Origin of the sequence: Streptomyces sp. TRM70350, assembly GCF_019219825.1 — a bacterium.
Classification (GTDB): Bacteria; Actinomycetota; Actinomycetes; order Streptomycetales; family Streptomycetaceae; genus Streptomyces.
On sequence record NZ_JAHUXH010000011.1, the window covers coordinates 1 to 57,671 of the forward strand.

The following is a 57,671-nucleotide window of genomic DNA, read 5'->3' on the forward strand; positions in this document are numbered from 1 at the left end:
GAACGGCTCCGTCCAGCTGCCCGACGGCCGCCTGATGGACCCGAACGGCAACCTCATCGCGCCCAACGGCGCCATCGACACGACGCCGGTTCCCCACGAGACCGGCGCCCCGGCCACCCCGACGCTCCCGGCTCACTGGACGATCCAGGGCGGCCAGCAGCCGGTGTACGCGGGCGTGCACGCGGGCGACGGCATGCCGCACACGGTCGACAACGTCGGCGGCGCGGGGCACTACAACTCACCCGCACCGCACACCGCCACCGGCGGCCACGTCCCGGGCGGCTCCTTCGACGCGACGCCGACCTCGACGCCGTACGGCCATACGCCGTCGCCGTCCGCGTACGATCACGCGCCGTCGCCGTCGTCGTACGACCACACCCCGACCAGCGCACCGCACACCGGCGGACACGACGTTCCCGGCACCGGCGGTCACGGTGGTCCGGACACCCCGCACGGCACCGGGCACGACACCCCGGGCGGCGGTTATGCCGACGACGCCGCGCACGGTGCCGGCGACGAGGGCGTGGGTCACGCGGACGACACGGCGCACACCGGTGACCACATGGACGTCGGGGATGCCGCCGCACACCACGGCACCGATGCTCCGGTCGCTCCGGTCCATCAGGGCGCGGATGTGCCGGGCAGCGGGGCCGGGGAGCCGTTCGAGTACAAGCCGCACGTGTCGAACAAGGAGTGGGCCCAGCTATCGACCGCCGAGAAGCATCGGGTCGCCTACGCGGAGGTTTCGGAAGGCACGGTTCCCTTCCCGAGAGACACCGATGCCATCGCGTACGGCCAGGCCTACTGGAACGACTACGCGGACAACATGCCAGCTGAGCGGAAGCAGGCTGTCTGGGACTACACCGACGAGCCGGATTACGACCTTCCGGCCCCGCATCCCGAGGGCTGGGCCACGTACAAGGAGATGAACGGTTACCTGCGGGGCGACGCCTCGAAGTGGAGTCCCTATGTCCAGCACAACATCGACGAGGTCGACAGCGCTCTCGCCGGCCACGTCGTTCCGGAGGATGTGATGGTGGTCCGTGGCACCGGTATCGGGCACCTCAAGCTGGACAGCCCGTTCGACATGCTGGGCAAGACGTACGACGACAAGGGTTATATGTCGACTTCGCTTGGTAACCACCCGGTCGGTGCCTTTGCGGGCCAGGAGGCCATTCTGCACCTCCGGGTGCCCAAGGGAACACCGGCCCTCTGGGTCGAGAACGTCGGCAAGTACGGCCAGGGTGAACGGGAGCTCCTGCTGGGGCGGGGCACGGAATACCGGGTGACCCGGGTGTTCATGGAGAATGGGCAAGTGCAGGTCTACGGCGAAGTCCTGCCCAGGAAGTAGCAGACGAAAGGCATGACCATGAGCCGGGATCCGCGTGTGCCTCCCCGGGTGACCGAACCCCTGCAGTGGGAAGAAGTCGACAGCCCTCCGCGCTATGCCAACAGCACGGACAAGCCGGTGGAGTACGCGACAGTGGTGGACCGGAAAGGCACGGTCCTCGGGTACGTGTGGGTGAACGACGAGGACGATGCGGCCGGATGGCAGTATCGCCGGGCGGGTGGCGACGAAGCCTTCAACATGGGTGCCCTGTGGGCCACCGAGTTCCACGAGGCCAAGGAACAGGGCCTTGCCCCGTCGGAGGCGCTCGCGAAGATGACGCGCGACTATGGCCCTGAGGATCCGAGCCACATCCTCCCCGGCTCTCTCAAGAGCGCGCCCACTCTGGAGTCGCTCAAGGAGCTGGCAGCGAACGGCTGAGCCGTCCGTGCACGGACGTACAGCTGGGGAGAGCACGAGCATGAACAGTCACCAACGATCTCACCCGCGCTTCGACGAGGACGTGCACTTCAACCTCGTCACGCCGGGTCCGTCGAGGTACCGGACCAGGACCGACAAGCCGGTGCGATACCTCACGGTGGTCGACAAGGAGGGCGGCGCTGTCCTCGGGTATGTCTGGGCGAACGACGAGGACGCCGCCGCCGCGTGGGTACCGCGCGCGGCCGCCGGAGGCCGGGCCCTCGCCGAGGGCGGTCACTGGCATGTCCGGCTGCAGGAGGCCAAGGGGCGGGGCATCCCGCCGTCCCAGGCCCTCGTGGAGATCCTGTCCAACCCGGAGGGCAACCGCGGCCGGGCCCTGCCGGGCTCCCTCACCGACGCCCCGACCCTTGCCGCACTCAAGGAACTGGCCGCCGGGAGATGAGTCACTGAGCAGCATGTCCAGCCCCAGCCCCGTGCACTACGTCCCCGTCACCGCCCCCAACGGTGAACCCGCCGGATACCTCTGGGCCGATGCCACCACCGTCGGCTGGGTTCACCGGCCGGCGGGCAGCAGCAGCGCCTACAACGCGGGGGCGCAGTGGCGTGACCGGGCACGGGAGCTGCACGGACGTGGCCTCGCCCCCCGCGGCGTGCTCAGCCTGCTCGGCCGTGAAGTCGGCGTCGGCCCCGTCACCGACGCCCCCGATGTCGCCGCGATCGAGGAAATGGCCCGTGTCGTCACCCCGGACGACGACCGGCGCCTGCTCGACGGGCTCGACCGGGACAACGCGGACGCCTGGCGCGAGCTCGACGCCGCCTTCGACGCGCTCACGGACGAGGACCGGGACATTGAGTGGGGCGGCGGGCGGAAGCGGGCGGACGGGGTGCAGCACGTGGCATACCCGCTCTACAGCGAGGGGTTGCGGCGCGTCGTCTCCGCCCTGGGCGGCGTCGGCGCCGTCAGCGACGAGTACCGGTGGATGGGCAATCCGATGCCCAAACCCTCGCCCGACGGGCGGCTGTCCCCGGCCGACGCCATCCGCGCCGCCACCGCGACCGTGCGCGGGGAGCGTGTCTGTGACGGGATGATCGCCGATGCCGTGAAGGACGGCCTCCTCGACGCCGTCGTCGCCTCCCTCCGCGCCTGGTACGCCGAGCAGCCCTCCCTCGCCGCAGGCAACATGTGCAGGTTCTGCGGAGGTTCCCCCGCCGCCGACGTCACCTTCCGCGCCCACCGCGGCCTCGTGGTCCTCATGGGGTTCAAGAAGACGGACGGGCCCATGTGCCTGACCTGCGGGCTGGCCGTGTACCGGGCCTACACCACCCACACCCTCTGCCAGGGCTGGTGGAGCCCCCTCTCCCTCTTCCTCTTCGCGCCGTTGACGCTGGTCCGGAACGTCCTCGCCGTGCGCAGGGTGAAGCGGCTCCCGGCGCCGGGGCCGGGGACGCTCGGGCCGCGGTACGACCCCGGGGTCCCCGTGCACCGGCGGCCGCGTGCGTACGTCGCCCTCGTCCCGGCGCTGTGGGTGCTCTTCATGATCGTGACGGGGCTGTCGGGAGGGGCGTGAAACGCCGCGAGAGGCTGCCGCACCCCGGCTGTACGCATGGCGCGTCCATGTCTTATGTTGCGGAAGCGAAGTCAGGGGGATCCGCATGCCGCAGGAGATGAGTCTCGCCGAGGTGGAGGCCGTCGCCCGCGCCGCGCACGCCGGGCAGACGGACAAGGCCGGGCGGCCGTACGCCGAGCATCTGTCGGCCGTCGCCGAGGGGGTGCGCGCCCGGGGCGGGGGAGAGGAGCTCATCGCCGCCGCCTGGTTGCACGACGCCGTCGAGGACGGGGTGTTGAGCGAGGAGTGGCTGGCGGGGGCCGCGCTGTCGCAGCGCACCAAGGACGTCGTACGGGCGGTGAGCAAGCGGGCGGGGGAGGAGCCGGAGGCGTACGCGCGCCGGATCCTGGCCACGCCGGGGGCGCCGCTGGTGAAAGCCGCCGACCTCGCCCACAACGCCGATCCGCGCCGCCTCGCCGCGCTCGACGAGCACACGGCCCGACGCCTGGAGCGGAAGTACGCCACCATGCGCGGCCTGCTCGGCCTCACCCCCGACGACTGATGACCTGCGAAGACCGACGACCGACGACGACCTCTACGGCACAGGACGACGACTGAATGGCACGGGACTACGACAGCCAACTGCTGGAGTCGGTGGCGGTGCGCCGGCGCCGGATGCGCGACGCGCTGCTGTTCGGCGCGCAGCGCGCCCGGCGTACGGCCGACGAGCGGCTCGGCAAGATGTTCGCGGGTATCGCGATCGCCGCCGTACTGTGCGCCGGCTGCATCGGCTGGTCCTTCGTCCAGTCCACCCTCGCCAAGCAGCGGGCCGAGGAGGAGAAGCAGCGCCAGCAGCAGGAGCAGCTGTACAACCCGTCGCCCAGCCAGTCCGCCGACGGTGGGGAGAAGCAGTGAACGGCGCCGATGGCCGAAACGACGCGATGATAGGTTCCGGTGAGTGGTGAGCACATCAACGACGTCCCGGACTCAACTGAGCCGGGTCACCCTGGTCGGTGAGCGACGACGCGCCGACATCGTTCTGCCCTCGGACACGCCGATCGGCCAACTGCTCCCCGACATACTGCAGTTGCTCGACGACCGGGCCGCCACCCGGCCGACCACCCGGCAACTCATCAGCACCGACGGCTCGGTGCTCCCGCACGAGGCCACGCTGTCCTCGGCCGAGGTGCCCGACGGCGCCGTGCTGCGCCTGGTGCGCGCCCACGCCGCACCGCCCGCGCCGGTGGTGCACGACGTCACCGACCAGGTCGCCGACGACCTCGACCTGCGCGCCTGGCGCTGGCGTCCGGCCGCGCGCCGGGTCAGCGCCGGTGTGGCCACCTTCGCCTTCGCCGTCGCCGCGGCCGTCCTGGCCCGGCGGGAGTTCGCGCTGGAGTCCGTGACGACCGCGCTGCTGGTCGCGACCGTCGTCTTCCTGATCGCCGGTGCGGTCGTGGCGAAGACCGGCGGCGGCAACCTCGGGCTCGCCACCGCAACTCTGCTCGCCTCCGGCGGGCTCGGCCTGCTCGCCGCGTGGACCGCGGCCGACGCCTACGACTGGTCCGGCACCGCCCGGCTGGCCGGTGTCGTCGCCGCGCTGGTGGTCACCCTCGTGCTGCTCGCCTTCTTCTCGCCCCTGGGCCGCGGCGGGCTCATCGGGGCCGGGGCGGCCGCCGTCATCACCGTGGTGTGGGAGGCCGTGGCCGCCGTGCAGGACGACCCGGAGCGGCTCGGCGCCGTGATGGCGGTGTTCTCCGTGGTGCTGCTCGGGCTGCTGCCCCGGTTCGCGCTGATGGCCTCGGGCCTCACCGGGCTCGACGACCGGCGTTCCTCGGGCACCTCGGTGAGCCGCCACGAGGTCGGCAACGCGCTCGCCGCCACCCACCGCGGCCTCGCCCTCGCCACCGTGGTCACCGCCGCCTCGGCCGCCGCCGGCGGCTGGCTGCTGACCACGGGGGAGGATCCGGCGTGGTGGTCGGTGGTGCTGGCCTCGCTCACCGCGGTCGTCCTGCTGTCCCGGGCGCGGGCCTTCCCGCTGGTCGCCGAGGTGGTGGCACTGTTCGGGGCGGCGGCCGTGCTCGTCGTACGGCTCGCGGTGCTGTGGCTGGACCACGCCGGCGGTGTCGGTGCGCTCGTCCTGCTGGCCGCCGCGGCGCTGCTGCCGCTGCTGGTCCTCGCGATCGAGCCGCCGGAGCACGTCCGGGTGCGGCTGCGGCGCCTGGCCGACCTGATCGAGTCCCTCGGTGTGATCGGGCTCTTCCCGCTCGCCGTCGGGGTGTTCGGCATCTACGGGCAACTGCTCAACAAGTTCTGAGGCTTCGGACTACCAGACGCCGACGCGCGTCGCTCCGGGTGGGACGACGAGGCAGGAGCGTGGCGGGAGAGAAAGGGCGACATGCCGAGCGGGGACAACTGGCAGGGCGATGTGCTGCGCGACCTCAGGGCCGGTGCGGCCGGACAGCGTGCCGCACAGGCGCGCGCCAAGGACGGGGAACAGTCCGGCGCGCAGCCGGAACAGGCCCACCCACAGCAGGAACAGCAGCAGCCGCAGCAGACGGCGGGGCAGCCGGGGCCGCAGCACGTCCCCCCGCAGGGGCCGAACCCGGCGTACGGCTATCCGCAGGCCCAGCAGCCCGGGCCCGGCGGCCCCGGCTACGGCTACCCCCAGGCTCAGCAGCCCACCCCCGACGTCCCACAGCAGCAGGCCCCTTACGGCTACCCCCAGCAGGGGTACGTCGACCAGGGCCAGCAGTACGTCCACCAGGCCCAGCCCTACGCCGCCCAGCCCCACCAGCAGGCAGCCCCCGCACCCGCACCCGCCCCCACCCCGCAGCCCGCCCCCACCCGCCGCGCCCCGGCCTCCCGCGCCACCCCCGACTCCCGCCCGGCCGTCGACAAGCGGATCGCGGACACCGGGCTCAAGCCCCGCCGCGGCGAACCGTTCGGCACCCGCGCCCTGCGCGCCGTACGCCGTACCGTCTCCTCCTCCGCCGCCCGCGAGGTCGCCGAGACGACCGCCACCGCCGAGGTGCTGCAGCAGGCCGTCACCACCGGTCGGCAGATCGCGGTGACGTCCATCCGCGGCGGCTCCGGCAAGACCACGGTCGCCGCCCTGCTGGGCACCACCTACGCCCACTACCGGCAGGACCCGGTGCTGGTCGTCGAGGCCGACCCGGCGCTCGGTTCGCTGCCGCTGCGGCTCGGCGCGGAGAACCTGCGCTGGACCACCGGAGACCTCGCCGACGTCGTCGAGCCGCAGATGTCGCTGCTCGACGTGACCGGGTACCTGGTCCAACTGCCCGACAACGCCTGGCTGCTGCCCGGCAGCCAGGGCCAGGTCGGGGCCATGCTCGACACCCGGGCCTACGAGCGCGTGATGGTGTCGCTGCGCCGCTACTTCGGGGTGACCGTCGTCGACTGCGAGACGCTGCCCGCCGAGGTGGCCCGTACCGCGCTGTCGGCCGCCCAGGCGCGGGTGCTGACCGTGCCCGCCACGCTGGAGGGCGTCGCCAGCACGCACGCGGTGCTGCAGTGGATGCGCGGACTGCCCCGGGACATCACGACCTCGACGGTCGTCGTGCTCACCGAGACGGTGCCGCACACCGGCGTCGACCTCGACAAGGCCGCCGAGCCGCTGAAGGCGACCGGCGCGAGCGTGCGGGTCCTGCCGTACGACCGGCATCTCGCGGCCGGCGGCACCATCCGCACCGACCTGCTCGCCCGGGCCACCCGGCAGGCCGCCACCGGCCTCGCCGCGGAGGTTTTCCAGCTCTCCCAGCAGCGCCGTTGAGCTCCCCGGAAGGGAACCCCCAGAGGCAAGGACGATGAGCACCCGACTGATCCACCGCCCGGCCCGGACCACCCGTCCCCCGGCCGCCCCCGCGCCGCGCACCATCGAGGCCCCGCCCAACCTGCCCGACGGCAAGACGGGTTCCATCGCGACCTCGCTGCTGCCCGTCGCCGGTGTGATGTCGTCCGTCGTGATGATGACGGTCGTGCGCAACAGCCAGTTCGCGGCGCTGGGCGCGATCATCCTCGTCGTCACCATCGTCGGCTCGCTGATCCTGGTCTTCTCCCAGCGCGGCAAGGCCCAGCGCACCCGCCGCACCCAGCGCGAGGCCTATCTCGCCTACCTGGAGGACCTGCGGGAGGAGCTGTCGAAGGAGGAACGCGAGCGCCGGGAGCGGGCCCAGGTGCTCAACCCGCCGCCGGACGCGCTGTACGACATCGTGCGCGACCCCGCCCGGCTGTGGGAGCGGCGCCGTATGGACGGCGACTTCCTGCGCGTGCGCCTCGGCACCGGCGAGATGCGGGTACGCGACCTGAAGATCGGCGACCAGGGCTCCTCCGTGCTCACCCCGCCCGACCAGTTCATGCTGAACGAGGCCTCCGCGCTGGTCGCCCGCTTCGGCACCGGCACCGAACTGCCGCTCACCGTCCCGCTGGACCGGGTCGGCAACGTCAGCGTCATCGGCCGCCGCGAGGACACCCTCCGGGTCGCCCGAGCCCTGCTGGTGCAGGCCGCCGCCACCCACGCCCCGGACGACGTGGCGATGGCGCTGGCCGCGCCCGGCGACCGGATCGCCGACTGGGAGTGGGCCAAGTGGCTGCCCCACCTGCTCGACGGCGAGCAGTTCGACGGGCCCGTGGCCGCCCGCCGTATCGCGCCCTCCGTGCCCCAACTGGCCCGGCAGATAGGCCCGGAGCTGCGCCGCCGCGCCTCCTACGCGGCCGAGGTGCGGCGCGGCCTGTCCGGCCGGGACGCCCTCGCCATGTCCTCGCGGCTGATCGTCGTCGCCGACGCGCACGGCGACGACGCCGTGGACCTGCCCCGCCCGGACGACGCGGTCGGCCTGCGCGACATGGGCGTCAGCGTGCTGCACCTGCTCGACGAGCGGGTGCAGGAACCGGGCCATGTCGGCGTCCGCATCACGGTCGACGGCGAACGCGTCGTCATCGAGGACCTGCGCGAGAGCGAGCCGATCAGCGCCCACGGCACCGTCGACGAGGTCGGCCCCGCCTTCGCCGAGGGCCTCGCCCGGATGCTGGCCCCGCTCAGGCTGTCCGCCGACTCCATGGGCGCCGACGCCCCGCTGACCGGCCCGGTCGACTTCGCCGAGCTGCTCGGCATCGACGACGTGGCCCGCCTCGACCTGGACCGGCTGTGGGCGCCGCGCGGCGAGCGGGCGTTCCTGCGGGTGCCGATCGGCATCAGCGACTCCCGCGAGGCCGTGCTGCTCGACCTGAAGGAGTCCTCCGAGCTGGGCATGGGCCCGCACGGCCTGTGCGTCGGCGCCACCGGCTCCGGCAAGTCCGAGCTGCTGCGCACCCTCGTCCTCGCCCTGGTCGCCACCCACCCGCCGGAGGACCTCGCCCTCGTCCTCGTCGACTACAAGGGCGGCGCCACCTTCGCGCCCTTCGCCGACCTGCCGCACGTCGCCGGTGTGATCACCAACCTGGAGAACCAGGCGGGCCTGGTCGAGCGCGTCCACTCCTCGCTGGCCGGTGAGGTCAAGCGCCGCCAGCAGGTGCTCAAGGACGCCGGGAACGTCGCCGACATCGGCCACTACGCCGCGCTGCGCGCCGAGAAGCGGCCCGACCTGGAGCCGCTGCCGCACCTGTTCGTGGTGATCGACGAGTTCGGTGAACTCCTCACCGCCAAGCCCGACTTCATCGACCTGTTCCTGTCCATCGGCCGCATCGGCCGCTCCATCGGCGTGCACCTGCTGCTGTCCAGCCAGCGCATCGAGGGCGGCAAGCTCAAGGGCCTGGACACCTACCTGTCGTACCGGCTGGGCCTGCGCACCTTCTCCGCCGACGAGTCCCGCACCGTGCTGGACACCACGGACGCCTTCCACCTGCCGCCGCTGCCCGGCTTCGGCTACCTCAAGGTCGACACCAGCCACTACGAGCGGTTCAAGGCGAGCTACGTCTCCGGCGCCTACAGCGGCCCCGTGCAGCGCGAGACCGAGGACACCGGTCCGCTCGCCCTGGCCTACGAGGCGTACAACTCGCTCGGCGAGGAGTCCGGCGCGGCGCCCGAGGAGCAGCCGCAGATGCGGCGCCGGGAGACCGGGCCCACCGAACTCGGTGTGATGATCGAGCAGATCGAAGGCTACGGCGCCCGGCCGGTACGGCAGATCTGGCTGCCCCCGCTGCCCGCCGCCGTCCCCCTCGACAAGGTCGCGGGCCCCGTGGAGGTCGGCCCGCGCGGCATGCAGCTGGCCAGGCGGAGCGGCCCGCTGCGGGTGCCGCTCGGCGTCCTCGACGACCCCACCAAGCAGTGGCAGGGCCAGTGGTACCTGGACCTCACGCTGGCCGGCGGCCACGCGGCCGTCATCGGCGGCCCCCAGTCCGGCAAGACGACCCTGCTGCGCACCCTCGCCCTGTCCCTGGCACTGACGCACACCCCGCAGGAGGTCGGCATCTACGGCCTCGACCTGGTCGGCGGCGGCCTCCAGGCGCTGTCCGGGCTGCCGCACGTCGGTGGCGTCGCCGGCCGCGCCGACCGGGAGCGCGCCGCGCGCACCATCGACTCGGTGCGGGCCATGCTCGACCAGCGCGAGGAACTCTTCCGCATCCACTCCATCGACTCACTCGAACAGCTGCGCACCCTGCGCGCCGCGGGCCGCGTCACCGAACTGGCCTCCACGGAGATCGTGCTGCTCATCGACGGCTTCGGCGCGCTGCGCGACGACTTCGAGGAACTGGACGACGCGGTCGCCGACATCCTCAAGCGCGGCAGCGGCTACGGCATCCACGTCGTCGCGGGCATGCTGCGCTGGAACGACGTGCGCATCGCCACCCAGTCCCAGTTCGGCACCCGCGTCGAGCTGCGCCTGAACGACCCCAGCGAGTCCAGCATCGACCGCAAGCTCGCCCAGACCCTCTCCCCCGAGGAGAAGGGCCGCATACTCACCGACGGCAAGCTGTTCGCTCAGGTCGCCCTGCCCCGCACCGACGGCCTCGCCGACACCGCCGACCTCGGCGCCGTCCTGGAGCGCACCGCCCGCACGGTCCGCGCCACCTGGACCGGCGACGTGGCCCAGCCGGTGCGGGTGCTGCCGCACGTGCTGGAGCCGCAAGCGCTGCCGACCCCGGCCGCCGAGCCGCGCCGCGTCCCCATCGGCCTGGACCAGACCCAGCTCGCCCCCGTCCTGCTCGACCTGTTCCACCACGACCAGCACCTGCTGATCATGGGCGACAGCGAGTGCGGCAAGACCAACCTGCTCAAGGTGATCACCCAGGGCCTGATCGAGCGCTACGGCGACGACGAACTCGTCTTCGGCGTCTTCGACCCGCGCCGCGGCCTGCGCGGCGCCATCCCCGAGGAGTACCGGGGCGGCTACGCCTACAACGCCAAGCTGTGCGCGGGCCTCGCCGCCGGTATCGCCTCCGAGCTGGAGAAGCGGCTGCCCGACGAGGGCGCCGACGGCGCCGACCTGGAGCCCGGCAGCTTCTCCGGCCCGCGGATCGTGATCCTCGTCGACGACTACGACGTCCTGACCACCGCCGGTCAGCAGCCGCTGGCGCCCTTCGTGCCGTACATCCCCTCCGCCGTCGACATCGGCCTGCACTTCGTCCTCACCCGCCGCGTCGCGGGCGCCTCCCGCGGCCTGTACGAGCCGCTGCTGCAGGGCCTGCGCGAGTCCGGCGCCTCGGCGCTGGTGATGGCCGGCGACCGCAGCGAGGGCCAGCTCTTCCCCGGCGTGTACGCGAAGCAGCAGCCGCCCGGCCGGGGCACCCTGCTGCGCCGGGGCGAGCCCACCCGGCTCATCCAGACCGTCTACGCGGGGACCAGGTGAACCCATGACCAAGGACGTCATCGCCCTCACGAAGAAGATGCCCGACCCGCTGAGCGTGCTCGCGGGCCTGCTCTCCGGCGGCCCCGACAAGCTGGTGGGCGCCGAGGGCGACGGAGCCGTGGTGCGGCTGTGCGACGAGCAGGGCCGCCCGCTCGTCTCCGTCGAGGCGCCGCTGCTCGTGCAGGTCCGGGGCGAGGCCGAGCGGCTGCTCGGGGCGCGCGAGCCTCAGACGCCGTACTGGTGGACCGAGGCCCGCGCCACCACCGGCGTCAAGGAGGCCGAGGAACTCGCCGGGACGTTCGCCGCCCGGCTGGCCACCCTCGTCGGCGGCACCGCCTGGCCGCGCGAGGCCGCCCGTTCGATGGCCGTCGTCAAGACGGACGGCGTCAGCGCCGTACCGGTCCCGGCCGCCGCGCAGCCCGCCGTCGACGTCCTCACCGACAAGGTCGCCGTCGTCATCCAGGACCGCCCGGTCGTCGCGATGACCGCCTGGCTCGCGGACGCCTTCCGCGCCACCGCGGCGGCCGGACGCGGCCTGCAGATCGTCACCCCCGCGGGCACCCGGATGTCACCGGCGGTGCGGGGCGCCCTGCCGGGCTGGCCCTCGCGCTGGGTGGTGCAGGACGAGCGGGACGGCTACTACGACGGCCTGTCCGGGGCCGTGCTGCGCTGGGACAACGGCCTCTTCGTGACCGTCGAGTCCCCGGAGGCGACCCCCGAGGACCCGCGCACGCCGGTCGCCCGCACCTTCGGCGAGGACATCGCCGACACCGGCGAACGCCAGCTCGCGATCTCCTTCCGCACCGTCCACCCGGCCGACGACCGCCTCGTCCTCGGCGGCGCCGTCGAAGCCGTATGGCAGGCGATCACCGGCGAACCACCGGCCGGCTGGGGCACCGAGGAGCCCGCCAACCTCCCCTGGTCGCTGCGGCAGCTGACCGACGTGGCCCACGAGCGGACGCCCGAGCCGACCTGGCTGGTGGTCGTCGGCCGCCCCGAGCGCCCGGGACTCGCGACGGTGCGCATCACCCGGACCAAGGGCGGCGTGGAGGAGGACGTCACCATGGCGTTCGGCTACGGCCCGGGCGAGGAGGTACCGGCCGACGCCGTGCCCGCCGCGGCGGAGGCCCTCGCCACCCGGCACGACCTGCAGTCCATGCTGGTCCAGATCCGCAGGGCCCGCCGCGACCTGTCCGTACCGCCCCGCTTCGAGGGCCCGGGCGTGCCGTACGCCTTCGTCCTGGGCGCCGAGGAGGTCCGTACGATGCCCGGCGACCGCGCCCGGCGCACCCCGCTGTCCGAGCCCCCGCGCGAACTCGGCCCGCGCACCCGCCCCGCGCTGTACTACCCGCTGCCCGGCGACCCGTCGGACCTGTCGGGCTGGCAGGACTTCGAACGCCTCATGCGGCACCTGAAGGGTGCTTCGTGACGTCCTGAGCCGAGCACCATCACCGGCCCCGCCCCCGGGCAATTGCCGATAACCGCATGCAGGTTGCGTGCGCCGTTGTGCGGATGCGGGAACGACGGGGTTGCATTCCCGCGACGGCCGGTCGTCAATTGCCCTGCGCGGCGCGCGCGGTGGGCGTGCGGGGCGCGGCCGAACGCGCCGGGGTGCGGCGCGGGTGTGGTCGGCGTTACGTCACGCGCCGCATACGGCGGGCCTGTTGGTGGCACGATGGTTCTGGCGGGGGTGCGCGGTCTCGTATCCCCCGGCCGGGAGAGCGGACCGACCGAGGGTGTGATCAGTTGTGGCCATTTCACTGTCAGTGGTGCTGCTGTTGGCGATCATCCTGGTGGTGATGATGCGAGGGGGCTCGATCAAGGCGGGTCCCGCCTTCGTGGCGATCCTCTTCGGCTTCTTCCTCGCCTCGACCGGTATGGCCCCGTCGATCAACCGCTTTCTCAACTCGATAGCGGAAACAATCAACTCGATCAGCTTCTGACGGCCCCGGCGCGGTCCGCGAACGCCACAGGGCCCGAACAGGAGGGCGAACCTCCTGCCGGGCCCTGAGCCGACAGAGCGGGCGACGGGAATCGAACCCGCGTAGCCAGTTTGGAAGATCGCGTATGCGGATGGGCGCTGACCAGGCAACTCGCTGACCTGCTAGATCGTGACCTGCTCGCCGTGGTTCCCCGCTGTTCCCCGATGATCGCCGCCTGATCGGGCATACGGGGGGCACGCATGCCCATCCTGCCCGCTGCACCTCCGGTCAGCTCCACCCACCACTCACCCCAGCTCCCATCCCGTCCGCTGTCGACCCACACCCCGTGGAGCAGGCGTAGTCCCTGGCGTCCAGGTGGAGCGCGCTACTGTACGAACGACCTGGACGCCAGGGGCTGCGTCTGCTCGGCTCCGCCTGGGTCGGCAGCGGACGGGATGGGAGCCCTCGCAGACACCACAATGGACAGACAGTCGCCAACGGCGCCCCCTCCATCCCGGTGCTGGCCGATCCCCCGCCGGAGGCACGGCATTGACCTGCGCCTGCGCTATGCGGTTCCCGACTCATGGCCTCCGGCCCTATCCACATGTGGGCGCGCGTCGGCGCAGCCCGCGCGGAGCGGGCCGGAGGCAGGAGCGGCGCGCGGAGCGGAGCCGGGAAGCGCGCCCGGCGGAGCGGAGCGCAGCCGGGGCTTGATGAGGTAGAGAAACCTGTAACAGCTCCGCTGCGCCGCTGGGTCGATCAGTCGAGAGCATACTCGGCGGAAAGTTCGCGCCCCGCACCAAGGAAGTCCTGGGCGTACTCGGTCGGCTCGCCGTGCTGGTCCCAGTACTGGTTAGTCATGGTCAGGGCCGGACTTCCCGCCTCTGCGCCAAGGACGTCGGCGATGTCATCAGGAACCGGGCACATGGCGACGACGTCGCGCCGCCGAACCGCGCGTCGGCCTGTTCGCTCCTCGATCAGGCCAAAAGTCATCTTGGGTAGCGGGCCAACTTCCAGCAGCTCCGGCGCGGCCTCAGCCAGTGAACCAGCGAGCCATGAGGTCGACACAGCCACCACACCATCATCGTCGCGATACACGCGTCGGCGCTGGACGACCTCTGCCCCCTCTTCGATGTTGAGCCCTTCGGCTACGTGCGCTGGCGCTGGCACCAGCTCCGCGCTGATGATGTCGACGCGCTCACCCGGACGGAAGCCGCTGCCAGTCGCTCGCAGCATCTGCAAGCGATCCGGACCACTCGTCAGCTTCCTACCTAGGTCGACGAACGTGCCCTGAGACGAGGAACGAACGTACCCCTCGTCTTGAAGTTGCTTGATCGCTTTCGCTGCCGTTGCCGTGGCGACACCCCATTCACGGGCGATGTCGGCGATGGACGGCAGCCGTGAGTCCTGCGGCAAGACCCCGTCCTTGATCCTCACGCGGAAATCATCGGCGATCTGCATGAACGGGGGTGCGGCACGCTGCACCTTCGGTGTCATTCCTCCTCCTCCCTCTGGGCGTGCTAGTTCCCGAACTGATCGCGTTCTAGCTCGCGGTTCCATGGTAAGGCCCGGTTACCCCACTGGTCGCGGCGCATGTCGGCCTACCTGCTCAAACAGACCCTTGACAATCGCGTACTAGCACGCGCATCATCAACGTAAGCTAGTACACGATGAAGGCGTGTGAGCTAGCACGCCACTACCGGAAAGAGGGCTGGAATGCCGTCGTTCAAGATCGACCTTTCGACCGCTGTGGTGTTCGTCGCGACCGCACCGGTGCCGAAGCTGGTCAACCAGAAGACCGGAGAGCGGGCCGTGGACCGTGAGACGGGCGCGGGCCTGTCGACGGTGGGCCTGCTGGTCTCGGATGAGGGGGAGGGGAACCTGTACCAGGTGACCATCCCCGAGACGGGTCTCCCGGAGGGCCTCGCGCCGGGTACGCCGGTGCGGGTGGTTGGGCTGAAGGCCCGTGACTGGGAGAACGAGTTCAACGGCCAGAAGCGGCACGGGATCTCGTTCCGCGCGGTCGCGATCACCCCGGCGGCCTGACCATGGCTGAGGTGGTCACCTGGCTGGAGATCGGCAGCCTGGCTGCTGGCGCCGGTGGTCTCGGCTACGCCAAGTACCGCGCGCCGCGCGTGTACTGGTCGCTGGTCGGCCTGCCGGTCACCTGGGGCCGGTTCACCTGGTCGTACCGGTCGACGATGGACGTGTGCGGGCTGACGGTGCAGCCGTCCCGGCTGCGGGCGTTCGTCACCCGCAACGTCGTCCGCCGGGAGGTGCAGGCGGTCCCGCCGAAGATCCGCCGCGTGCGGGGTACGGCCACCGGGCTCCGGGTCACGCTCCGTCTTGCTGCTGGCCTTGAACCGGCCGACATCGCCGCCGCCTCCGAACGCCTTCGGCACGCCTGGGGTGTGCACTCCGTGACCGTGGTGGAGACCAAGCCGGGGCACGTCGAGCTACGGATGACCGGGTATGACGTGCTGCGGCGGGTGCGGATGCCACGCAAGGCCGTGCCTCATGACCTGGTCGTTCCCGTCGCGCTGCGGGAGGACGGCACGGTCTTCGAGCGGGACTACCGCAAGATCCCGCACGCCCTGACCCTGGGCGCCAACCAGTCCGGCAAGTCCATGTACCAGCGCAACCTGATCAAGGGACTCGCGCAGTTGCCCGTGGGGCTGGTCGGCATCGACTGCAAGCGCGGTGTCGAGCAGTCTCGCTACGCGCCGCGGCTGTCGGCGCTGGCCACCGACCGTGAGAGTGCCGGACACCTGAGTGACGCCCTGGTCGGGGAGATGGAAGACCGCTTCGACCTGCTGGCCCTGCACGGTGTCTCGGACCTGTGGGAACTGCCGGACAAGCTGCGCCCGGTGCCGCTGGTCGTGCTGATCGACGAGGTGGCGGAACTGTTCCTGGTGATGTCCAAGCAGGATGAAGCTGCCCGCGATCACACGGTCATGCAACTGGTCCGGCTGGCCCAGCTCGGCCGTGCGGCCGGGATCTACCTGGAGGTGTGCGGGCAGCGCTTCGGCTCTGACCTGGGCAAGGGCGCTACCGCCCTGCGGGCTCAGCTCACCGGCCGCGTGGTGCACCGCGTCAACGACAAGCAGACGGCAGAGATGGGCCTGGGTGACATCGCCCCGGATGCCGTGGTCTCGGTGACCGGGATCCGGGCCGACCGCCCGGGTGTCGCGGTGGGCGGTGATGCGTCCGGCTACTGGTCCCGTATCCGCACTCCCGAGATCACCCCGGCTCAGGTGGCGGCTGTCTGCCGGGAGTTCGCTCACCTCACGCCTGAACTGCCGTTCCTCGCCCCGTTCCGCCCGGTCGGCCAGATCGCCGTACCGCCGATGCCCACCACTCCGCCGCTGGTCCAGCCGCAGCCCGTCGGCGAGTAAGCCCCGGCTCCACCCGGTCGGCGCGACCGCATCGCGCCAGGTCCCTACCCCCGCCATGCCGAAAACAGGAGGACAGCAATGCTCGGTAAGCCCTGGTTCGAGTTCACCCCGCAGGAGCGAGACGACGCCAACCGCCTCGGCTTCCTGTTCGAGACCTTGCAAAACGACATGCACCTCGGCCTGGACACAGACCACTTCGTCATGGTCCTGAGCGACGCCCTGGACTCCGAGTTCGCCGCCCGCGCCGACGGCGCCTACCCGCCCGTCGGCCACGGCTACCCGCGTCTGGAGTCGTGATCGCCGTGGCCGCACGGAAGACCCCCGCGCCCGTCGTCGCCGACCCGGAGCCCGCGAAGTGCCCGACCTGCCACGGCTCCGGGGAGGTCTCCCGCACCGTCCGCGTGGGCCGCAAGCGCCGGGCGGTCGGGCAGCAGACCGGTCTCTGCCTGAACTGCCTCGGCTCCGGCCAGGCCCCCGACTGAACCCGCCGGGGTCGGGCGGCCGGACACCGCTCCCCGCCCGATCCTGGCCCGACTCCCTGAAGGGAGGTGCCCATGTCCCGCTCGATCCGCCTCGATGCCGTGCTCGTTCAGGCCGTGATCGCCGGTGCGCTGTCCTTCGCCCACCTGCACGATCTGGCCGAAGCAGCCGGACAGTCCGGCTGGAAGGCCTGGGCCTACCCCGTCAGCGTCGACCTGCTCTTGGTCGCCGCCTGGCGACGGTTGCGCAGTGACGGCCCATCCCGGCTGGCCTGGTGCTGGTTCCTGATCGCCCTCGTGGCCTCGCTCGGCGCCAACGTCGCCACCGCCGGACTCCTCGACCTGGATCACGTCCCCGCCTGGCTGCGCATCCTGGTTGCCGCCTGGCCCGCGCTGGCCTTCATGGGCGGAACCCTGCTCGCCCACTCACCGGCGCCTGACCCGGCCGGGGACCGGGTGCCGGTTCCGCCGGCGCCCGCAGCCCCGGCCCCCGCACCCGACACCGCGTCCGACCCGGAACCCGAGCGCGAGCAGATCACCGCTCCCGACCCGGCTCCGGCTCTTCCCGAACCGGCTGCTCCGGTGGTGCCCCCGGCGCTGATCGACCACGCCCGGAAGGTCGCCACCGACCACCGCGCCCGCACCGGCGCCGACATCGACACCGCCACCCTGCGCGCCCGCCTCGGCATCCCCGAGGCGCTCGCCAACCAGATCGTCACCCAACTCGCTTGACAGACAAGGAGGTTCCACTGTGCGACCGAACCGCTTCTACGACGTGATCCGCATCGGCCCCGTGAAGGTCGGCACGTTCAACAACGGCCGGGGCCAGACCCGGCACACCGCCGCCTGCACCGCCCCCCGCTGCGGGTTCTCCACCGAGCACGGCGACCGGTCGGCTGCCGAACTCGCCGCCCGCACCCACCGCTGCAACCCCTGACAGGAGACCCGACCCATGCGACTGCCTGACGAGCAGCTCCGCGCCGGGCACATCCCCGCCGACATCTACCGGCAGATCCCGCCGGGCACCGACCTGCGGCAGGTCCTGATCGTGCAGGAAGCCCCGCGCTCCTACACCGGCCCCATCGTGCTGACCCTCTTGGTCATCACCGGCTCGATCGCGGTGTTGCTGGTCATCGCGTTCGTCACCCAGATCGTCGCCGCGTCGATCGTCTCGGTCCTGTCGGCCACCTGCGGCGTCAGCTACACGATCAGCCGCACGTCCAAGCGCAAGAAGGCACCGTCCGCGCTGCGCAAGTAACGCCCTCCGGGGCGGCTCTCTCGCCAAAGATCCGCCGCCCCGGACGGCCTGACCTCTTCCAGATCCAACGGACCCGAAAGGGAAACCCCATCATGCCCGCTCACGCCCCGAACCGTCCGGTCTGCCGCAACTGCAACGGCTTCCCGGTCGTCTCGATCACGACCGGCGACCGCCACGGCGACGGCTCCCGCGTCCTCCTCCGTGTCGTCTGCCACGCCTGCCAGGGCACCGGCAACGCCCTCCCCGTCACCCGCATCCGGGCCGGGAGGTGACCAACGTGGCCGACCTGACCCCGACCCCGGACCGCCCCGGCCTGCACGTCAGCAAGCCGTCCCCGTCAGCTCCCCCGACCGCAACTGCGGTCTGTCACTGCGGTGCGAGCGCCAGCGCCAGGGGCGACGCGCAGGTGCGTGCCCTCGTGGACGGCTACACCGCCAACCACGGCCCCGCCCACGCGAAGCAGGGCAGGTGATCACGTGACCGACACCGCCACCATGGCGGGCCTGGACCCGGCCACCCTCACGGACGTACTGAGGGTGGCCGGTTCGGCCGACTTCGACCGCTGGCAAGAGCAGATCAAGCGCACGGGCGGCTGCTCCGACCCGATCCGCCTTATGGGCGCAACCAAGATGATCGACCGGGCAACCGGCACGATCCTGCACGCCTACACCACCGACAGCGAACCGGGCGGCATGCTCCGGGTGGCCTGCGGCAACCGCCGTGCCTCCCGCTGCCCGGCCTGCGCCTGGACCTACGCCGGAGACACCTACCACCTCATCCGCGCCGGGCTCGTCGGCGACCCGGACAAGGGCACCCCGCACACCGTGCGCGACCACCCACGGGTCTTCGCCACCCTCACCGCCCCCAGCTTCGGCCGCGTCCACAACCGCCCCGGCAACCGGCCCTGCGCCTGTGGCACCCGCCACGCCGACGACGACCCGGCCCTGGGCACCCCGCTCGACCCGGACACCTACGACTACGCGGGCGCGGTGCTGTGGAACAACCACGCGTCCGAGCTGTGGCGCTACTTCACGATCTACCTGCGCCGCGAGATCGCCCGCCGGGCCGGGCTCACCCAGAAGGCCGCGCGCGAGCAGTCCCGGCTGTCCTTCGGCAAGGTCGCCGAGTACCAGAAGCGCGGAGCCGTCCACTTCCACGCCGTGATCCGCTTCGACGGACCCGAGGGACCGGACACCCCGCCCCCGGCCTGGGCCACCCTCGAACTGCTCGGCGACGCGATCCGAGCCGCCGCCGCCCGCGTCGAGGTCGACGTACCCCCGGCCCAGTACCAGCCGGACCCCGACCAACCCGCCCGCGTCCAACCGGCCCGCACCCTGCGCTGGGGCACCCAGCTCGACGTACGGCCCATCCACGCCTTCGGCGAAGGCCAGGAGATCACCGAACAGGCGGTCGCCTCCTACGTGGCCAAGTACGCCACCAAAGCCGCTGAAACCACCGGCACCGTCGACCGCCGCGTCGGCAACAAGGAAGCACTCGTGCTCCTCGGCATCGCCGACCACCCCCGCCGGTTGATCGAAGCCTGCCTCGACCTGCACCCGCTCTACCCGGACCGCAAGCTGCGCGACTGGGCCCACATGCTCGGCTTCCGCGGCCACTTCTCCACCAAGTCCCGCCGCTACTCCACCACCCTCGGCGCCCTGCGCCAGACCCGCGCCGACTACCGCGCAGCCCAACAGCGCGAAGCCCTCGGCCTGCCCGACCCCGACGACAACCCGGAGGCAACCACGCTCACCCTCGCCCACTGGACCTACGCCGGACACGGCTACACCCCCGGCGAATCCTGGCTCGCCGCCAACATCCGCCGCGACATCCAACTGAACCGAGAGACAGCACGTGAGGCGCTCGCAGACCTGCGCCAGGAAGGAGAGCACGACCATGAATGAGCGGTACCTCAGCGTCCACCAGGTCGCCGAAGTTCTCGGCACGACCGTGCGCTTCCCCCGGCGCCTGGTCGAAGAGCGGCGCATCACGTACGTGAAGGTCGGCCGACACGTCCGCATCCCGGAGAGCGCCGTACGGGAGTTCATCGCGGCCAACACGGTGGAGCCTCGTCGGCCTCGCAGCGTCCTTCGGGGGGTGGCTGCCTGATGGCTGGCAAGCGTCGACAGTTCGGCCGTGTCCGCAAGCTCCCGTCCGGCCGCTACCAAGCGCGCTACCGAGGCCCGGATGGTGTCGACCGCCCGGCCCCCGAGACTTTCCGCACGAAGCGCGACGCGGATGACTGGCTGGCTGAGAAGCAATCCGAGTTGCGACAGGGCGACTGGCGTGACCCCGACGCGGGAAAGGTGCCGTTCGGCGACTACGCGGCGGCCTGGGTGAGGGAACGCCCGTTGGCGCCCCGGACGGCTGAGCTGTACGCGTCGCTGCTCCGGCTGCATCTGGCGCCCACCTTCGGTGCGATGGCGGTCGCCGACATCACCCCGGCTGCCGTGCGGACCTGGCGCCGGGCTCGCCTTGACGCCGGGGTCGGCCCGTCCACGGTCGCCAAGGCCTATGCGCTGCTGCGCACGATCCTGGGCACTGCTGTTGAGGACGAGCTGATCCGCCGCAACCCGTGCCAGATCAAGAACGGCGGCGCGGTGGTCACCCCGGAGCGGCCGACCGCGACCATTCCCGAGGTCTTCGCGATCGCCGACAAGATCCAGCCGCGCTACAAGGCGTTGGTCCTGCTCGCTGCGTTCTGCGGGCTGCGCTGGGGTGAGCTGGTTGCCCTGCATCGGTCTGACATCGACCTGGACCACGGCATGATCCGGGTACGTGGCGCGGTCTCCGAGCTGACCAGCGGAAGGCGGGTCTACAAGGCGCCCAAGAGTGCGGCTGGCAAGCGGCTGGTGGCGGTCCCCGCCTCAGTGCTGCCGTTCCTCGACACCCACATGAAGGTGTACGCCGAGAGCGGTGCTGCCGGTCGCGTGTTCGTCGGAGCCAAGAAGGCCACCCCGCGCCGGAACCACTTCAACCGGCTGTGGCACAAGGCCTGCGCCGACGCCGGGATCAAGGGACTGCGGTTCCATGATCTTCGGCATACCGGCAACACCCTTGCCTCACGCACGAACGCCAGCACCAAGGAGCTGATGACCCGGCTCGGTCACAGCACCGCCCGTGCGGCGTTGATCTACCAACACGCCAACTACGACCGGGAACGCGAGATCGCCGACGCGGTTGACGACATGATCGTCAAGGCGTTCAAGCGGGGTTCCGGCCGGAACGGGCACGCAGGGGGCACGGACGGCTGATCCGGCCTCCATAACGACTCAGGCCCAGGGAGCGGGGATACACCCTCTCACCTGGGCCTGAGCCATTCTGGAGCGGGCGACGGGAATCGAACCCGCGTAGCCAGTTTGGAAGACTGGGGCTCTACCATTGAGCTACGCCCGCACACAACGCGCCGCAGGTCAGTCGCCCGCGGCACTGCAGGCATCGTAGCGGGTCGGCCCCCCTCCCCGCACACCCCGTTTCCGCCCGGGGGCCGTCATCGCCCGCGATCGCAGCGCTCTCGGGGAAATGCGGCAGCCCCGCTGCCTGCGGGCATGTACCCTACGTGTCGCACCAGACGGGGTGTGGCGCAGCTTGGTAGCGCGTCCGCTTTGGGAGCGGAAGGCCGTGGGTTCAAATCCCGCCACCCCGACCACTCACCCGATCACCACGCGTGATCGTCTTTTGGGCCGTGCAGCCGCTGCCGTTACTATGCAAGCTGCAACGCCCGTGTGCCTCATCACTGAAGTCCTCCGGGCGGCCACATCCGCCGGGCCCCGTCGGGTCCTGGCAGAACCCGAGAAGTCAGCCACAAGGAGACCGAACCGTGAAGAGCGCCGTGGAGAACCTGAACCCGACCCGGGTTCGGCTCACTGTCGAGGTGCCCTTCGAGGAGCTCAAGGACAGCCTCGACGCGGCGTACAAGAAGATCAACCAGCAGGTCACGGTGAAGGGCTTCCGCAAGGGCAAGATCCCGGCCCGGGTCATCGACCAGCGGTTCGGCCGTGGCGCCGTGCTGGAGGAGGCCGTCAACGACGCGCTCCCGAAGTTCTACACCGAGGCGGTCAACGAGGCCGAGCTCTCCGTCCTGGGCCAGCCCGAGGTCGACATCACCGAGCTGAAGGACGGCGAGACGCTGAACTTCACCGCCGAGGTCGACATCCGCCCGGCCATCGAGATCCCGGACTACTCCGGCATCGAGGTCGAGGTCGACGCCGTCGAGGTCACCGACGAGGACGTCGAGAAGTCGGTCGAGCAGCTCCGCGAGCGCTTCGCCTCCACCACGCCGGTGGAGCGCGCCGCCGAGGACGGCGACGTCGTCACGATCGACCTGGAGGCCAAGGTCGACGGCGAGGTCCTGGAGGACGGCGTCGCGAACGGCGTCTCCTACACGATCGGCTCCGGTGAGCTGCTGGACGGCATCGACGACGCCGTGAAGGGCCTGTCGGCCGGCGAGGAGGCCACCTTCACCTCCGAGCTGAAGGGCGGCTCCGCGGCGGGCCGGGAGGCCGAGGTCACCGTCAAGGTCACCCAGGTCGCCAAGCGTGAACTGCCCGAGCTGGACGACGACTTCGCGCAGCTCGCCTCCGAGTTCGACACGCTGGACGAGCTGAAGGCCGACAGCCGCAAGCGGCTGGCGAACATGAAGCAGTTCGACCAGGCCACGCAGGCCCAGGAGTGCGTCCTGGAGAAGCTGCTGGAGCTCGTCGAGGTGCCCGTCCCCGAGAAGCTCCTCGAGGACGAGATCAACACCCGCAAGCACAACCTGGAGCACCACCAGCTCGGCCAGATGGGCCTCACCCTCGACAAGTACCTGGAGATCCAGGGCAAGACCGCCGAGGAGTTCGAGACCGAGACCCGCGAGGCGGCGATCAAGGGCATCAAGACCCAGTTCGTCCTCGACGAGCTGGTCAAGCAGGAGAAGCTCAACGTCAACCAGGAGGAGCTCACCGAGCACCTCATGCGGCGCGCGGCCTCCTCCGGCATGTCCCCGGACCAGTTCGCCCAGGCCGTCGTCGAGCAGGGCCAGGTCCCGCTCCTGGTCGGCGAGGTCGCCCGTGGCAAGGCCCTCGCGGTCGTCGTCGAGGCCGCCACGGTCAAGGACACCAACGGCGAGATCGTCGACCTGGACGACGAGGACGAGACCGAGGGCGAGTCCGACGCCGAGCAGTCCGCCGAGGTCACCGAGGGCGACAAGAAGGACGACGAGGCGTAAACAGCCGTAAGAAGGGCCCCGGGACGATCACGCCCGGGGCCCTTTTGCCATCCGGCCCCGCGAACCCGCAGCCGCCCACGAACCGAACACCCCCACGGCGCTACGCCCCCGGCGAACACTCCCGCCTCCGGGATTCCCCGAAGGGACCCGCGCGTTAGGGTCCATGAATACGGCAGAACGTAAGACGGCCCGGCGCCGTCGCAAGACGAGCAGGTGGATACGTGACGAATCTGATGCCCTCCGCCGCCGGCGAGCCTTCCATCGGTGGTGGCCTCGGCGACCAGGTCTACAACCGGCTGCTCAACGAGCGGATCATCTTCCTCGGCCAGCCGGTCGACGACGACATCGCAAACAAGATCACCGCACAGCTGCTGCTCCTTGCCGCCGACCCGGACAAGGACATCTACCTGTACATCAACAGCCCCGGCGGCTCCATCACGGCCGGCATGGCGATCTACGACACCATGCAGTTCATCAAGAACGACGTGGTGACGATCGCCATGGGCCTGGCGGCCTCCATGGGCCAGTTCCTGCTGAGCGCCGGCACACCCGGCAAGCGCTTCGCGCTGCCCAACGCCGAGATCCTGATCCACCAGCCCTCCGCCGGCCTGGCCGGTTCGGCCTCGGACATCAAGATCCACGCCGAGCGGCTGCTGCACACCAAGAAGCGCATGGCCGAGCTCACGGCCCAGCACACCGGCCAGACGGTCGAGCAGATCACCCGCGACTCCGACCGCGACCGCTGGTTCGACGCCTTCGAGGCCAAGGAGTACGGCCTCATCGACGACGTGATCCCCACGGCCGCCGGCATGCCGGGCGGCGGCGGCACGGGGGCCTGACGGCCGTACCGGCCCCTGCGGGCCCGTACCCCCGCCCAGCCTCCCAGCAACCGCCCCAGCCCCTCTCAGGAGACACCGTGAACGACTTCCCCGGCAGCGGCCTCGACGACCGTGCGCGCGCCGAGTACACCGGCCCGCAGGCCGAGTCCCGCTATGTCATCCCGCGCTTCGTCGAGCGCACCTCCCAGGGCATCCGCGAGTACGACCCGTACGCGAAGCTCTTCGAGGAGCGCGTGATCTTCCTCGGCGTCCAGATCGACGACGCCTCCGCCAACGACGTCATGGCGCAGCTGCTGTGCCTGGAGTCGATGGACCCGGACCGGGACATCTCGGTCTACATCAACAGCCCCGGCGGCTCCTTCACCGCGCTGACGGCGATCTACGACACGATGCAGTTCGTCAAGCCGGACATCCAGACGGTCTGCATGGGCCAGGCGGCCTCCGCCGCGGCCGTGCTGCTGGCCGCCGGCACGCCCGGCAAGCGCATGGCGCTGCCGAACGCGCGCATCCTGATCCACCAGCCGTACAGCGAGACCGGCCGCGGCCAGGTCTCCGACCTGGAGATCGCCGCGAACGAGATCCTGCGGATGCGCTCGCAGCTGGAGGAGATGCTGGCCAAGCACTCCACCCAGTCGGTCGAGAAGATCCGCGAGGACATCGAGCGCGACAAGATCCTGACCGCGGAGGACGCGCTGGAGTACGGCCTGATCGACCAGATCATCTCGACGCGCAAGATGAACAACACGTCGGTCCGCTGACGCGGATCCTGTAATGTACGCCGCTCCTTGGCAGGGTGTGACACTGTGCATGGAAAGGTCCACGTCAAAGTGAACCGTGCCAAGGGGGGCCCGAACGGGGGGCTCGGCAAGGTACCGTCGGACATAAGGCAGCACCAGGAGCCGCTGGACCAGGTGTCCAGTCGTCTCCCAGGCGAAGGGGAAGCACACCGTGGCACGCATCGGTGACGGCGGCGATCTGCTCAAGTGCTCGTTCTGCGGCAAGAGCCAGAAGCAGGTCAAGAAGCTCATCGCAGGCCCCGGTGTGTACATCTGCGACGAGTGCATCGATCTCTGCAACGAGATCATCGAGGAAGAGCTCGCGGAGACCAGCGAGGTGCGCTGGGAGGAACTGCCCAAGCCGCGCGAGATCTACGAGTTCCTCGAGGGGTACGTGGTCGGCCAGGAGGCGGCGAAGAAGGCCCTCTCCGTCGCCGTCTACAACCACTACAAACGCGTCCAGGCCGGGGAGAACGGCGGCGCCCAAGGCCGCGACGACGCCATCGAGTTGGCGAAGTCCAACATCCTGCTGCTGGGCCCCACGGGCTCCGGCAAGACCCTCCTGGCGCAGACCCTGGCGCGCATGCTGAACGTCCCGTTCGCCATCGCCGACGCGACGGCGCTGACGGAGGCGGGCTACGTCGGTGAGGATGTCGAGAACATCCTGCTGAAGCTGATCCAGGCGGCCGACTACGACGTCAAGAAGGCCGAGACCGGGATCATCTACATCGACGAGATCGACAAGGTCGCGCGGAAGAGTGAAAACCCGTCCATCACACGGGACGTGAGCGGTGAGGGCGTCCAGCAGGCCCTGCTCAAGATCCTCGAAGGCACCACGGCCTCGGTCCCGCCGCAGGGCGGCCGCAAGCACCCGCACCAGGAGTTCATCCAGATCGACACGACGAACGTGCTGTTCATCGTGGGCGGTGCCTTCGCCGGGCTGGAGAAGATCATCGAGTCCCGGGCGGGCGCGAAGGGCATCGGCTTCGGCGCGACGATCCGCTCCAAGCGGGAGCTGGAGGCGAAGGACCAGTTCGAGGACGTCATGCCGGAGGACCTGGTCAAGTTCGGCATGATCCCGGAGTTCATCGGGCGCCTGCCGGTCATCACCTCCGTCCACAACCTCGACCGCGAGGCCCTGCTCAAGATCCTCGTCGAGCCGCGCAACGCCCTGGTGAAGCAGTACGAGCGCCTCTTCGAACTCGACGGCGTGGAACTGGACTTCGAACGCGAGGCGCTGGAGGCCATCGCCGACCAGGCCATCCTCCGCCAGACCGGCGCGCGCGGCCTCAGGGCCATCATGGAGGAGGTCCTGATGTCCGTGATGTACGAGGTCCCGTCCCGCAAGGACGTGGCGCGGGTCGTCATCACCGCGGACGTCGTCCACTCCAACGTCAACCCGACCCTCATCCCGCGCGACGCGCGGGGGCGGGGCACGGGCGAGCAGAAGACGGCGTAGCGGCCGGTACGACAGCCGAAGGAGCCCCGGTCAGCAAGTGACCGGGGCTCCTTCGTGACTGAGTGGCCGTCAGGCGGGGACGCGGACCTCCTTGCGGAACTTCGCGGTCAGTTCGGCCGCCTCCTGCGGGTCGGGTTCCTTGCCGGCCGCGATGTCGGCGATCTCCATCGGCAGCACGAACCCGACGGTGCTGTGGTCGCCCCAGACGCAGTACGTCATGTTCACCGCGGTCGGTTCACCCGCCGCGGCCTCCGCGTTCTCCACCTTGGCCAGCTGGCACTTCAGGATGGCGCCGTCGAGGCCCTCCGGCGTGTACGCCTTCGGCTCGCCCTGGAGCGTCATGTCCTCACCTTCGGCGTCCTTCTTCATGAAGGCGAAGAGCGCGTCGACCACCTTCTCGGGGTCCTCGATCTCGCCGTAGACGCCGCCGAACGAGATGAGCTTCCCGGCCAGCGGGTTGTCGCCGTCCTGCCCCGCCTCGTAGCTCGCGTTGACGTCCTTGGGGTTCTTGACGCCCCACTTCTCGGCGTCCTTCAGGTCCGACTCGGACATGGCGGCGTCCGAGCTGTCGCCGCTGCCCTTCTTGTACTCGGTGAGCACGGTCTCCGGTGTCGTCAGCTTGTGCGGCCCGTCGTCCGCGACGCCCGAGCCGCCGCCCCCGCCGAGCACGAAGTACGCGCCCACCGCGATCGCCGCCACGACCGCCACCGCGCCGATGGCGAGCCCCGTCTTCTTCTTGCCGCCGCCGGGAGTCGGCGGCATCGGGGCGCCGTACGGGGCCTGGCCGTACGGCGGCTGCTGGCCGTACGGGGGCTGCTGGCCGTACGGAGGGGTCTGCGGCGGCACGCCCTGCGGGGCCTGCTGCGGGTAGCCGTACCCCGGCTGCGGCGGGGCGGGCTGCTGGGGGTAGCCGTAGCCGGGCTGGGGTGCCTGCGGCTGCTGGCCGTACGGACCCGGCTGGCCGTACGGTCCGGGCTGCTGGGGCTGCCCGCCGTACGGGCCCGGCTGGTTGTAGCTCATTCCTGGGTTCCCCTCCAGATGTTTACGTGTTCCCGACATCCTGGCGCAGGCACCGGCAACGCACCGCATCGGGGTCGCCACCGTTACAGAAGAATCGCGTTTCGGGACCACCCCGTGACACCCCTAAACTGAGCCCGTGACCGAGAACGCTCAGCAGCAGCCACCAGCGCCCCACACCGAACTGCCGACCCAGTACGCGCCGGCCGACGTAGAGGGGCCGCTGTACGAGCGCTGGGTGGAGCGGGGTTACTTCGAGGCGGACGCGAAGAGCGACAAGCCGCCGTACACCATCGTCATCCCGCCGCCGAACGTCACGGGCTCGCTCCACCTCGGGCACGCGTTCGAACACACCCTCATCGACGCCCTGGTCCGCCGCAAGCGGATGCAGGGCTACGAGGCGCTGTGGCAGCCGGGCATGGACCACGCCGGTATCGCCACCCAGAACGTCGTCGAGCGGGAGCTGGCGAAGGAGGGCAAGTCCCGGCACGACCTCGGCCGTGAGGCGTTCGTCGAGCGGGTCTGGCAGTGGAAGGCCGAGTCCGGTGGGCAGATCTCCGGGCAGATGCGGCGGCTCGGTGACGGCGTCGCGTGGTCGCGTGAGCGCTTCACCATGGACGAGGGGCTGTCCAAGGCCGTCCAGACCATCTTCAAGCGGCTCTACGACGACGAGCTGATCTACCGCGCCGAGCGCATCATCAACTGGTGCCCCCGGTGTCTGACCGCCATCTCGGACATCGAGGTCGAGTACCAGGACGACGACGGCGAGCTCGTCTCCATGAAGTACGGCGACGGGGAGGACACCATCGTCGTCGCCACCACGCGTGCCGAGACCATGCTCGGTGACACCGCCGTCGCCGTTCACCCCGAGGACGAGCGGTACCGGCACCTCGTCGGCAAGCTCATCAAGCTGCCGCTGACCGACCGCTCCATCCCGGTCGTCGCGGACGAGCACGTCGACCCCGAGTTCGGCACGGGTGCCGTCAAGGTGACCCCGGCGCACGACCCGAACGACTTCGAGATCGGCCGGCGGCACGACCTGCCCGCCGTCACGATCATGGACGAGCACGCCGTCATCACCGCCCACGGCCCCTTCCAGGGCCTGGACCGGCTGGAGGCCCGCTCCGCCATCGTCGCCGCGCTGCGCGCCGAGGGCCGGATCGTCGCCGAGAAGCGGCCGTACGTCCACTCGGTCGGCCACTGCTCGCGCTGCAAGACCACCATCGAGCCGCGCCTGTCCATGCAGTGGTGGGTCAAGGTCGGCCCGCTCGCGAAGGCCGCCGGTGACGCGGTCCGCGAGGGCAAGGTCACCATCCACCCGCAGGAGATGGAGAAGCGGTACTTCGACTGGGTCGACAACCTCCACGACTGGTGCATCTCGCGGCAGTTGTGGTGGGGCCACCGGATCCCGGTCTGGTACGGCCCGGACGGCGAGGTCGTCTGTGTCGGCCCCGACGAGGAGCCGCCGAGCGGCGAGGGCTGGCGCCAGGACTCCGATGTCCTCGACACCTGGTTCTCCTCCGGCCTGTGGCCGTTCTCCACGCTCGGCTGGCCGGAGCAGACCGAGTCGCTCGCGAAGTTCTACCCGAACTCCGTCCTGGTCACCGGCTACGACATCCTCTTCTTCTGGGTCGCCCGGATGATGATGTTCGGGCTGTACGCGATGGACGGCACCCCGCCGTTCCACACCATCGCGCTGCACGGCATGGTCCGTGACCAGAACGGCAAGAAGATGTCCAAGTCCTTCGGGAACGTCGTCAACCCGCTGGACTGGATGGACAAGTACGGCTCCGACGCGCTCCGCTTCACCCTCGCGCGCGGTGCCAACCCGGGCACCGACGTCCCGATCGGCGAGGACTGGGTCCAGGGGTCCCGCAACTTCGCCAACAAGATCTGGAACGCCACGCGCTTCGCGCTGATGAACGGCGCGACGGTGGACGGCCCGCTGCCGGACCCGTCGACGATGTCCCCGACGGACCGCTGGATCCTCTCCCGACTGAACTCGGTGGTCGCCGAGGTCGACGCGTACTACGAGGACTACCAGTTCGCGAAGCTGTCCGACGCGCTGTTCCACTTCGCGTGGGACGAGGTGTTCGACTGGTACGTCGAGCTGTCCAAGACCACCTTCCAGGCGGGCGGCGAGGCGGCCGAGGTCGGCAAGCGGGTCCTGGGCGAGGTCCTGGACGTCACCCTGCGCCTGCTGCATCCCGTGGTCCCCTTCGTCACGGAGACGCTGTGGACCACGCTGACCGGCGGTGAGTCCGTGGTCGTCGCCGAGTGGCCGCAGGACAGCGGCTTCCGGGACGCGGACGCCGAGCGGGAGATCGAGACGCTCCAGTCGGTGATCACCGAGGTCCGCCGCTTCCGCGCCGACCAGGGGCTCCAGCCCGGCCAGCGGGTCCCCGCCCGACTGACCCTGGACGGCACGGCCCTCGCGCAGCACGAGGCCGCCATCCGCCAGCTGCTGCGCCTCCAGCCCGAGGGCGAGAGCTTCGCGGCGACGGCGACGCTGCCGGTGGCGGGGGTCGAGGTCGCGCTGGACCTCTCCGGTGTGATCGACGTCGCGGCGGAGCGCAAGCGCCTCGCCAAGGACCTCGCCACCGCGGAGAAGGAGAAGTCCCAGGCCACGGCGAAGCTCGGCAACGAGGCGTTCCTCGCCAAGGCGCCGGACCACGTCGTGGCGAAGATCCGCGGGCGGCTCGCCAAGGCGGAGGAGGACATCGCGCGGATCCAGACCCAGCTGGAGCGTTTGCCGCAGGCGTAAGCGCTGGTAGGCGGGTGAAGGCCCCGGTGCCCTGTCGGCGCCGGCGGCCTTCACGTCCTTAGGGGCGCGGGGAACTGCGCGACCAAGCACCCACAACCCGCACACGCACGACACCCCCGGCCGCCCTCTTGAGTAGGCGCCCCCAAGCCACCGCACGATTTGTCAGCGCCCCTCCGTAGACTGGCCCCGTGAGTGAGCTCCCCCCGCGTGACACCAACGACCCCTCCGACCCCGGCGAGTCGTTCGACGACATCATCGCCGCCGAGACCGACCGCGACCCCGACCTCGCGCTGATCGAGGCCGGCAGCCGCACCCTGCGCACCCAGGGCGGCCCGCCGCAGGCCGAGGTGCCGGCGCGCCCCGAGGACCCCGAGGTCGACGAGGCACTGCGAGAGGTCGAGGCCGAGCTCGCGACCCGCTGGGGCGAGACCAAGCTGGAGCCGTCCGTCACGCGCATCGCCGCGCTGATGGACGTACTGGGCGAGCCGCAGCGGACGTACCCCTCGATCCACATCACGGGGACGAACGGCAAGACCTCCACCGCCCGCATGATCGAGGCCCTGCTGGGCGCCTTCGAGCTGCGGACCGGGCGGTACACCTCGCCCCACGTGCAGTCCATCACCGAGCGGATCAGCCTCGACGGGGCGCCGATCCGGCCCGAGCGGTTCATCGAGACGTACCAGGACATCAAGCCGTACGTCGAGATGGTCGACGCCCGGCAGGAGTACCGGCTGTCGTTCTTCGAGGTGCTGACCGGGATGGCGTACGCCGCCTTCGCCGACGCGCCGGTCGATGTCGCCGTCGTCGAGGTGGGCATGGGCGGGAGCTGGGACGCCACCAACGTCATCGACGGCGATGTCGCCGTCGTGACGCCCATCGACCTCGATCACACCGACCGGCTCGGCGGGACTCCGGGCGAGATCGCCGGTGAGAAGGCCGGGATCATCAAGGCCGGCGCCACCGTGATCATGGCCCAGCAGCCCGTCGACGCCGCTCAGGTGCTGCTGAAGAAGGCCGTGGACGCCGACGCGACCGTGGCCCGGGAGGGGCTGGAGTTCGGGGTCGTGGCGCGGCAGGTCGCCGTCGGCGGGCAGCTGCTGACGCTGCGCGGGCTCGGCGGTGAGTACACCGAGGTGTATCTCCCGCTGCACGGCGCGCACCAGGCGCACAACGCCGCCGTCGCGCTCGCCGCCGTGGAGGCGTTCTTCGGCGTCGGCGCGCAGCGGGCCGAGCCGCTGGACATCGACACCGTGCGCAAGGCGTTCGCCGCCGTCGCCTCGCCGGGACGGCTGGAGGTCGTACGCCGCTCGCCCACCGTCGTCCTCGACGCCGCGCACAACCCGGCGGGCGCCCGGGCCGCCGCCGAGGCGATCGGTGAGGCCTTCCAGTTCAGCCGGCTCATCGGGGTCGTCGGCGCCAGCGGCGACAAGAACGTACGCGGGCTGCTGGAGGCCTTCGAGCCGGTGTTCGCGGAGGTCGTCGTCACGCAGAACTCCAGCCACCGCGCGATGGACGCCGACGAGCTGGCGGGCATCGCCGTCGAGGTGTTCGGCGAGGAGCGGGTCCAGGTGGAGCCGCGGCTGCCGGACGCGCTGGAGGCGGCGATCACGCTGGCCGAGGAGGAGGGCGAGTTCGCGGGCGGCGGAGTGCTCGTCACCGGATCCGTCATCACCGTCGGCGAGGCCCGACTGCTCCTGGGGAAGGGCTGAATCCCACCATGCGCACGCTCTGTGCTTCCACCCTGATCGGCGAGTTCTTCGTCATCGGCTTCGCCGGTCTGGTCGCGATGAAGGACCCCGACCTGTCGATGTCGACGGTCTGGACGGTCAGCGGCATCGCCATGTTCCTGTGCCTGGTCCTGTGCGGCCTGGTGACCCGGCCGGGCGGGGTGGCCCTGGGCTGGGCGCTGCAGATCGGACTCATCGCCTCCGGTTTCGTCGTCCCCACGATGTTCTTCCTGGGGGCGATGTTCGCCGCGCTGTGGTGGGCCTCCGTCCACTACGGCAGGAAGATCGACGAGGCCAAGGCCAGATTCGCCGCGCAGGCTGACACTGCGTAACGGCCGCCCGCAAGGGCCCTGTAGCCTCATCACCCCGCACACCGCGTGACCCGCGTGACCCGAGAAGGAGCCCCGTCGTGACCCAGCGCACCCTCGTCCTCCTCAAGCCCGACGCCGTCCGTCGCGGCCTGACCGGCGAGATCATCAGCCGTATCGAGCGCAAGGCCGGCTGGCAGATCACCGCGCTGGAGCTGCGCACCCTGGACCAGGAGACCCTGGAGCAGCACTACGGCGAGCACAAGGGCAAGCCCTTCTACGAGCCGCTGGTGGAGTTCATGTCCTCCGGCCCGGTCGTGGCGATGATCGTCGAGGGCGAGCGGGTCATCGAGGGGCTGCGTCAGCTGGCCGGTCCGACCGACCCGATCGCCGCCGCGCCCGGTTCGATCCGCGGTGACTACGGCGTGATCGTGCGCGAGAACCTGATCCACGCCTCCGACTCCGAGGAGTCGGCCGAACGCGAGGTGAAGATCTTCTTCCCCGGCCGCGCCTGACGCGTCGCCGAAGAAGCGGAACGAATTCACCGCGCGTCCTTCTGAGGGACCGTCACCTTTTCCAGCTGCCTGACCTGGGACGGCCGCGCACCTCCGGCCGTCCTCTGGTATATCCGTGCCGATCGGGGGAACGAGTGCCCCCGATGGCCCGTCTCTGCAAGCAAGGCGGCGCGCCATCTGATGACAATGGCGAAGACCCTCGCGCAGTGTTCGGGAAGGCGCGTCTACGATAGAAGCCTTCACGTCACAGCACCCACCTTCGCCGACCTGAAAAGCCCTCAAAAGCTCCAGGGGAAGGCCAGACGAATCCTGATGGGGAACTCAATGTCGTTCATCGGCCGTGACATGGCTGTCGACCTCGGGACCGCCAACACGCTGGTGTACGTCAGGGGTCGCGGGATCGTACTCAACGAGCCGTCCGTCGTCGCGATCAACACCAACACCGGTGGCATCCTCGCGGTCGGTGCCGAAGCGAAGAAGATGATCGGGCGCACGCCCGGCAACATCGTTGCCGTACGTCCGCTGAAGGACGGCGTGATCGCCGACTTCGAGATCACCGAGCGGATGCTCCGCTACTTCATCCTGAAGATCCACAAGCGGCGGTATCTGGCTCGTCCGCGGGTCGTCGTCTGTGTGCCCTCGGGCATCACCGGCGTCGAGCGCCGTGCCGTCATCGAGGCGTCGTCCCAGGCCGGCGCCCGTCAGGTGCACATCATCGAGGAGCCGATGGCGGCCGCCATCGGCTCCGGCCTGCCGGTCCACGAGGCCACGGGCAACATGGTGGTGGACATCGGCGGCGGCACCACGGAGGTCGCGGTCATCTCCCTCGGCGGCATCGTCACCGCCCAGTCCATCCGCGTCGCGGGCGACGAGCTGGACAACGCGATCATCCAGCACATCAAGAAGGAGTACTCGCTCCTGCTGGGTGAGCGCACGGCCGAGCAGATCAAGATCACGATCGGTTCGGCGTACGACCTCGACACCGACGAGCACACCGAAATCCGCGGCAGGGACCTGGTCTCCGGGCTGCCCAAGACCGTCGTCATCTCGGCCGCCGAAGTGCGCAAGGCGATCGAGGAGCCCGTCAACGCGATCGTGGACGCGGTGAAGACGACGCTCGACAAGTGTCCGCCGGAGCTGTCCGGCGACATCATGGACCGCGGAATCGTTCTGACCGGCGGCGGTGCGCTGCTGCGCGGTCTGGACGAGCGGCTGCGCCGCGAGACCGGTATGCCGATCCATATCGCCGAGGACCCGCTGGACAGCGTGGCGCTCGGGTCGGGCAAGTGCGTCGAGGAGTTCGAGGCGCTCCAGCAGGTACTGGACGCCCAGCCGCGCAGATGACGTAACTCTTCGATTCCGCCGTACGAGACCATCGCCTCTCGTACGGCGGATCGTTGATGTAGAGGCATAAGCTGCCACAAACAGGCCCGTGGGATTCCGCAGTTCGGTTCTCCCTTCGGGCCGACCCGATTTCCCGGATTCCTATGAGGAAGGGCACGGCCGCCGCACGTGAGGGACACACGAGAGAGCCGGCTGCTTCTTGTGCTGCTGGTCGCCATCGCGTTCGCACTGATCACGGTGGACATCCGCGGCGGGGAGGATTCACCGGTCGACGGTGCCCGCGGGGCCGCGGCCGCGGTCTTCGGCCCGATCGAGAACGGGGTGTCGTCGGCGGTCGACCCGGTGGGCAACGCGATCGCCGCGATCCGCGACTCGGGCGAGCGGCACGACCGGCTGGCCGAGTTGGAGCGGGAGAACGCGGCCCTGAAGGCCAGGCTCGGCAGCGACGACCGCAACCGCAGCCGCCTGGCCCAGCTGAACAAGATGCTGAAGGTCGCGGGTGAGGGCCAGTACGGCATCAAGGGCGCCGAGGTCATCGCCATAGGAGCGGCCCAGGGCTTCTCCTGGACCATCACCATCGACATCGGCGCCAACGACGGCATCAAGCGCGACATGACCGTCCTCAACGGCGACGGCCTGGTCGGCCGTGTCACCACCGTCGGCCCGAACACGGCGACCGTGCTGCTCGCCAACGACCCCGACTTCACCGTCGGCACCCGCATGGAGGGCAGCGACGAACTCGGCTTCGCCTCCGGCCAGGGCGACCGCCCGCTGCGGGTGGAACTCCTCAACGGCAAGGCACAGATCAAGAAGGGCGACCGCCTGGTCACCTTCGGCTCGCAGGCCGACAGGCCCTTCGTGCCCGGCGTCCCGGTCGGCGTCGTCTCCCGCGTCGACCCCTCCGGCGGCGACCTGACCCGCACGCTCTACGTCACGCCGTTCGTCGGCTTCAGCAAGCTCGACATCGTCGGTGTGGTCGTCCAGACGCCCGAGAAGGACCCGCGCGACACGGTGCTGCCGGCCAAGCCCAAGCCGACTCCGACGCCCACCGTGACGGTGACCGTGACGCCGGGCGCGGAGAACGCCGAGAGCGCCGAGAGCGCGGAGAACTCCGAGGCGCCCACCGACGGCGAGTCCCAGCAAGAGGAAAACCAGTAGGGGGAGCTGTACCCATGCGCTTCAACCGGATCCTGCTCTCCTCCACCCTGGTCGTCGTCGCCCTGGTGCTCCAGGTGAGCGTCCTCGCCCGGCTGCACCTCCCGGGCGCCGTCCCCGACCTGGTGCTGCTCACCGTGCTGGCCTTCGCGCTGGTCTACGGCCATGTCAGCGGCGCCCTGATCGGCTTCGGCGCCGGACTCCTCGCCGACCTCGCCCCGCCCGCCGACCACGCCGCCGGCCGCTACGCGCTGGTGCTGTGCGTCATCGGCTACCTGGCGGGCCTGGTCAAGCCGGAGAACGGCCAGGTCAAGTCGGCCAGCGGCCCGATGGCCGTGGTGGTCGCCGCCGCGATCGGCAGCACACTGCTGTACGCCGGGGTCGGCGCCCTCGTCGGCGACACCGCCGCCCGCCATGTCGGCCTGCCCGGCCTGCTGTTCACGGCCGCCCTGTACGACCTGCTGCTCGCACCCTTCGTCGTCCCCGGCCTGATGGCGCTCGCCCGGCGCGCGGACAACGACCCGCTGGAGGCCAACTCCGCGGCCAAGGCGACCGACATCTCCTCCGGCTGGCTCTCCTCCGGCACCGGGCTGCGCATCGGCGGCCGGCGCGGCGGGCTGGGCGGGCTGAAAGTGAGGGCGGCCAGAGCGCGGGTGGCGCGGGCCGGGCGCATCAAGGGGGTCAAGCGGCTGTGAACGCAGGGCAGTTCACCCGAACGGGGGAACTCAGGCGGAACCCGGCCTCGCCGGCCGACCGTTCATCACTCGTACCCGCACACGCGTACGCGCTCTGAGAGGGGGAGGCAGCCGCAGTGACCAATATTCCCGAGACCGGACGGACCCCACGGGTCCAGACCAGGCTCGTCGTCATCCAGGTCCTCGTCCTCTCCCTCCTGGCCACCCTCGGCGGCCGGCTGTGGTACCTCCAGATCCGCGAGGGCGACGCCTACGCCAAGGAGGCCTCCGGCAACCACGTCCAGCAGGTCGTCCAGCCCGCCGTGCGCGGCTCGATCCTGGACGCGCGCGGAGTGGCGCTCGCCGACAACGAGACACGGCTGGTGGTCTCCGCGTCCCGCACCGACCTGCTGAAGATGAAGGACGACGGCAAGGCCGTCCTCACCAAACTCGCGGGTGTGCTGGGCATGACGCCCAAGGAGGTCATGGAGAAGGTGCGGCTGTGCGACGCCGAGACGCCGCAGCCGTGCTGGAACGGCTCGCCGTACCAGCCGATCCCCATCACCGACGAGGCCACCCCGCGCCAGGCCCTGCAGATCCGCGAGCGCGCCGAGGACTTCCCCGGCATCACCGCCGAGCCCCAGGCCGTCCGCCGCTACCCGAGCCCCGGCCGGGCCAACACCGCCCAGGTGCTGGGCTACCTCTCCCCGGTCACCGACCAGGAGATCCAGCAGGCGCAGGACACCAACTCGCCCTATCTGCGCTCCGACATGGTCGGCCGCAGCGGCCTGGAGCGCCAGTACGACAAGGAACTGCGCGGCAAGGCGGGCGTCACCCGCTACGAGGTGGACAACCTCGGCCGCGTCATCGGCCAGGCCGAGTCGGACGCCGCCGAGCCCGGCTCCAACCTCGTCACCAGCATCGACGCGCGCGTGCAGCGGGTCGCCGAGTTCGAGCTGAACGAGGCGATGAAGGAAGCCCGCAAGCAGTGGGACCGCAACACCAACGAGCGGTACAAGGCCGACTCCGGCGCGGTGGTGGTGATGGAATCCAGGACGGGCCGGATCGTCGCCATGGCGTCCAACCCGACATACGACCCCAACGCCTGGGTCGGCGGCATCTCCGCCAAGGACTACGCCCGGCTCACCGGCAAGACGTCCAACTACCCGCTGCTCAACCGGGCCATACAGGGTCAGGCGGCCCCCGGCTCGATCTTCAAGGTGGTCTCCACCGCCGCCGCCGTCCAGGCGGGCTACGCGTTCGACGGCCGGTACAACTGCTCCAGCTCGTACTCGGTCGGCGGCCAGGTCTTCAAGAACTTCGAGTCCCAGAACCACGGCGCGATCAGCCTGGGCCGCGCCCTGGAAGTCTCCTGCGACACCGTCTACTACGCGCTCGCGCACAGCGAGTGGAAGAAGGACGGCGGCATCAACCCCAAGGGCAAGCCGAAGGACTACTTCTTCAAGGCCGCCCACCAGTTCGGCCTCGGCAAGGAGACCGGCATCGACCTGCCCAACGAGGTCGCCGGCCGCGTCCCCGACCGCGAGTGGAAGCAGCAGTACTGGGAGGCCAACAAGGACGCCTGGTGCAAGACGGGCAAGAAGGACGGGGACTACGTCCAGCGGATCGCCTACGAGAACTGCCTCGAAGGCAACAAGATGCGCGCCGGTGACGAGATCAACTACTCGATCGGCCAGGGCGACACGCTGGTGACGCCGATTCAGATGGCCACGATCTACGCGGCCATCTCCAACGGCGGCACGCTCTACGACCCCACCGTGGGCAAAGCGATCATCAGCGCCGACGGCAAGCAGGTCACGGAGATCAAGCCCAAGGCGCACGGCAGGCTGCCGGTCACGCGGCAGACGCTGGCCCAGATGGACGAGGCGCTGGAGGGCGTCGCCACCCGGGGTACGGCGGCGTGGCGGTTCGGCGGCTGGCCGCAGGACAAGATCCCGATGCACGCCAAGACCGGTACGGCGGAGGTCTACGGCAAGCAGACCACCTCGTGGTTCGCGACCTACACCGACGACTACGCGATCGTGATGACCATCTCGCAGGGTGGTACGGGTTCGGGCGCCTCCGGTCCGGCCGTGCGCAACATCTACGACGCGCTGTACGGCGTCTCCGACGACGGCACCATCAACACGAAGAACGCCCTGCTGCCCACCCCGCAGAAGAACCTGCCCGAGATCCAGGCCGACGGCTCGATCATCGCGCCGAAGATCCCCAAGGACGCGGCGAAGGAACAGCGGGCCAGCCAGAAGGCCCCGGAGGACGAGAGCGGGCAGGTGCAGACGGCGGCGACCGCGCAGACGCCGACCGGGGGCAACCGGGACACGCGTCGGCGCCGGGGTCCCCGGGGTTGCGGAAGCCGCGGGGGTCGCGGGGCCCGCCGAGGGATGCTCAGCCGAAGGATGCTCACATGACGGGCGCGAACAGCTTCCAGGTCTCCGGATACGGTCCCGAACGCGCGGGCTGGACCCGGCTGTTCGCCCGTGACTCGCTGGCCCGGCGGCTCGACTGGCCGATACTGCTGTCGGCCCTGGCGCTGTCCCTGATCGGCGCGGTGCTGGTGTACTCGGCGACCCGCAACCGCACCGAGATCAACCAGGGCGACCCGTACTACTTCCTGGTACGGCACCTGCTGAACACCGGCATCGGCTTCGCGCTGATGATCGGCACGGTCTGGCTCGGCCACCGCACCCTGCGCGGCGCGGTGCCGATCCTGTACGGGGCGTCGGTCTTCCTGGTGCTGCTGGTGCTGACCCCGCTCGGCACCACGGTCAACGGCGCCCACTCGTGGATCGCGGTGGGCGGCGGGTTCTCGCTGCAGCCGTCGGAGTTCGTGAAGGTCACGATCATCCTCGGCATGGCGATGCTGCTGGCGGCCCGGGTGGACGCGGGCGACAAGCAGTACCCCGACCATCGCACGGTCGTGCAGGCGCTCGGCCTGGCCACGGTTCCGATGCTGATCGTGATGCTCATGCCCGACCTCGGGTCGGTCATGGTGATGGTGGTGATCGTGCTGGGCGTGCTGCTGGCGTCCGGCGCGTCGAACCGCTGGGTGTTCGGGCTGCTGGGCGCGGGCGCCATAGGAGCCGTCGCCGTCTGGCAGTTGCACATCCTCGACGAGTACCAGATCAACCGCTTCGCCGCGTTCGCCAACCCGGACCTCGACCCGGCGGGCGTCGGCTACAACACCAACCAGGCGCGAATCGCCATCGGTTCCGGTGGGCTGACCGGGTCGGGCCTGTTCCAGGGCTCGCAGACCACCGGCCAGTTCGTGCCGGAGCAGCAGACGGACTTCGTGTTCACCGTCGCGGGCGAGGAACTCGGCTTTGTCGGCGGTGGGCTGATCATCCTCCTGCTGGGCGTGGTGCTGTGGCGGGCCTGCCGGATCGCGCTGGAGACGACCGAGCTGTACGGCACGATCGTCGCGGCCGGGATCGTGGCCTGGTTCGCCTTCCAGTCCTTCGAGAACATCGGGATGACCCTGGGGATCATGCCGGTCACCGGTCTGCCGCTGCCGTTCGTGTCCTACGGCGGGTCGTCGATGTTCGCGGTCTGGGTGGCGGTCGGGTTGTTGCAGTCGATCCGGGTGCAGAGAGCTTTGTCGGCGTGAGGTCTCTGTCGGTGTGAGGTCTGTGTCGGCGCGAGGTCTGTGTCGGGGGTGTGAGGTTTCTGTCGATGTGAGGTTCCTCCCGTATTGACCTCTTGGTCGCCCTGCCGCCGTACCCCAACTCCCACTAGATTCGGTTCATGGCGGATACGAAGCGTGAGATCGAGCGCAAGTACGAGTCCGACGACAGTGGGCTGCCCGACCTGACCGGCGTCGCCGGAGTGGCGGCCGTCCTCGACCAGGGCGTGACCGACCTGGACGCCACCTACTACGACACCGCCGACGAGCGCCTGGCAGCCTCCTCGATCACCCTGCGCCGCCGCACCGGCGGCACGGACGCCGGATGGCATCTGAAGTTCCCGGTGGCCAGCGGGGTGCGGGACGAGATCCACGCGCCGCTGTCCGACAAGGTGCCGTCCACGCTGGGCGCGCTCGTCCGCTCCCGGGTACGCGACGAGGAGCTGGCGCCCGTGGTCCGGCTGCGGTCCACACGCGACATACGCCATCTGGTGGACGTCGACGGGCACCTGCTCGCCGAGGTCAGCCTGGACGCCGTGCGGGCCGAGCGACTCACCGGCGCCGGGGGGAAGGCCGAGTGGACCGAGATCGAGGTGGAGCTCGCCGACGGCGGCGATCCGGCGTTCCTCGACAAGGTCGAGAAGCGGCTGCGCAAGGCCGGCGTACGGCCCGCCGAGTCCCCCTCGAAGCTGGCCCGGGCGCTCGCCGAGACCGGCGGGAACGGGCAGCCCCGGAAGCAGGACCGGGCCGAGCCGGTCACCGCCGGCGACCACGTGCTGGCGTATGTGCGGGCCCAGCGGGACGCGATCGTCGAGCTCGATCCGGCCGTGCGCCGGGACGTGGAGGACTCGGTGCACCGCATGCGGGTCGCCACCCGCCGGATGCGCAGCACCTTCACGTCGTACCGCAACGTCCTCGACCGGGCCGTCACCGACCCGATCGGCGCCGAGCTGAAGTGGCTGGCGGGCGAGCTGGGCGCGGGCCGCGACCAGGAGGTGCTGGCCGAGCGGATCAGTGCCGCAGTCGAGGAACTGCCGCCCGCCCTGGTCACGGGGCCCGTCCGGGACCGGCTGCGCGCCTGGTCGAAGGAGCGGGGCGGCGACTCACGACGGCAGATCATCGACGTACTGAACGGGCCGCGCTATCTCGCGCTGCTGACCTCGGTGGACGCCCTGCTCGCCGACCCGCCGCTGCGCCGGGCGGCGGCCGGGAAGCCGTCGAAGGTGCTCCCCAAGGCCGTCGGCAAGGCGTACGACGTGCTGGCCGGGCTGGTCGAGCAGGCCCTCGACACCCCGCCCGGGCACGACCGTGACATGGCGATCCACGAGGCGCGCAAGAAGGCCAAACGGGCGCGGTACGCGGCGGAGGCGGCGGCCCCCGCGCTCGGGAAGCCGGCGTCGAAGCTGGTGTCGTCGTTCAAGGACCTCCAGACCCTGCTCGGCGAGCACCAGGACAGCGTGATGAGCCGGGAGGCGCTGCGGGAACTGGCCGGGCAGGCGCACGCCGCCGGGGAGAACGCGTTCACGTACGGCCTGCTGTACGGGAGGCAGGAGCAGCGGGCGGCCGAGGTGGAGCAGGAGTTGCCGGGAGTGTGGAAGGCGATGAAGGCCTCGGCCGGGATCTGAGCGTGCGGACGGGGGCCCCGGCCGCGTTACGCTTGATGGTCACCCCTGTCAGCTCACGAAAGTCCCGCGATGTCTGTCGAGCCAGCTGAGTCGGTGTTCCCGCATCTCGAAGCCCTGCTCCCGCATGTGCAGAAGCCGATCCAGTACGTCGGTGGAGAGCTCAACTCCACTGTCAAGGACTGGGACGCCTGTGATGTCCGCTGGGCGCTGATGTACCCGGACGCGTACGAGGTGGGGCTGCCCAACCAGGGCGTCATGATCCTCTACGAGGTCCTCAACGAGCGTGAGGGCGTCCTCGCCGAGCGGACGTACAGCGTGTGGCCGGACCTGGAGGCGCTGATGCGGGAGCACGGCGTCCCGCAGTTCACCGTGGACAGCCACCGCCCGGTGAAGGCGTTCGACGTGCTCGGCGTCAGCTTCTCCACGGAGCTGGGCTACACGAACCTGCTGACGGCGCTGGACCTGTCGGGGATCCCGCTGGAGGCCAGGGACCGGACCGTCGACGACCCGATCGTCATGGCCGGCGGCCACGCGGCCTTCAACCCCGAGCCGATCGCCGACTTCATCGACTGCGCGGTGATCGGCGACGGCGAGCAGGCCGTCCTGGAGGTCACCGACATCATCCGCGCCTGGAAGGCGGAGGGCCGCCCGGGCGGCCGCGAGGAGCTGCTGTTCCGGCTGGCCAGGACCGGCGGGGTGTACGTCCCCGGCTTCTACGACGTGGAGTACCTGCCGGACGGGCGGATCGGCCGTGTCGTACCGAACAAGTCGGGCGTCCCGTGGCGCGTGTCGAAGCACACGGTCATGGACCTCGACGAGTGGCCGTATCCCAAGCAGCCCCTCGTCCCGCTCGCGGAGACGGTCCACGAGCGGATGTCCGTCGAGATCTTCCGCGGCTGCACGCGCGGCTGCCGCTTCTGCCAGGCCGGCATGATCACCCGCCCGGTGCGCGAGCGCACCATCACCGGCATCGGCGAGATGGTCGACAAGGGCCTGAAGGCGACCGGCTTCGAGGAGGTCGGCCTGCTGTCCCTGTCGAGCGCCGACCACAGCGAGATCGGCGACATCGCCAAGGGCCTGGCGGACCGCTACGAGGACGACAAGATCGGCCTCTCGCTCCCCTCCACCCGCGTGGACGCCTTCAACATCGACCTGGCCAACGAGCTGACGCGCAACGGCCGCCGCTCCGGCCTCACCTTCGCCCCCGAAGGCGGCTCCGAGCGCATCCGCAGGGTCATCAACAAGATGGTCTCGGAAGAGGACCTGATCCGCACCGTGGCGACGGCGTACGGCAACGGCTGGCGGCAGGTGAAGCTGTACTTCATGTGCGGTCTGCCGACCGAGACCGACGAGGACGTGCTCCAGATCGCCGACATGGCGACGCGTGTCATCCAGAAGGGCCGCGAGGTCTCCGGTTCGAACGACATCCGCTGCACGGTGTCGATCGGCGGTTTCGTGCCCAAGCCCCACACCCCCTTCCAGTGGGCCCCGCAGCTCTCCGCCGAGGAGACGGACGCGCGCCTGGCCAAGCTCCGGGACAAGATCCGCGGCGACAAGAAGTACGGCCGCTCCATCGGCTTCCGCTACCACGACGGCAAGCCCGGCATCGTCGAGGGCCTGCTCTCCCGCGGTGACCGCCGGATCGGCGCGGTCATCCGCGCGGTGTACGAGGACGGCGGCCGCTTCGACGGCTGGCGCGAGCACTTCTCCTACGACCGCTGGATGAGCTGCGCCGAGAAGGAGCTGGCCCGGTTCGGCGTGGACGTCGACTGGTACACCACCCGCGAGCGCACGTACGAGGAGGTCCTGCCCTGGGACCACCTCGACTCCGGCCTCGACAAGGACTGGCTCTGGGAGGACTGGCAGGACGCCCTCGACGAGACGGAGGTCGAGGACTGCCGGTGGACGCCGTGCTTCGATTGTGGGGTGTGTCCGCAATTTGATACATGGCCACAACTGAGCGACAGCGGTAAGAAGCTGCTTCCGCTGACGGTCAAGAAGTCCTCGTGACCAGCGGCGATACGGTCCGGCAGGTGGCTGAGACACTCGCTGGTCTGACCGAGGCGGAGCGTGCCGAGATGCTTCGCACCCTCGGTGCGAAGGGGCGCGAGCAGGCGCCCCGTGAGGTGCGGCGCACGCCGCTGCCCGCTCCCCGGCGAGCCGAGAGCATCGTCTCTTCGGTCGAGTGGGTGTGATCGATGAGAGGCGTTCGGACAGTGACAGTCCGGCGCCTCTCACTCGTTGTGGGATGCGGTTCCCGCACAGATGAACGGCTTTCCCGTTCTGGAAAGCCAGGGATCTTGACCCCGCTGCCCGCAGGTCGGAAGCATCGATCGGGACGCTGACTGTCGACGTGAGGGGGGAAGCCGTGGGCGCACCGCTGCGGAAGCTGTCGGGAGACCCGGACTGCAAGAACGGCACGTGCCCGACTCTGTGGGGTACGGACGACGGCAAGGACTACGTGGTGCAGGGATACGTGATCACGGGCCCTGAGCGGCTGGCACAGCTCGACCTGCCCGAGGGGGAGACGGCCGTCATGATCCCGGCCGCAGTCCTTGAGGAGTACTTCAGTGCTCGCGGGTGAGGAGTTCGGCCGTCTCTTCGAGACCTTCGAGCGCACGGCCTTCCGGCTGGAAACGCTCGCCGTCTACGACGTTGACGAAGAGCGCGAAGAGATCGCGCGGTTCCTCGCGGGTGAGGACATGGGGCCGGACTGGGACGACAACCCGTGGGTGCGCTCGATGACGGACAAGGGCAAGAGCGTGTCGCGCGTGCACGTCCTGCGCTCTCCGCTGACGGACTACCTCCGGTACGAACTGGCCGCATACCCCGGCAACATCAAGGCGGGCGAGTCCATCGGAATCATCGATCTCGCCGAGCAGGAAGTGGCGGGCCTTCCGGATCACGACTTCTGGCTCTTCGGCGACCGTGACGTGTACCGGATGCACTACACCCCCGAAGGCAAGTTCGTCGGCGGTGAGCTGTTGCCCGCTGACCGGCTCGCGGAGTACCAGGGTTACCGAGACGTGGCGCTCACTCACGCCGTGCCGTTCGCGTCCTACTGGGAGCGGCACCACTGACCACGGACTCGATCGGGAAGGCCCTTCGGGCGCTGCGGGAGGCATCGGGACTGACCGGTGACGCGGTGGCCCGCAGGGCTTCCATGTCTGCGGGAAAGCTCTCGAAGATCGAGAACGGCAAGACCCTACCCACGGTCCAGGACGTCGACCTGATCCTTTCGGCACTCGATGTCTCGGGCGACGTGAAGGAACAGTTCCTCGCGACTGCCCGAGCCGAGGCTACGGAGGCGACAGCATGGCGCCTGCTGCGCCGCATGGGACCGTGGAAGCACCAGAACACCATCAAGGCCATCGAGAGCAGCACAGCCCTGCTCAGGCTGTTTCAGGTACAGCTCATCCCCGGACTCCTCCAGACTCCGGAGTACGCCACAGCGGTGTTCTCCCTGCCGCCCGCGCTACCGGAGGAGACCAGGGCTCGAACAGTGGCTGCCAGGCTGGAGCGGCAGGCGACGCTTTACGAAGACGGCCGATCGTTCCACTTCGTCATCTGCGAGCACGTCCTGCGGTGGCTGGTCTGCGAGCCGGCCGTCATGGCTACCCAACTGGACCGGGTTGTGTCCCTGTCCCGGCTCCCCAACGTGAGCATCGGCGTCGTGCCGCTGACCGGCCGGATGCCCGACTTCCCCATGACGTGCTTCAGCATCCACGATGACCGGCTCGTGATCGTAGAGACGTTCCACTCGGAGATCACCACGCGCGAACCCAGGGACATCCAGACGTACGTCGAAACCTTCGAACGCTTCGCCGCTGTGGCGCTCTACGGCGATGACATGCGCGCCTGTGTCGAGAGCATCCGAGATGAGTTCTTGCCTCAACAGGAAAGAACGTAGGGCCGCTTCGCTGGAGCCCCAAGGATGGTCGCAGCGAGATCCAGGCGGGGAGGCCGTACAGGATGAGCACACCGAAGACGACGATGGCGGAGCCAGTGCACCTGACAGCTCCAGCCCGGGAGCCGGAACCCGTGGCAGGCTGCCGCGAGTGCCTCGGCATCGCGGTGACTCGAACCAACGCCCGATCGGTTGGGGGCTACTCGAAGGCGTCAGACGCGAACGTCGCTCTCCGGACGCACCTTCGGGCAGAGCACGGGGCCGAGTGATGGTGCGCTCCGTCCTGCGGTACGTGAGGCACCGGATCACGCAGCACCCGGATACGGACGTGACCTTTGAGGCCGAGTGCCTGCGGTGCGAGTGGACGGCTACGCCCTCGACAGACGGTGCGGCGGTCGATGTGGAGTGCATGAGCCACACCGGCCGGACAGGACACGGAGTCTTCCGGCGTCTCTGTACGTCGTTCGCGATGGTGGTCCGGGACGAGTGACCGGCAGGGTTCCGGCGTGCTGAGAGGACGGCAAGGCATGCCGGAAGGGGCGCGGCATGCGCAACCGCGCGCCCCTGTGCTGGCCCCTGTCGACTCCCCCGTGGTCGGCAGGGGGCCAGCCGTTCGAACCGCTGTACGCGCCCCACGGGGGCGCAGAGAGGCTTGTGATGCGACGGCTACGGGTGTTGGTCCTGGTGCTTGCCGAGCACCCCAAGGGGCCGCGTGTCCTCATGGTCAAGGACTTGTTCAACGGGGCATGGTCCCTGCCGGGTGCCGAGGTGCCCGAGGGTGAAGCCATACCCGATGTGGGAGTGCGGGTACTGGAACGGCAGACCGGCTTGGCGCTGCGCCTTGCTCGGTTGCTGGCCGTCGACCACGCGCCGGGCGGGACGTTCGCCAGTGAGCCGGACACCCTGACTGTGGTCATGGACGGCGGATTCGTCGGGAAGGAACGGGCACGCGTGCTGGCACAGCTCCCCTCGGAGGTGGGCCCCCTGCTCCCCATGCGGTGGGCAACGCTGGCCGAGGTGGAGACAGAGCCGGGGTACGTCCGGCACGCCGTTGTAGCCAGCGCCCAAGGGATGCCCCTGCCCGTGCTGGTCGATGGCGTGTCCGACATGGAGACGGCTACGCGGTAGGGGAACGCGAACGGCCCCCGACAAGGGGGCCGCTCTGGTGTGGGATGCGCCTGCGTGCGCCTGTCTCAGGCGCTCTCGCCGAGGTGGCGGTACAGGGTGGCACGGGAGATCCCGAGAGCCTTGGCGATGGCGCTCACGCTCTCGCCCTTCGCCTTCCTGGCACGGGCAACGGTGAGCACGTCCTCATCGACAACAGACGGCCGTCCGCCGGTACGCCCCTGCGCCTTGGCTGCGTCCAGTCCTGCGCGGGTGCGCTCCTTGATGAGGCTGCGCTCGAACTCCGCCATGGCTCCGACCACCTGAAGCATGAGACGGCCGTCTGCCGTACCGGGGTCGATGTTGGCCAGTGCACCCGTGAGCACCTTGAACCCGATGCCTCGCTCTCGAAGGGTGTCGACCATGGTCACAAGGTCGATGAGGGACCGGGCGAACCGGTCGAGCTTCCACACGCACAGGGTGTCGCCGTCCACCAGGACCGGTGACCACACGCCGCACGGACGACTTCGATCGTGATGTTCAAGGGGGACGCGACCTCCTGTCGGCCTCCGAGGGCAGCGCGTAGCCGTGCCTCGGCGAGTGGATGGAAGTCGCGCAGTACCGTCCTGCGCTTCGGGATGCCCTCGGCTTTCCCTGCGAGCCCCTCGGGATCGCGGCCCCTCACGGAGTGGCCAGCTCTACCGCTGCTGAACAGCGGGAGCTACGGTGTCCGCTCTTCGAAAGAGCGGGAGTGGCTTTTTACATGGAGGGGTGCTTGGCCGTCAGCCTGGCTGGCCGTACCCCCTGCTCTACGCGTCGCAGCAAGCGAGCCAGGGCAAGGGGGGCACGGCTCGGTTAGAGCTTGGCGGCGAAGTCGTCGCTCTTGATGACGAGGCACTCGCGCACATCGCGAGGGATCTTCAACCGCAGGTGCACGGACGGAGCGCGCACTCCCTTGACCTTTGTTCGGGTCACCTCGCACGTGATGCCGACTCGGCGCAGGTCCTCCGCCATGGCTTCCATGCCGCCCTCTTCCCACACTTCGCGGAACGTCTTCCCGTTGCGGACGAGGGTCCACCGGTCCTGTGTGGTCTCGGGGTCGATGGCGTTCAGTTCGTCCGTGAGCTTGTCGAGCGCCTTCTCCGCCTGCTCCCGCGTGAACCGCGTCTTCGTGTAGCGGCCTCCCGGTTCGAGCTCGGTCATGTAGTAGGCGATGGCCTCTTCGAGGCGCTTTACCTCGGCGCGGGCTTCGGCTCCTCGTGCGTACTGCCGGACCTGTACGGGGAAGTCCCCGAGGACTCGAAGGACATCGCTCACCAGTACGTCGTAGACGCCCTGAGGGTCGGGGGCGCCGAGCCCTCCGCTCTTGCAGTTGCCGCACCGCAAGTAGGCGTAGTCCCGTCCCTTGTGGCTCGTCTTCTGCACGGTCATGTTGGTTGAGCAGTCGACGCAGATCAGCACGCCGAGGAACTGTGTGGCTCCGCCTGTCTGCCGGGCAGGCTGGTTCTTGCTTCGGCGGTTGAGTGCCGCTTGAAGGGTCTCGAACTCCTCCTCGGTGAAGATTGGGGGAGCGACCCGTATCGGCTTGCCGTCGTTGCCGAGGACGATCCTGCTCCGCCGTTTCCCGCCCTGCTTGTTCTCTTCGACCCGGTACCCCATGAGCGCCGGGTTCCGAAGGCGACGGAGCAGAGTTGACGGGGTGAGCCCGGCGGACATGAGTCCAGAGCGGACGATGCACAGAACCATGCGACGGGCGGACACTCCTCGCAGAGCCATGCGGCGAGCCCAGTGCAGCGCTTTGTGCGCGTCGGGCTCGATGGCAAGGGCAGGCTTTCCGTTGATCCTCGTCGTGGCGTAGCCGTACGCAGGCTTACCGACAAGCCATGCGTCCTGAGTCCGTGTGTAGTCCCACAGCGACGTCACACGGGTCGACGTGTTCGCTGCCTCGATCTCAGCGATGCCACCGATGAGCGTGACCATGATCCGGCCGACAGTCGTACCGAGGTCGATCGCGTCGTTCTTCGAGACCAGGTTCTTCCCGTACCGCTCGCACCACTCGATCATGGTCGAGAGATCCGTCATGCGACGGATGAAGCGGTCGAGCTTCCAGAAGAGGAGAGCGTCGAACTCGGGGGCTCGGTTGTTGAGCCACTCGCCGAGAGACTTCCGCTTCCACGGCGGGACCTTCGTTGCCGACACGTTGAGATCCGAAGCGACACCGACGATGCGGTACCCCTTGTCTCTCGCCAACAGGCGGAGGTCGAGTTCCTGTCGCACCGGCGACGTAGTGTCGTCCGTCAGTACAGACAGGCGGATGGAGAGCAGGGCTCGGGGAGCGTCCTCGGGGAGCAGGGCCTCCGCCCTCTTCAGTTCCTCCAGCAGCGCCAGGTCTGAGGCGGTCCACTCGGTCTCTACGTCGTACGTCTTCACGTCGCCGGACACTACCCGATGGATTTGGGTCCGTGTCTTTGTCGCAGATGGACACGCACATCCAGATCGGCCCGACGGGCAAGAAGTTGCTGCCGCTCAGCGTGGTGAACGCGGCGGGCGGCGGCCGCTGACGTCAGGGCGGCGGCAGCAGGGGGCCACCGTCTCCGGGGTGGTCCGCAGGCGGTGGGCGATGGTGGAGCGGCCGTTCTCGTCGCCGAGGGGCGGTGGCACCTCGTCCGGCCGGGCGGGCCGGAGGGCGAACGCGCGTGCGGCGGTGTCGGCCACCCGGGCGTCCGACCGGCAGGACCGCCATCTGCTCGGTCGACTGCCGCGGTTTTCGAATGAGAGTGCGGGCCACGGGCCGGACGAAGGTGTGGATCCGCGGATCCACACCGGGAGCTGTTGCGTCTACGCCGGTATGGAACTGGAAAAGCCGCGTGCTCAGCAGCCACCTGACGGGTGCCTCGTGGTCGCGATCCGTGTTCCGGTGCGGATCGTCATGCTCGTCGTCGTCCTTCCGGTGCGCATGGCGTGGGACGCGCTCGTCGTCGCCGGGCGGTTCCTCAACGACACGGTGCTCAGGCCGGTCGGGCGCGCGCTGCTGTGGCTGGGGCGGGCGGTGTTCGTGTGGCCGTTCGTGGCGCTGTGGCGGTGGGTGGTGGTGCCGGTGGGCCGGGCGCTGGCCTGGCTCGGAAACGTGCTGGTCGTCGTGCCGTGCGGGTGGCTGTACCGGTACGTCCTGACGCCGGCCGGGCAGGCGATCGCGTGGGTCGGGCGGGGGATCGCGGCGGGGCTGACGTGGGTGTACGCGCGCGTGCTCACGCCCGTGGGCCACGGGATCATGTGGGTCCTGAAGGGCGTCGGCGCCCTGCTCGCCGCCGTGGGGACCGGTGTGTTCACCGCCGTGGCCTGGCTGGTGCGGCACCTCCTCGTCGTACCCGCCACCTGGCTGTACGAGTGGGTCCTCGCGCCGGTCGGGCGGGCGATCGTGTGGTGCGTGAACGGGCTCCTGTGGCTGGTGCGCATGATCGCCACCGGGATCGGCACGGCCCTGTACTGGACCTGCCGGATCCTGTTCGTGCTGCCCGCGCTCGCCCTGTGGCGGTGGGTGCTGGTGCCCGTCGGGCGTGTGCTCGCGGTCGTCGGGCGGGAGATCGGGGCCGCGCTCGGGCATGCCTGGCGGGTCGCCGGGCACATCTCGCTCGCCGTCGGACGGTTCCTCGGGACGCTCTTCCGATGGATCTTCGTGGAGCCGGTGCGATGGGTGTACGCGCGCGTGCTCACGCCCGTCGGGCATGTGGTCCGGGACGCCGTCCTGCGGCCGGTGGGTGAGGCGCTGCGCGCCGCGGGGCGGGCCGCGCGACAGGCGCTGGCGTCCGCGCGGGACAGCGTGCGGCAGGCGCGGGCCGACGTCCGGCGGATGCTCTTCGGCGAGCCCCGGCAGCCGCGGGTGATGGTCCGGCGGGAACCCGCGGCCGCCGACACACGTACTCTTGGTAGCAGTACGACCGCTCTCACGAAGGATTGAACGACACTGGGCAAGCGACAGCCCGAAGGCCCGCCGCCGGCACCCACGGTGCAGCGCGTCCGACTGCGCTACACCAAGCGCGGCCGCCTCCGGTTCACTAGCCACCGCGACTTCCAGCGCGCCTTCGAGCGTGCGCTGCGCCGCGCCGAGGTGCCCATGGCGTACTCGGCGGGGTTCACCCCGCACCCGAAGGTGTCGTACGCCAATGCCGCACCCACCGGCACGGGCAGTGAGGCGGAGTACCTGGAGATCGCGCTCACCGAAGCGCGCGATCCGGAGAAGCTCAGGATCCTGCTCGACGAGTCGCTGCCCGACGGGCTCGACATCGTCGAGGCGGTCGAGGCCCGCACGTCGGGGCTCGCCGACCGGCTGACGGCCTCCGTCTGGGAGCTGCGGCTGGACGGCGTGGACATGGCCGAGGCCGGGCGCGCCGTGGCCGCGTTCAACGCGGCCGACGCCGTGGAGGTGCAGCGGCTGACCAAGAACGGCGTCCGCACCTTCGACGCCCGCCCGGCCGTGGTGAGCCTGAGGACAACCGAAGAGCACACTTCGCAGGCTGATAGGCCGACCGACCAGCCCTGTGCGATACTGCGGCTGGTTGTTCGGCACGTGACGCCTGCCGTACGACCCGACGACGTCCTGTCCGGTCTCCGCGCCGTGGCCGACCTGGCGCCGCCGGTCCCCGCAGCGGTGACCAGGCTGGCGCAGGGGCTGTTCGATGAAGAGACCGGCACGGTGACAGACCCGCTCGCGCCTGACCGCGAGGCGGGCCCCGCTTAGGACGGACGTCGTAGCGCCGCCCTCGTACTCGGGAGCCACCTGGGTCGGGCAGCGCACCGACCAAAAAGACTTTCGCCAGGCCGTTCGCAACACGGCGTACGGAACCGGCGAGACAGGACAACAGAGAGCTCCCGTGCGGCGCCCGCGCCCCGGACGGCGGCAGTCGCGCATCGCGCGAGCCGCGGACGTCACCGGCATCATCGCCGGACCAGGTGCGGCGCCCGGGAGCCTGACGGGAGAAACGCCCGCATGCTCGAGCCGATCGAACCCACCGAGGGTTCCGAACTGAACACACCCAGCGACACCCTGCCGCCGCGTCGTCGGCGCCGTGCCGCTTCCCGACCGGCGGGTCCGCCCGCCACCACGTCCGAGACGCCGGCGGAGACCGTCGCGCCGGCCATACCGGCTGCTGACGCCGCGGACCTGGCCGCGGGCGACCTGCCTTCCGCCGAAGCCGCCGACCTCGCCGCGACCGACCTTTCCTCTGCGGCTGCTGAGGAGGCCGGGGAGGTCGAGGAAGCTCTTGAGGCAAGCGAGGTCTCTGCGACTGAGGAGACTGTCGGCGCTGCAGAGGCCGCCGAGAGCGTTGAGGCTGTCGAGGAGCCCGCGCCCGTTGGGCGTACGCGTCGTCGTGTGACCCGTCGGGTGTCCGCGCCCGCCGGGTCCCCGGCGTCCGCCGAGGCCGCCGAGGCCGCCGAGACGGTCGTGCCGGTCGTGCCGGTCGCCGCTCAGGCCGCCGCGGAGCCGGTGGACGAGAGCGCCGTCGCCCATGTCGTCGAGGAGCCCGCTCCGCCGCGTCGCCGCCGGGCCACGCGCCGGGTGTCGGCACCTGTCGGGGCCCCGGCGTCCGCCGATGCCGCCGAGACCGGCGTACCCACTGCTGCCGCGTCCGTGAGCGCTGAGGCCCCCGACGCCGGTGCGGCCGCCGAAGAGACCGCGCCCGGGGTCGAGGAGGCCGTGCCTGCGGGGCGTGCGCGTCGGCGGGTGAGTCGTCGGGTGTCCGCGCCTGCTGGGGCTCCGGTTGCCGCTGAGGTTGTGCAGCAGGAGGCTGCCGAGCCGCAGGCCGAGCCGGGGGCTGCCGAGGGGGCTGAGGAGGCCGTGCCTGCGGGGCGTGCGCGTCGGCGGGTGAGTCGTCGGGTGTCCGCGCCTGCTGGGGCTCCGGTTGCCGCTGAAGCTGTGCAGGAAGAGGCTGCCGTCGAAGCGGCCGCAGTCGAGCCGCAGGCCGAGGCCGCGGCTGCCGAGGAGGTCGAGGAGGCCGCTCCGCGCCGGGTTCGCCGTCGGGCCGCGCGCAGGGTCTCCACGCCTGCCGAGACCACCGAGAGCGGTGCGGGCGAGGCCGTCGAGGCCGCCGGTGAGCAGGGCGACGAGGCTCCCGCCCCGCGTCGTACGCGTCGCCGCCGGGATGCGGCCGAGGCGCCCGCCGAGCCCGCCGCTGCCGAAACCACCGAAACCACCGAAACCACCGAAGCCGCCGAGGCCGCCGAGGCCACCGAAACCACCGAGGCCGGCGAGCCCACGCGGGCCGAGCAGCCCGCCGAGCCCACGCGGGCCACGCAGCCTGCCGTGAGCGAGGAGGCCGCCGGTGACCAGGGCGGTGCCTCGCGTCGTACGCGTCGGCGGGTCGCGCGGAAGGCGGCGACCGGTTTCGCCGCGCCCGCGCAGCCGGAGGCCGAGGAGCCCGAGGCTCCGCTGCGGCCCGCGCGTCCGGCGGTCGCGGTGTTCCAGCCGCCGGTGTTCACCGAGCCGAGGTTCCAGACGCCCCAGCGAGCCGCCGCGGAGGCGGCCGCCGAGGCGGCGGAGGAGGCCCCCGAGGTCGAGGAGTTCCCCGAGGAGCCGACCGGGCCGCGGCGTCGCCGTCGGCGCCGGGGCGCCGCAGCCGCGGAGGAGACCGAGGCGCAGGCCGTCGAGACCGCCGTGGACGAGGAAGCCGAGGAGGCGGAGGAGGCCGAGGAGGCCGCCGAGCACGCCGTCGAGGACGAGGAAGGCGAGGAGACCGGGTCGCGTCGCCGTCGTCGTCGGGGTGGTCGGCGTCGCCGCCGGGGCGAGTCCGGTGACTTCGCCGAGGGTGACACCGACGAACTCGCCGCCGAGCAGGCCGAGCAGGCCGAGCAGGCCGAGCAGGCCGAGCAGGACGCCGAGGACACCGCCGAGCAGGTCGAGGAAGACGCCGAGGAGGAGGAAGGCTCCGCCGCGGAGGCCGCGGGTTCGACCTCCAGCAGCCGCCGTCGCCGTCGCCGTCGGCGCCGGGCCGGGGACACCACCCCGGACACCGAGCCGACCGCCGACGACCCCGAGCGCACGGTGGTCAAGGTCCGCGAGCCCCGTCCGAAGGCCGAGCCGTCCGACGAGGTGCAGTCCATCAAGGGCTCCACGCGTCTGGAGGCCAAGAAGCAGCGCCGTCGCGAGGGCCGTGAGCAGGGCCGTCGCCGCGTGCCGATCATCACCGAGGCCGAGTTCCTGGCCCGGCGCGAGGCCGTCGAACGAGTGATGGTCGTCCGGCAGAACGGCGACCGTACGCAGATCGGCGTCCTGGAGGACGGCGTGCTCGTCGAGCACTACGTCAACAAGGAGCAGGCGGTCTCGTACGTCGGCAACGTCTACCTCGGCAAGGTGCAGAACGTGCTGCCGTCGATGGAGGCCGCCTTCATCGACATCGGCAAGGGCCGCAACGCCGTCCTGTACGCGGGTGAGGTCAACTTCGAGGCGCTGGGCATGGCCAACGGCCCGCGCCGCATCGAGTCCGCCCTCAAGTCCGGCCAGTCGGTCCTCGTCCAGGTCACCAAGGACCCGATCGGGCACAAGGGCGCCCGCCTGACCAGCCAGGTCTCCCTCCCGGGCCGCTACCTCGTGTACGTCCCCGAGGGCTCCATGACCGGCATCAGCCGCAAGCTGCCCGACACCGAGCGGTCGCGGCTGAAGACCATCCTCAAGAAGATCGTCCCCGAGGACGCGGGCGTCATCGTGCGCACCGCCGCCGAGGGCGCGAGCGAGGACGAGCTGCGCCGGGACGTCGAGCGGCTGCAGGCGCAGTGGGAGGACATCCAGAAGAAGTCCAAGAACGGCAACGCGCCGACGCTGCTGTACGGCGAGCCGGACATGACCGTCCGCGTCGTGCGGGACATCTTCAACGAGGACTTCTCCAAGGTCATCGTGAGCGGCCCGGACGCCTGGGAGACCATCCACGGGTACGTCGCCCACGTGGCGCCGGATCTCGCCGGGCGGCTGCAGAAGTGGACCAGTGAGGTCGACGTCTTCGCCACGTACCGGATCGACGAGCAGCTCGCCAAGGCGCTGGACCGCAAGGTATGGCTGCCCAGCGGCGGCTCGCTGGTGATCGACCGGACCGAGGCGATGGTCGTCATCGACGTCAACACCGGCAAGTTCACCGGCCAGGGCGGCAACCTGGAGGAGACGGTCACCAGGAACAACCTGGAGGCGGCCGAGGAGATCGTGCGCCAGCTGCGGCTGCGCGACCTCGGCGGCATCATCGTGATCGACTTCATCGACATGGTGCTGGAGTCCAACCGGGACCTGGTGCTGCGCCGCCTGCTGGAGTGCCTGGGCCGGGACCGTACGAAGCACCAGGTCGCCGAGGTGACCTCGCTGGGCCTGGTCCAGATGACCCGCAAGCGGGTCGGGCAGGGCCTGCTGGAGTCGTTCTCCGAGACCTGCGTCCACTGCAACGGCCGCGGTGTCATCGTGCACCTGGACCACGCGGCCGCCGCCGGTGGCGGCGGCAAGCGCAAGAAGCGCGCGCGGGCCGGTGCCGAGCAGCCGGAGCCCACGCACGAGGCCGTGGCCGGTGAGATCGTCGAGACCGGCGCGACCGCCGAGGAGGAGGCGGAGACCGAGGCCGAGGTCGCGGCGGAGGTCGCCGAGCCGATGGCGCTTCCCGCGCCGGAGTTCGAGCCGGACGAGGAGCTGTACAGCAGCGTCGCCGAGGCCGAGGCGGCGGTGTCGCGCGGGCGTTCGCGGCGCCGGGCGAGCCGTCGGGTCTCGGCTCCGGCGGGCGCGCCCGCGCCGAAGAGCGAGGCCGACGGGGCGGGCGTACCGGCGCCCACGGCTCAGGAGGTGACGGCCGAGGAGGAGGCCGCGCGTCCGGTGCAGCCGGAGCCGGCCGCCCAGGCGCACGCCGAGCCCGTTGCCGTCGAGGACCCGGTGGTCGAGGCCCCGGCGCCCGCGGAGGCTCCGGCTGAGGAGGCCGCGCCCAAGGGCCGTACGCGCCGTCGGGCGACCCGCAAGGTGAGCGCACCGGCCGGTTCGCCGCCGTCGGCGTCGGCGGAGGCGGCGGTGGTGACGGTCGCCGAGACCGCGCCCGCCGTGGCGGAGACGCCGGTCGCGGCGCAGCCGGAGCAGGCCGAGGCGCCCGCCGAGGCCGCCGCCCCGGCCCGTCCGCGCCGCCGTGCGGTCCGCAAGGCCACCGCGCCGACCGCGCCGGCGGAGGCGGCCGTGGTGGTCGTGCCGTCGGCGGAGACGCAGGCGCCGGTCGCGGAGCAGTCCGCCCAGGAGGCCGAGCAGGCTCTCGTGGAGGCCAAGGAGGCCGCCGCCGAGGCCGTCGACGTCGAGGCCGACGAGGCCGCCCCGGCCAAGAAGACGGCCCGTAAGACGGCCAAGAAGGCCACGGCGAAGAAGGCCGCCACCAAGAAGACCGCGGCCAAGAAGACGGCCGCGAAGAAGGCGACGGCCAAGAAGGCGGCGAAGTCCACCGCCACCAAGACGGCCGCCGCCAAGGCGACCAAGGCGACCAAGGCGACGTCGAAGAAGACCGCGGCGGCCGAGCAGTCCCAGCCGACCGTGTCGGTCTCGACCGACGAAGGCTGACGCCGCGCAGTGACGGTGTGCGGCCGGGTGACCGGCCGCACACGCTCACCACGGGGCCCGGTTTGACCCTCTCGGCCACCGCCCCGTAACCTTGACCGTCGGCGTGTCCACTGAACGCGCCACATCCCCGTAAACCTCTTCCTCCCGGGTCACCGGGAGAGGCCGTCCGTGTTCGGGCGGCTGGCCTGCGGGGGTGCCGTTCTCCGAGCGAAAGAGAGATCCGCGTGTACGCCATCGTGCGCAGCGGTGGTCGCCAGCACAAGGTTGCTGTCGGCGACATCGTTGAGGTTGACAAGATTTCCACCGCCAAGGTTGGCGACACGGTCGAGCTCTCGACCCTGCTCGTTGTCGACGGCGACGCTGTGACCAGCGACCCGTGGGTGCTGGCCGGCATCAAGGTCCAGGCCGAGGTCGTGGACCACCACAAGGGCCAGAAGATCGACATTCTGCGCTACAAGAACAAGACCGGCTACCGCCGTCGTCAGGGCCACCGCCAGCAGTACACGGCGATCAAGGTCACTGAGATCCCCGCGGCTGCGAAGTAAGGGACTGAGGAGAGATGGCACACAAGAAGGGCGCATCGTCCACCCGTAACGGTCGTGACTCCAACGCTCAGCGCCTCGGCGTGAAGCGCTTCGGCGGTCAGGTCGTCAACGCGGGCGAGATCCTGGTCCGTCAGCGCGGCACGCACTTCCACCCGGGCGCCGGTGTCGGCCGCGGCGGCGACGACACGCTGTTCGCGCTGCAGGCCGGTGCGGTGGAGTTCGGTACCCACCGTGGCCGCAAGGTCGTGAACATCGTTCCGGTCGCCTGATCGGAAGCTTTCGCGAGGCGGACCTCACTTCCCTGCGGGGAAGCGGGTCCGCCTTTCGCGTGTTGCTCAAGAGACATTCCCGTACTCCCCCAGCCTTCGGCCGGGGGGACCCCCAGGAGGCACATCCCATGACCACCTTCGTGGACCGCGTCGAACTGCATGTCGCCGCGGGTAACGGAGGCCACGGCTGTGCCTCCGTCCACCGTGAGAAGTTCAAGCCGCTCGGCGGGCCCGACGGCGGCAACGGCGGGCGCGGTGGGGACGTGATCCTCACCGTCGACCAGTCGATCACCACCCTGCTCGACTACCACCACTCCCCGCACCGCAAGGCCACCAACGGCAAGCCCGGCGAGGGCGGCAACCGCTCCGGCAAGGACGGCCAGGACCTGGTGCTGCCGGTGCCGGACGGCACCGTGGTGCTGGACAAGGCGGGCAACGTCCTCGCCGACCTGGTCGGGCACGGCACCTCCTACGTCGCCGCGCAGGGCGGCCGGGGCGGGCTCGGCAACGCCGCGCTCGCCTCCGCCCGCCGCAAGGCGCCCGGGTTCGCGCTGCTCGGTGAGCCGGGGGACGTCCAGGACGTCGTCCTGGAACTCAAGACCGTCGCCGACGTGGCGCTCGTGGGATACCCGAGCGCGGGCAAGTCCTCGCTGATCTCCGTGCTCAGCGCCGCCAAGCCGAAGATCGCCGACTACCCCTTCACCACGCTGGTGCCGAACCTCGGTGTGGTCACCGCCGGTTCGACCGTGTACACCATCGCGGACGTGCCCGGGCTGATCCCGGGCGCCAGCCAGGGCAAGGGGCTGGGGCTGGAGTTCCTGCGGCACGTGGAGCGGTGCAGTGTGCTGGTGCATGTGCTGGACACCGCGACGCTGGAGTCCGACCGTGACCCCGTCTCCGACCTCGACGTCATCGAGGCGGAGCTGCGGGAGTATGGCGGGCTCGACAACCGGCCGCGGATCGTCGTGCTGAACAAGATCGACGTACCGGACGGCAAGGACCTCGCCGAGATGGTGCGGCCGGATCTCGAGGCGCGGGGCTACCGCGTGTTCGAGGTGTCG

General features: G+C 70.4%; 53 protein-coding genes and 2 tRNA genes (1 of these 55 running past the window's edge). 50 read left to right on the top strand and 5 right to left on the bottom strand.

From position 1 onward, the window contains the following. From KWI83_RS18550 to KWI83_RS18600, 11 genes are all read left to right on the top strand, one after another. On the top strand, window positions 1-1,351 hold a 1,351-nt coding region (locus KWI83_RS18550), incomplete at its 5' end, for an ADP-ribosyltransferase (RefSeq protein WP_305733682.1). Window positions 1,352-1,399: 48 nt separating this feature from the next. Continuing rightward, the gene (locus tag KWI83_RS18555; protein ID WP_218515484.1) at window positions 1,400-1,768 is read left to right on the top strand and encodes a hypothetical protein; all 369 of its coding nucleotides are present in this window, start codon (window positions 1,400-1,402) and stop codon (window positions 1,766-1,768) included. A gap of 40 nt (window positions 1,769-1,808) precedes the next feature. Then, window positions 1,809-2,210 carry a hypothetical protein gene (locus tag KWI83_RS18560; RefSeq protein WP_218515485.1) on the top strand — a complete coding sequence of 134 codons (402 nt, stop codon included), beginning with the start codon at window positions 1,809-1,811 and terminating at the stop codon, window positions 2,208-2,210. Between the two features lie 13 nt (window positions 2,211-2,223). After that, window positions 2,224-3,336 (top strand): DUF6508 domain-containing protein, encoded by a 1,113-nt coding sequence (locus tag KWI83_RS38730; protein WP_256362487.1) that lies wholly within the window; start codon window positions 2,224-2,226, stop codon window positions 3,334-3,336. Between the two features lie 85 nt (window positions 3,337-3,421). Next, window positions 3,422-3,877 carry an HD domain-containing protein gene (locus KWI83_RS18570; RefSeq protein WP_218515486.1) on the top strand — a complete coding sequence of 152 codons (456 nt, stop codon included), beginning with the start codon at window positions 3,422-3,424 and terminating at the stop codon, window positions 3,875-3,877. A 56-nt stretch (window positions 3,878-3,933) separates the two neighbouring features. Further along, a complete protein-coding gene (locus KWI83_RS18575) occupies window positions 3,934-4,230 on the top strand; it encodes a hypothetical protein (RefSeq protein WP_218515487.1) in 297 nt (98 codons plus the stop codon). 43 nt (window positions 4,231-4,273) lie between these two features. Further along, window positions 4,274-5,629 carry a type VII secretion integral membrane protein EccD gene (eccD, locus tag KWI83_RS18580; protein WP_218515488.1) on the top strand — a complete coding sequence of 452 codons (1,356 nt, stop codon included), beginning with the start codon at window positions 4,274-4,276 and terminating at the stop codon, window positions 5,627-5,629. A gap of 81 nt (window positions 5,630-5,710) precedes the next feature. Further along, on the top strand, window positions 5,711-7,105 hold the full coding sequence (locus tag KWI83_RS38735) for a MinD/ParA family protein (RefSeq protein ID WP_256362488.1): 1,395 nt from the start codon (window positions 5,711-5,713) through the stop codon (window positions 7,103-7,105). 34 nt (window positions 7,106-7,139) lie between these two features. Further along, on the top strand, window positions 7,140-11,120 hold the full coding sequence (gene eccCa, locus KWI83_RS18590; RefSeq protein WP_218515489.1) for a type VII secretion protein EccCa: 3,981 nt from the start codon (window positions 7,140-7,142) through the stop codon (window positions 11,118-11,120). A 4-nt stretch (window positions 11,121-11,124) separates the two neighbouring features. Continuing rightward, entirely contained in the window at window positions 11,125-12,549 is a 1,425-nt protein-coding gene (locus tag KWI83_RS18595; RefSeq protein WP_218515490.1) for a DUF6177 family protein, read from the top strand. 319 nt (window positions 12,550-12,868) lie between these two features. Beyond that, complete coding sequence (locus KWI83_RS18600; protein WP_218515491.1) at window positions 12,869-13,063, top strand: hypothetical protein; 195 nt, start codon at window positions 12,869-12,871, stop codon at window positions 13,061-13,063. A 738-nt stretch (window positions 13,064-13,801) separates the two neighbouring features. Here the strand turns inward: KWI83_RS18600 and KWI83_RS18605 are convergent. Beyond that, window positions 13,802-14,539: a GntR family transcriptional regulator gene (locus KWI83_RS18605; RefSeq protein WP_218515492.1), complete on the bottom strand. Its 738-nt coding sequence runs from the start codon at window positions 14,537-14,539 to the stop codon at window positions 13,802-13,804. A 219-nt stretch (window positions 14,540-14,758) separates the two neighbouring features. Between KWI83_RS18605 and KWI83_RS18610 the strand changes: the two genes are divergently transcribed. The 12 genes from KWI83_RS18610 to KWI83_RS18665 all read left to right on the top strand — a co-directional run bounded on the left by KWI83_RS18610 (window position 14,759) and on the right by KWI83_RS18665 (window position 21,428). Beyond that, complete coding sequence (locus KWI83_RS18610) at window positions 14,759-15,088, top strand: hypothetical protein (RefSeq protein WP_218515493.1); 330 nt, start codon at window positions 14,759-14,761, stop codon at window positions 15,086-15,088. Between the two features lie 2 nt (window positions 15,089-15,090). Further along, on the top strand, window positions 15,091-16,437 hold the full coding sequence (locus KWI83_RS18615) for an FtsK/SpoIIIE domain-containing protein (RefSeq protein ID WP_218515494.1): 1,347 nt from the start codon (window positions 15,091-15,093) through the stop codon (window positions 16,435-16,437). Window positions 16,438-16,515: 78 nt separating this feature from the next. Beyond that, window positions 16,516-16,734 carry a hypothetical protein gene (locus KWI83_RS18620; RefSeq protein WP_218515495.1) on the top strand — a complete coding sequence of 73 codons (219 nt, stop codon included), beginning with the start codon at window positions 16,516-16,518 and terminating at the stop codon, window positions 16,732-16,734. After that, window positions 16,731-16,919 (top strand): hypothetical protein, encoded by a 189-nt coding sequence (locus KWI83_RS18625; RefSeq protein WP_374106331.1) that lies wholly within the window; start codon window positions 16,731-16,733, stop codon window positions 16,917-16,919. The genes KWI83_RS18620 and KWI83_RS18625 overlap by 4 nt, the downstream gene beginning before the upstream one ends. Before the next feature lie 72 nt (window positions 16,920-16,991). Then, window positions 16,992-17,648 (top strand): DUF2637 domain-containing protein, encoded by a 657-nt coding sequence (locus KWI83_RS18630; RefSeq protein ID WP_218515497.1) that lies wholly within the window; start codon window positions 16,992-16,994, stop codon window positions 17,646-17,648. A gap of 19 nt (window positions 17,649-17,667) precedes the next feature. After that, a complete protein-coding gene (locus KWI83_RS18635) occupies window positions 17,668-17,853 on the top strand; it encodes a mobile element transfer protein (protein WP_218515498.1) in 186 nt (61 codons plus the stop codon). A gap of 15 nt (window positions 17,854-17,868) precedes the next feature. Beyond that, a complete protein-coding gene (locus tag KWI83_RS18640; RefSeq protein WP_218515499.1) occupies window positions 17,869-18,174 on the top strand; it encodes a hypothetical protein in 306 nt (101 codons plus the stop codon). A 92-nt stretch (window positions 18,175-18,266) separates the two neighbouring features. Beyond that, window positions 18,267-18,446 (top strand): hypothetical protein, encoded by a 180-nt coding sequence (locus tag KWI83_RS18645; protein WP_218515500.1) that lies wholly within the window; start codon window positions 18,267-18,269, stop codon window positions 18,444-18,446. Window positions 18,447-18,451: 5 nt separating this feature from the next. Further along, a complete protein-coding gene (locus KWI83_RS18650; RefSeq protein ID WP_218515501.1) occupies window positions 18,452-18,646 on the top strand; it encodes a hypothetical protein in 195 nt (64 codons plus the stop codon). A 4-nt stretch (window positions 18,647-18,650) separates the two neighbouring features. Then, window positions 18,651-20,078, top strand: coding sequence for a replication initiator protein RepSA (gene repSA, locus KWI83_RS18655; RefSeq protein WP_308122102.1), 1,428 nt, complete (start codon window positions 18,651-18,653; stop codon window positions 20,076-20,078). Beyond that, a complete protein-coding gene (locus KWI83_RS18660) occupies window positions 20,071-20,283 on the top strand; it encodes an excisionase family DNA-binding protein (protein ID WP_218515502.1) in 213 nt (70 codons plus the stop codon). The genes repSA and KWI83_RS18660 overlap by 8 nt, the downstream gene beginning before the upstream one ends. A gap of 158 nt (window positions 20,284-20,441) precedes the next feature. After that, a complete protein-coding gene (locus KWI83_RS18665) occupies window positions 20,442-21,428 on the top strand; it encodes a site-specific integrase (protein WP_308122103.1) in 987 nt (328 codons plus the stop codon). 68 nt (window positions 21,429-21,496) lie between these two features. Here the strand turns inward: KWI83_RS18665 and KWI83_RS18670 are convergent. Further along, window positions 21,497-21,570, bottom strand: a tRNA-Gly gene (locus KWI83_RS18670). Between the two features lie 176 nt (window positions 21,571-21,746). Between KWI83_RS18670 and KWI83_RS18675 the strand changes: the two genes are divergently transcribed. The 5 genes from KWI83_RS18675 (at window position 21,747) to clpX (ending at window position 26,457) form a co-directional block, all read left to right on the top strand. Next, a tRNA-Pro gene (locus KWI83_RS18675) sits at window positions 21,747-21,823 on the top strand. A gap of 171 nt (window positions 21,824-21,994) precedes the next feature. Continuing rightward, window positions 21,995-23,383, top strand: coding sequence for a trigger factor (gene tig / locus KWI83_RS18680; protein WP_218515504.1), 1,389 nt, complete (start codon window positions 21,995-21,997; stop codon window positions 23,381-23,383). 233 nt (window positions 23,384-23,616) lie between these two features. Then, on the top strand, window positions 23,617-24,222 hold the full coding sequence (locus KWI83_RS18685) for an ATP-dependent Clp protease proteolytic subunit (RefSeq protein WP_030240055.1): 606 nt from the start codon (window positions 23,617-23,619) through the stop codon (window positions 24,220-24,222). 77 nt (window positions 24,223-24,299) lie between these two features. Beyond that, on the top strand, window positions 24,300-24,980 hold the full coding sequence (locus KWI83_RS18690; protein ID WP_218515505.1) for an ATP-dependent Clp protease proteolytic subunit: 681 nt from the start codon (window positions 24,300-24,302) through the stop codon (window positions 24,978-24,980). A gap of 190 nt (window positions 24,981-25,170) precedes the next feature. Next, window positions 25,171-26,457, top strand: a complete 1,287-nt coding sequence (gene clpX, locus KWI83_RS18695; protein WP_218515506.1) for an ATP-dependent Clp protease ATP-binding subunit ClpX — start codon at window positions 25,171-25,173, stop codon at window positions 26,455-26,457. A 69-nt stretch (window positions 26,458-26,526) separates the two neighbouring features. On the opposite strand, the gene KWI83_RS18700 is transcribed toward clpX, so the two are convergent. Further along, window positions 26,527-27,477, bottom strand: a complete 951-nt coding sequence (locus KWI83_RS18700; protein ID WP_218515507.1) for a hypothetical protein — start codon at window positions 27,475-27,477, stop codon at window positions 26,527-26,529. A gap of 136 nt (window positions 27,478-27,613) precedes the next feature. Here KWI83_RS18700 and KWI83_RS18705 point away from each other — a divergent pair, with 136 nt between their 5' ends. The 16 genes from KWI83_RS18705 to KWI83_RS18780 all read left to right on the top strand — a co-directional run bounded on the left by KWI83_RS18705 (window position 27,614) and on the right by KWI83_RS18780 (window position 46,261). Then, window positions 27,614-30,238, top strand: a complete 2,625-nt coding sequence (locus KWI83_RS18705) for a valine--tRNA ligase (RefSeq protein ID WP_218515508.1) — start codon at window positions 27,614-27,616, stop codon at window positions 30,236-30,238. Window positions 30,239-30,426: 188 nt separating this feature from the next. After that, window positions 30,427-31,947 carry a folylpolyglutamate synthase/dihydrofolate synthase family protein gene (locus tag KWI83_RS18710; RefSeq protein WP_218515509.1) on the top strand — a complete coding sequence of 507 codons (1,521 nt, stop codon included), beginning with the start codon at window positions 30,427-30,429 and terminating at the stop codon, window positions 31,945-31,947. 8 nt (window positions 31,948-31,955) lie between these two features. Continuing rightward, window positions 31,956-32,297: a DUF4233 domain-containing protein gene (locus KWI83_RS18715; RefSeq protein ID WP_218515510.1), complete on the top strand. Its 342-nt coding sequence runs from the start codon at window positions 31,956-31,958 to the stop codon at window positions 32,295-32,297. A gap of 77 nt (window positions 32,298-32,374) precedes the next feature. Continuing rightward, on the top strand, window positions 32,375-32,788 hold the full coding sequence (gene ndk, locus KWI83_RS18720) for a nucleoside-diphosphate kinase (protein ID WP_218515511.1): 414 nt from the start codon (window positions 32,375-32,377) through the stop codon (window positions 32,786-32,788). A gap of 324 nt (window positions 32,789-33,112) precedes the next feature. Next, a complete protein-coding gene (locus KWI83_RS18725; protein WP_006133575.1) occupies window positions 33,113-34,132 on the top strand; it encodes a rod shape-determining protein in 1,020 nt (339 codons plus the stop codon). A 168-nt stretch (window positions 34,133-34,300) separates the two neighbouring features. After that, window positions 34,301-35,290: a rod shape-determining protein MreC gene (mreC, locus tag KWI83_RS18730; protein ID WP_218515512.1), complete on the top strand. Its 990-nt coding sequence runs from the start codon at window positions 34,301-34,303 to the stop codon at window positions 35,288-35,290. A 14-nt stretch (window positions 35,291-35,304) separates the two neighbouring features. Then, on the top strand, window positions 35,305-35,982 hold the full coding sequence (mreD, locus tag KWI83_RS18735) for a rod shape-determining protein MreD (protein WP_218515513.1): 678 nt from the start codon (window positions 35,305-35,307) through the stop codon (window positions 35,980-35,982). Window positions 35,983-36,098: 116 nt separating this feature from the next. Then, window positions 36,099-38,390, top strand: coding sequence for a penicillin-binding protein 2 (gene mrdA / locus KWI83_RS18740; RefSeq protein WP_218515514.1), 2,292 nt, complete (start codon window positions 36,099-36,101; stop codon window positions 38,388-38,390). Then, window positions 38,387-39,586, top strand: a complete 1,200-nt coding sequence (rodA, locus tag KWI83_RS18745) for a rod shape-determining protein RodA (RefSeq protein WP_218515515.1) — start codon at window positions 38,387-38,389, stop codon at window positions 39,584-39,586. Before mrdA ends, rodA begins: the two co-directional genes overlap by 4 nt. 137 nt (window positions 39,587-39,723) lie before the next feature. Next, the gene (locus KWI83_RS18750; RefSeq protein ID WP_218515516.1) at window positions 39,724-41,226 is read left to right on the top strand and encodes a CYTH and CHAD domain-containing protein; all 1,503 of its coding nucleotides are present in this window, start codon (window positions 39,724-39,726) and stop codon (window positions 41,224-41,226) included. A 69-nt stretch (window positions 41,227-41,295) separates the two neighbouring features. Beyond that, window positions 41,296-43,236 carry a TIGR03960 family B12-binding radical SAM protein gene (locus KWI83_RS18755; RefSeq protein ID WP_218515517.1) on the top strand — a complete coding sequence of 647 codons (1,941 nt, stop codon included), beginning with the start codon at window positions 41,296-41,298 and terminating at the stop codon, window positions 43,234-43,236. Between the two features lie 23 nt (window positions 43,237-43,259). Further along, window positions 43,260-43,421 (top strand): hypothetical protein, encoded by a 162-nt coding sequence (locus KWI83_RS18760; RefSeq protein ID WP_218515518.1) that lies wholly within the window; start codon window positions 43,260-43,262, stop codon window positions 43,419-43,421. Window positions 43,422-43,594: 173 nt separating this feature from the next. Further along, on the top strand, window positions 43,595-43,810 hold the full coding sequence (locus KWI83_RS18765) for a hypothetical protein (protein ID WP_218515519.1): 216 nt from the start codon (window positions 43,595-43,597) through the stop codon (window positions 43,808-43,810). Then, the gene (locus KWI83_RS18770; protein ID WP_218515520.1) at window positions 43,797-44,306 is read left to right on the top strand and encodes a DUF6879 family protein; all 510 of its coding nucleotides are present in this window, start codon (window positions 43,797-43,799) and stop codon (window positions 44,304-44,306) included. Before KWI83_RS18765 ends, KWI83_RS18770 begins: the two co-directional genes overlap by 14 nt. An 11-nt stretch (window positions 44,307-44,317) precedes the next feature. Further along, window positions 44,318-45,136: a helix-turn-helix transcriptional regulator gene (locus KWI83_RS18775; RefSeq protein WP_308122112.1), complete on the top strand. Its 819-nt coding sequence runs from the start codon at window positions 44,318-44,320 to the stop codon at window positions 45,134-45,136. A 654-nt stretch (window positions 45,137-45,790) separates the two neighbouring features. After that, window positions 45,791-46,261: an NUDIX domain-containing protein gene (locus KWI83_RS18780; RefSeq protein WP_218515521.1), complete on the top strand. Its 471-nt coding sequence runs from the start codon at window positions 45,791-45,793 to the stop codon at window positions 46,259-46,261. Window positions 46,262-46,326: 65 nt separating this feature from the next. Here the strand turns inward: KWI83_RS18780 and KWI83_RS18785 are convergent, their stop codons facing one another. Both KWI83_RS18785 and KWI83_RS18790 read right to left on the bottom strand, forming a co-directional pair. Continuing rightward, window positions 46,327-46,749, bottom strand: a complete 423-nt coding sequence (locus KWI83_RS18785; protein ID WP_308122104.1) for a recombinase family protein — start codon at window positions 46,747-46,749, stop codon at window positions 46,327-46,329. A 343-nt stretch (window positions 46,750-47,092) separates the two neighbouring features. Beyond that, window positions 47,093-48,679: a recombinase family protein gene (locus KWI83_RS18790; RefSeq protein ID WP_218515522.1), complete on the bottom strand. Its 1,587-nt coding sequence runs from the start codon at window positions 48,677-48,679 to the stop codon at window positions 47,093-47,095. A gap of 406 nt (window positions 48,680-49,085) precedes the next feature. Here KWI83_RS18790 and KWI83_RS18795 point away from each other — a divergent pair, with 406 nt between their 5' ends. The 6 genes from KWI83_RS18795 to obgE all read left to right on the top strand — a co-directional run. After that, window positions 49,086-50,195, top strand: a complete 1,110-nt coding sequence (locus tag KWI83_RS18795; protein WP_218515523.1) for a hypothetical protein — start codon at window positions 49,086-49,088, stop codon at window positions 50,193-50,195. 48 nt (window positions 50,196-50,243) lie between these two features. Further along, window positions 50,244-50,975, top strand: a complete 732-nt coding sequence (locus tag KWI83_RS18800; RefSeq protein WP_218515524.1) for a TIGR03936 family radical SAM-associated protein — start codon at window positions 50,244-50,246, stop codon at window positions 50,973-50,975. A 249-nt stretch (window positions 50,976-51,224) separates the two neighbouring features. Continuing rightward, entirely contained in the window at window positions 51,225-55,796 is a 4,572-nt protein-coding gene (locus tag KWI83_RS18805; RefSeq protein ID WP_218515525.1) for an Rne/Rng family ribonuclease, read from the top strand. Window positions 55,797-56,020: 224 nt separating this feature from the next. After that, window positions 56,021-56,341: a 50S ribosomal protein L21 gene (gene rplU, locus KWI83_RS18810; protein WP_004931419.1), complete on the top strand. Its 321-nt coding sequence runs from the start codon at window positions 56,021-56,023 to the stop codon at window positions 56,339-56,341. A 14-nt stretch (window positions 56,342-56,355) separates the two neighbouring features. Next, window positions 56,356-56,610: a 50S ribosomal protein L27 gene (gene rpmA / locus KWI83_RS18815; protein WP_023550764.1), complete on the top strand. Its 255-nt coding sequence runs from the start codon at window positions 56,356-56,358 to the stop codon at window positions 56,608-56,610. Window positions 56,611-56,738: 128 nt separating this feature from the next. Next, window positions 56,739-57,671, top strand: partial view of a GTPase ObgE gene (gene obgE / locus KWI83_RS18820; protein ID WP_218515526.1) — the 5' portion only. Its footprint extends 504 nt past the window's final position; only the first 933 of its 1,437 coding nucleotides appear in the window; its start codon is at window positions 56,739-56,741; its stop codon lies off the right edge, out of view.

Coding starts and splice junctions, on each gene's coding strand:
- KWI83_RS18560 (WP_218515485.1), top strand. CDS start 1,809: ATGAACAGTCACCAACGATCTCACCCGCGCTTCGACGAGGACGTGCAC.
- KWI83_RS38730 (WP_256362487.1), top strand. CDS start 2,224: ATGTCCAGCCCCAGCCCCGTGCACTACGTCCCCGTCACCGCCCCCAAC.
- KWI83_RS18570 (WP_218515486.1), top strand. CDS start 3,422: ATGCCGCAGGAGATGAGTCTCGCCGAGGTGGAGGCCGTCGCCCGCGCC.
- KWI83_RS18575 (WP_218515487.1), top strand. CDS start 3,934: ATGGCACGGGACTACGACAGCCAACTGCTGGAGTCGGTGGCGGTGCGC.
- KWI83_RS38735 (WP_256362488.1), top strand. CDS start 5,711: ATGCCGAGCGGGGACAACTGGCAGGGCGATGTGCTGCGCGACCTCAGG.
- eccCa (WP_218515489.1), top strand. CDS start 7,140: ATGAGCACCCGACTGATCCACCGCCCGGCCCGGACCACCCGTCCCCCG.
- KWI83_RS18595 (WP_218515490.1), top strand. CDS start 11,125: ATGACCAAGGACGTCATCGCCCTCACGAAGAAGATGCCCGACCCGCTG.
- KWI83_RS18605 (WP_218515492.1), bottom strand. CDS start 14,539: ATGACACCGAAGGTGCAGCGTGCCGCACCCCCGTTCATGCAGATCGCC.
- KWI83_RS18610 (WP_218515493.1), top strand. CDS start 14,759: ATGCCGTCGTTCAAGATCGACCTTTCGACCGCTGTGGTGTTCGTCGCG.
- KWI83_RS18615 (WP_218515494.1), top strand. CDS start 15,091: ATGGCTGAGGTGGTCACCTGGCTGGAGATCGGCAGCCTGGCTGCTGGC.
- KWI83_RS18620 (WP_218515495.1), top strand. CDS start 16,516: ATGCTCGGTAAGCCCTGGTTCGAGTTCACCCCGCAGGAGCGAGACGAC.
- KWI83_RS18630 (WP_218515497.1), top strand. CDS start 16,992: ATGTCCCGCTCGATCCGCCTCGATGCCGTGCTCGTTCAGGCCGTGATC.
- KWI83_RS18640 (WP_218515499.1), top strand. CDS start 17,869: ATGCGACTGCCTGACGAGCAGCTCCGCGCCGGGCACATCCCCGCCGAC.
- KWI83_RS18645 (WP_218515500.1), top strand. CDS start 18,267: ATGCCCGCTCACGCCCCGAACCGTCCGGTCTGCCGCAACTGCAACGGC.
- KWI83_RS18660 (WP_218515502.1), top strand. CDS start 20,071: ATGAATGAGCGGTACCTCAGCGTCCACCAGGTCGCCGAAGTTCTCGGC.
- KWI83_RS18685 (WP_030240055.1), top strand. CDS start 23,617: ATGCCCTCCGCCGCCGGCGAGCCTTCCATCGGTGGTGGCCTCGGCGAC.
- KWI83_RS18700 (WP_218515507.1), bottom strand. CDS start 27,477: ATGAGCTACAACCAGCCGGGCCCGTACGGCGGGCAGCCCCAGCAGCCC.
- KWI83_RS18715 (WP_218515510.1), top strand. CDS start 31,956: ATGCGCACGCTCTGTGCTTCCACCCTGATCGGCGAGTTCTTCGTCATC.
- KWI83_RS18725 (WP_006133575.1), top strand. CDS start 33,113: ATGTCGTTCATCGGCCGTGACATGGCTGTCGACCTCGGGACCGCCAAC.
- mreD (WP_218515513.1), top strand. CDS start 35,305: ATGCGCTTCAACCGGATCCTGCTCTCCTCCACCCTGGTCGTCGTCGCC.
- rodA (WP_218515515.1), top strand. CDS start 38,387: ATGACGGGCGCGAACAGCTTCCAGGTCTCCGGATACGGTCCCGAACGC.
- KWI83_RS18750 (WP_218515516.1), top strand. CDS start 39,724: ATGGCGGATACGAAGCGTGAGATCGAGCGCAAGTACGAGTCCGACGAC.
- KWI83_RS18755 (WP_218515517.1), top strand. CDS start 41,296: ATGTCTGTCGAGCCAGCTGAGTCGGTGTTCCCGCATCTCGAAGCCCTG.
- KWI83_RS18780 (WP_218515521.1), top strand. CDS start 45,791: ATGCGACGGCTACGGGTGTTGGTCCTGGTGCTTGCCGAGCACCCCAAG.
- KWI83_RS18795 (WP_218515523.1), top strand. CDS start 49,086: ATGGAACTGGAAAAGCCGCGTGCTCAGCAGCCACCTGACGGGTGCCTC.
- KWI83_RS18805 (WP_218515525.1), top strand. CDS start 51,225: ATGCTCGAGCCGATCGAACCCACCGAGGGTTCCGAACTGAACACACCC.
- rpmA (WP_023550764.1), top strand. CDS start 56,356: ATGGCACACAAGAAGGGCGCATCGTCCACCCGTAACGGTCGTGACTCC.